The sequence below is a fragment of the Streptomyces sp. GQ60 genome (genome assembly GCF_059758875.1).
Genome location: NZ_JCAXEG010000028.1, coordinates 1 through 56,301 on the forward strand (window position 1 = coordinate 1; position 56,301 = coordinate 56,301).

General features: G+C 71.6%; 49 protein-coding genes and 2 pseudogenes. 25 read left to right on the forward strand and 26 right to left on the reverse strand.

The annotated features are described in order from the left end of the window. Positions 1–544 precede the first annotated feature (544 nt). Positions 545–673: a hypothetical protein gene (locus tag AC6CKD_RS35475; RefSeq protein ID WP_498333176.1), complete on the reverse strand. Its 129-nt coding sequence runs from the start codon at positions 671–673 to the stop codon at positions 545–547. Between the two features lie 1,354 nt (positions 674–2,027). Here AC6CKD_RS35475 and AC6CKD_RS35480 point away from each other — a divergent pair. Then, positions 2,028–2,678, forward strand: a pseudogene (locus tag AC6CKD_RS35480) (ATP-binding protein); the annotation flags it as partial. A 493-nt stretch (positions 2,679–3,171) separates the two neighbouring features. Here AC6CKD_RS35480 and AC6CKD_RS35485 read toward each other — a convergent pair. The 3 genes from AC6CKD_RS35485 to AC6CKD_RS35495 form a co-directional block, all read right to left on the reverse strand. After that, positions 3,172–3,798 (reverse strand): ATP-binding protein, encoded by a 627-nt coding sequence (locus AC6CKD_RS35485; RefSeq protein ID WP_498333177.1) that lies wholly within the window; start codon positions 3,796–3,798, stop codon positions 3,172–3,174. A 347-nt stretch (positions 3,799–4,145) separates the two neighbouring features. After that, the gene (locus tag AC6CKD_RS35490; RefSeq protein WP_498333179.1) at positions 4,146–4,760 is read right to left on the reverse strand and encodes a DUF3995 domain-containing protein; all 615 of its coding nucleotides are present in this window, start codon (positions 4,758–4,760) and stop codon (positions 4,146–4,148) included. A gap of 94 nt (positions 4,761–4,854) precedes the next feature. Beyond that, positions 4,855–5,298: a DUF6463 family protein gene (locus tag AC6CKD_RS35495; RefSeq protein ID WP_498333181.1), complete on the reverse strand. Its 444-nt coding sequence runs from the start codon at positions 5,296–5,298 to the stop codon at positions 4,855–4,857. A 19-nt stretch (positions 5,299–5,317) separates the two neighbouring features. On the opposite strand from AC6CKD_RS35495, the gene AC6CKD_RS35500 reads away from it, so the two are divergent. After that, positions 5,318–5,911 carry a TetR/AcrR family transcriptional regulator gene (locus AC6CKD_RS35500; protein ID WP_498333183.1) on the forward strand — a complete coding sequence of 198 codons (594 nt, stop codon included), beginning with the start codon at positions 5,318–5,320 and terminating at the stop codon, positions 5,909–5,911. A 91-nt stretch (positions 5,912–6,002) separates the two neighbouring features. Here the strand turns inward: AC6CKD_RS35500 and AC6CKD_RS35505 are convergent, their stop codons facing one another. Then, entirely contained in the window at positions 6,003–6,458 is a 456-nt protein-coding gene (locus tag AC6CKD_RS35505) for a hypothetical protein (protein ID WP_498333185.1), read from the reverse strand. Between the two features lie 371 nt (positions 6,459–6,829). Between AC6CKD_RS35505 and AC6CKD_RS35510 the strand changes: the two genes are divergently transcribed. Both AC6CKD_RS35510 and AC6CKD_RS35515 read left to right on the forward strand, forming a co-directional pair. Then, positions 6,830–7,630, forward strand: coding sequence for a bestrophin-like domain (locus AC6CKD_RS35510; RefSeq protein ID WP_498333187.1), 801 nt, complete (start codon positions 6,830–6,832; stop codon positions 7,628–7,630). A 151-nt stretch (positions 7,631–7,781) separates the two neighbouring features. Next, the gene (locus tag AC6CKD_RS35515) at positions 7,782–8,918 is read left to right on the forward strand and encodes an alpha/beta hydrolase (protein ID WP_498333188.1); all 1,137 of its coding nucleotides are present in this window, start codon (positions 7,782–7,784) and stop codon (positions 8,916–8,918) included. Positions 8,919–8,978: 60 nt separating this feature from the next. Here the strand turns inward: AC6CKD_RS35515 and AC6CKD_RS35520 are convergent, their stop codons facing one another. Continuing rightward, the gene (locus AC6CKD_RS35520) at positions 8,979–9,836 is read right to left on the reverse strand and encodes a 2OG-Fe dioxygenase family protein (RefSeq protein WP_498333190.1); all 858 of its coding nucleotides are present in this window, start codon (positions 9,834–9,836) and stop codon (positions 8,979–8,981) included. 223 nt (positions 9,837–10,059) lie between these two features. Between AC6CKD_RS35520 and AC6CKD_RS35525 the strand changes: the two genes are divergently transcribed. Continuing rightward, positions 10,060–12,435 carry a bifunctional serine/threonine-protein kinase/ABC transporter substrate-binding protein gene (locus tag AC6CKD_RS35525; protein ID WP_498333192.1) on the forward strand — a complete coding sequence of 792 codons (2,376 nt, stop codon included), beginning with the start codon at positions 10,060–10,062 and terminating at the stop codon, positions 12,433–12,435. 83 nt (positions 12,436–12,518) lie between these two features. On the opposite strand, the gene AC6CKD_RS35530 is transcribed toward AC6CKD_RS35525, so the two are convergent. Both AC6CKD_RS35530 and AC6CKD_RS35535 read right to left on the reverse strand, forming a co-directional pair. Continuing rightward, the gene (locus tag AC6CKD_RS35530; protein ID WP_498333194.1) at positions 12,519–13,883 is read right to left on the reverse strand and encodes a carbohydrate-binding protein; all 1,365 of its coding nucleotides are present in this window, start codon (positions 13,881–13,883) and stop codon (positions 12,519–12,521) included. Between the two features lie 197 nt (positions 13,884–14,080). After that, complete coding sequence (locus AC6CKD_RS35535) at positions 14,081–15,022, reverse strand: LysR family transcriptional regulator (protein ID WP_498333195.1); 942 nt, start codon at positions 15,020–15,022, stop codon at positions 14,081–14,083. A gap of 176 nt (positions 15,023–15,198) precedes the next feature. On the opposite strand from AC6CKD_RS35535, the gene AC6CKD_RS35540 reads away from it, so the two are divergent. Both AC6CKD_RS35540 and AC6CKD_RS35545 read left to right on the forward strand, forming a co-directional pair. Next, positions 15,199–15,360 (forward strand): carbohydrate-binding protein, encoded by a 162-nt coding sequence (locus AC6CKD_RS35540; RefSeq protein WP_498333197.1) that lies wholly within the window; start codon positions 15,199–15,201, stop codon positions 15,358–15,360. A gap of 133 nt (positions 15,361–15,493) precedes the next feature. Further along, entirely contained in the window at positions 15,494–16,531 is a 1,038-nt protein-coding gene (locus AC6CKD_RS35545) for a LacI family DNA-binding transcriptional regulator (protein ID WP_498333199.1), read from the forward strand. A 94-nt stretch (positions 16,532–16,625) separates the two neighbouring features. On the opposite strand, the gene AC6CKD_RS35550 is transcribed toward AC6CKD_RS35545, so the two are convergent. Continuing rightward, positions 16,626–19,406 carry a glycosyl hydrolase gene (locus tag AC6CKD_RS35550; RefSeq protein ID WP_498333200.1) on the reverse strand — a complete coding sequence of 927 codons (2,781 nt, stop codon included), beginning with the start codon at positions 19,404–19,406 and terminating at the stop codon, positions 16,626–16,628. Between the two features lie 242 nt (positions 19,407–19,648). Between AC6CKD_RS35550 and AC6CKD_RS35555 the strand changes: the two genes are divergently transcribed. The 5 genes from AC6CKD_RS35555 (at position 19,649) to AC6CKD_RS35575 (ending at position 24,951) form a co-directional block, all read left to right on the forward strand. After that, the gene (locus tag AC6CKD_RS35555) at positions 19,649–20,953 is read left to right on the forward strand and encodes an ABC transporter substrate-binding protein (protein WP_498333202.1); all 1,305 of its coding nucleotides are present in this window, start codon (positions 19,649–19,651) and stop codon (positions 20,951–20,953) included. Between the two features lie 204 nt (positions 20,954–21,157). Beyond that, positions 21,158–22,147 (forward strand): carbohydrate ABC transporter permease, encoded by a 990-nt coding sequence (locus AC6CKD_RS35560; protein ID WP_498333204.1) that lies wholly within the window; start codon positions 21,158–21,160, stop codon positions 22,145–22,147. Next, the gene (locus AC6CKD_RS35565; RefSeq protein WP_498333206.1) at positions 22,144–23,064 is read left to right on the forward strand and encodes a carbohydrate ABC transporter permease; all 921 of its coding nucleotides are present in this window, start codon (positions 22,144–22,146) and stop codon (positions 23,062–23,064) included. Before AC6CKD_RS35560 ends, AC6CKD_RS35565 begins: the two co-directional genes overlap by 4 nt. A 97-nt stretch (positions 23,065–23,161) precedes the next feature. Continuing rightward, the gene (locus AC6CKD_RS35570) at positions 23,162–24,589 is read left to right on the forward strand and encodes a GH1 family beta-glucosidase (RefSeq protein ID WP_498333207.1); all 1,428 of its coding nucleotides are present in this window, start codon (positions 23,162–23,164) and stop codon (positions 24,587–24,589) included. A 41-nt stretch (positions 24,590–24,630) separates the two neighbouring features. Continuing rightward, on the forward strand, positions 24,631–24,951 hold the full coding sequence (locus AC6CKD_RS35575) for a hypothetical protein (RefSeq protein WP_498333209.1): 321 nt from the start codon (positions 24,631–24,633) through the stop codon (positions 24,949–24,951). Positions 24,952–25,038: 87 nt separating this feature from the next. On the opposite strand, the gene AC6CKD_RS35580 is transcribed toward AC6CKD_RS35575, so the two are convergent. Next, entirely contained in the window at positions 25,039–26,052 is a 1,014-nt protein-coding gene (locus AC6CKD_RS35580; RefSeq protein WP_498333211.1) for a GlxA family transcriptional regulator, read from the reverse strand. A gap of 70 nt (positions 26,053–26,122) precedes the next feature. Between AC6CKD_RS35580 and AC6CKD_RS35585 the strand changes: the two genes are divergently transcribed. The 4 genes from AC6CKD_RS35585 to AC6CKD_RS35600 all read left to right on the forward strand — a co-directional run bounded on the left by AC6CKD_RS35585 (position 26,123) and on the right by AC6CKD_RS35600 (position 29,988). After that, positions 26,123–27,469 (forward strand): MFS transporter, encoded by a 1,347-nt coding sequence (locus tag AC6CKD_RS35585; RefSeq protein WP_498333213.1) that lies wholly within the window; start codon positions 26,123–26,125, stop codon positions 27,467–27,469. A gap of 73 nt (positions 27,470–27,542) precedes the next feature. Then, positions 27,543–28,130 (forward strand): TetR/AcrR family transcriptional regulator, encoded by a 588-nt coding sequence (locus AC6CKD_RS35590; RefSeq protein ID WP_498333215.1) that lies wholly within the window; start codon positions 27,543–27,545, stop codon positions 28,128–28,130. Continuing rightward, the gene (locus AC6CKD_RS35595) at positions 28,127–28,507 is read left to right on the forward strand and encodes a hypothetical protein (protein WP_498333217.1); all 381 of its coding nucleotides are present in this window, start codon (positions 28,127–28,129) and stop codon (positions 28,505–28,507) included. Before AC6CKD_RS35590 ends, AC6CKD_RS35595 begins: the two co-directional genes overlap by 4 nt. Positions 28,508–28,881: 374 nt before the next feature. Further along, the gene (locus AC6CKD_RS35600) at positions 28,882–29,988 is read left to right on the forward strand and encodes an endonuclease/exonuclease/phosphatase family protein (protein ID WP_498333219.1); all 1,107 of its coding nucleotides are present in this window, start codon (positions 28,882–28,884) and stop codon (positions 29,986–29,988) included. Positions 29,989–30,122: 134 nt separating this feature from the next. Here AC6CKD_RS35600 and AC6CKD_RS35605 read toward each other — a convergent pair whose 3' ends face one another. Beyond that, entirely contained in the window at positions 30,123–30,986 is an 864-nt protein-coding gene (locus tag AC6CKD_RS35605) for an ABC transporter permease (protein WP_498333220.1), read from the reverse strand. Continuing rightward, on the reverse strand, positions 30,983–31,894 hold the full coding sequence (locus AC6CKD_RS35610; RefSeq protein WP_498333222.1) for an ABC transporter ATP-binding protein: 912 nt from the start codon (positions 31,892–31,894) through the stop codon (positions 30,983–30,985). The genes AC6CKD_RS35605 and AC6CKD_RS35610 overlap by 4 nt, the downstream gene beginning before the upstream one ends. A gap of 133 nt (positions 31,895–32,027) precedes the next feature. Here AC6CKD_RS35610 and AC6CKD_RS35615 point away from each other — a divergent pair, with 133 nt between their 5' ends. Beyond that, positions 32,028–33,197, forward strand: a complete 1,170-nt coding sequence (locus AC6CKD_RS35615; RefSeq protein ID WP_498333224.1) for a sensor histidine kinase — start codon at positions 32,028–32,030, stop codon at positions 33,195–33,197. Beyond that, a complete protein-coding gene (locus AC6CKD_RS35620; RefSeq protein ID WP_498333226.1) occupies positions 33,194–33,880 on the forward strand; it encodes a response regulator in 687 nt (228 codons plus the stop codon). The genes AC6CKD_RS35615 and AC6CKD_RS35620 overlap by 4 nt, the downstream gene beginning before the upstream one ends. A 52-nt stretch (positions 33,881–33,932) precedes the next feature. On the opposite strand, the gene AC6CKD_RS35625 is transcribed toward AC6CKD_RS35620, so the two are convergent. The 5 genes from AC6CKD_RS35625 to AC6CKD_RS35645 all read right to left on the reverse strand — a co-directional run bounded on the left by AC6CKD_RS35625 (position 33,933) and on the right by AC6CKD_RS35645 (position 40,661). After that, positions 33,933–34,784: a PRD domain-containing protein gene (locus tag AC6CKD_RS35625; RefSeq protein WP_498333228.1), complete on the reverse strand. Its 852-nt coding sequence runs from the start codon at positions 34,782–34,784 to the stop codon at positions 33,933–33,935. Between the two features lie 150 nt (positions 34,785–34,934). Next, positions 34,935–37,052 (reverse strand): glucose PTS transporter subunit IIA, encoded by a 2,118-nt coding sequence (locus AC6CKD_RS35630; RefSeq protein ID WP_498333230.1) that lies wholly within the window; start codon positions 37,050–37,052, stop codon positions 34,935–34,937. A 312-nt stretch (positions 37,053–37,364) separates the two neighbouring features. Next, the gene (locus AC6CKD_RS35635) at positions 37,365–38,831 is read right to left on the reverse strand and encodes a hypothetical protein (protein WP_498333232.1); all 1,467 of its coding nucleotides are present in this window, start codon (positions 38,829–38,831) and stop codon (positions 37,365–37,367) included. Positions 38,832–38,933: 102 nt separating this feature from the next. Beyond that, on the reverse strand, positions 38,934–39,563 hold the full coding sequence (locus tag AC6CKD_RS35640; protein ID WP_498333234.1) for a class I SAM-dependent methyltransferase: 630 nt from the start codon (positions 39,561–39,563) through the stop codon (positions 38,934–38,936). 87 nt (positions 39,564–39,650) lie between these two features. Beyond that, a complete protein-coding gene (locus AC6CKD_RS35645; RefSeq protein WP_498333236.1) occupies positions 39,651–40,661 on the reverse strand; it encodes an AraC-like ligand-binding domain-containing protein in 1,011 nt (336 codons plus the stop codon). A gap of 242 nt (positions 40,662–40,903) precedes the next feature. Here AC6CKD_RS35645 and AC6CKD_RS35650 point away from each other — a divergent pair, with 242 nt between their 5' ends. Beyond that, positions 40,904–41,278, forward strand: coding sequence for a PadR family transcriptional regulator (locus tag AC6CKD_RS35650; RefSeq protein ID WP_498333238.1), 375 nt, complete (start codon positions 40,904–40,906; stop codon positions 41,276–41,278). Next, the gene (locus tag AC6CKD_RS35655) at positions 41,275–41,874 is read left to right on the forward strand and encodes an HAAS signaling domain-containing protein (RefSeq protein ID WP_498333239.1); all 600 of its coding nucleotides are present in this window, start codon (positions 41,275–41,277) and stop codon (positions 41,872–41,874) included. The genes AC6CKD_RS35650 and AC6CKD_RS35655 overlap by 4 nt, the downstream gene beginning before the upstream one ends. Positions 41,875–41,965: 91 nt before the next feature. Here AC6CKD_RS35655 and AC6CKD_RS35660 read toward each other — a convergent pair. Then, positions 41,966–42,755: pseudogene (locus AC6CKD_RS35660) on the reverse strand (sulfite exporter TauE/SafE family protein). A gap of 5 nt (positions 42,756–42,760) precedes the next feature. Beyond that, positions 42,761–43,153: a TOBE domain-containing protein gene (locus tag AC6CKD_RS35665; RefSeq protein WP_498333241.1), complete on the reverse strand. Its 393-nt coding sequence runs from the start codon at positions 43,151–43,153 to the stop codon at positions 42,761–42,763. A gap of 236 nt (positions 43,154–43,389) precedes the next feature. Here AC6CKD_RS35665 and AC6CKD_RS35670 point away from each other — a divergent pair, with 236 nt between their 5' ends. Continuing rightward, positions 43,390–43,593, forward strand: coding sequence for a cold-shock protein (locus tag AC6CKD_RS35670; RefSeq protein WP_389699500.1), 204 nt, complete (start codon positions 43,390–43,392; stop codon positions 43,591–43,593). 228 nt (positions 43,594–43,821) lie between these two features. Next, on the forward strand, positions 43,822–44,610 hold the full coding sequence (locus AC6CKD_RS35675; RefSeq protein ID WP_498333243.1) for a GNAT family N-acetyltransferase: 789 nt from the start codon (positions 43,822–43,824) through the stop codon (positions 44,608–44,610). A 57-nt stretch (positions 44,611–44,667) separates the two neighbouring features. Here the strand turns inward: AC6CKD_RS35675 and AC6CKD_RS35680 are convergent, their stop codons facing one another. The 7 genes from AC6CKD_RS35680 to AC6CKD_RS35710 form a co-directional block, all read right to left on the reverse strand. After that, a complete protein-coding gene (locus AC6CKD_RS35680; protein ID WP_498333245.1) occupies positions 44,668–45,330 on the reverse strand; it encodes a hypothetical protein in 663 nt (220 codons plus the stop codon). After that, a complete protein-coding gene (locus tag AC6CKD_RS35685; protein ID WP_498333246.1) occupies positions 45,320–45,523 on the reverse strand; it encodes a hypothetical protein in 204 nt (67 codons plus the stop codon). Before AC6CKD_RS35685 ends, AC6CKD_RS35680 begins: the two co-directional genes overlap by 11 nt. 202 nt (positions 45,524–45,725) lie before the next feature. Further along, complete coding sequence (locus AC6CKD_RS35690) at positions 45,726–46,994, reverse strand: ABC transporter substrate-binding protein (RefSeq protein ID WP_498333248.1); 1,269 nt, start codon at positions 46,992–46,994, stop codon at positions 45,726–45,728. Beyond that, positions 46,991–48,127 carry a branched-chain amino acid ABC transporter permease gene (locus AC6CKD_RS35695; RefSeq protein WP_498333250.1) on the reverse strand — a complete coding sequence of 379 codons (1,137 nt, stop codon included), beginning with the start codon at positions 48,125–48,127 and terminating at the stop codon, positions 46,991–46,993. The genes AC6CKD_RS35690 and AC6CKD_RS35695 overlap by 4 nt, the downstream gene beginning before the upstream one ends. Then, positions 48,120–49,010 carry a branched-chain amino acid ABC transporter permease gene (locus AC6CKD_RS35700; RefSeq protein ID WP_498333252.1) on the reverse strand — a complete coding sequence of 297 codons (891 nt, stop codon included), beginning with the start codon at positions 49,008–49,010 and terminating at the stop codon, positions 48,120–48,122. The genes AC6CKD_RS35695 and AC6CKD_RS35700 overlap by 8 nt, the downstream gene beginning before the upstream one ends. Next, on the reverse strand, positions 49,007–49,798 hold the full coding sequence (locus AC6CKD_RS35705) for an ABC transporter ATP-binding protein (protein ID WP_422517888.1): 792 nt from the start codon (positions 49,796–49,798) through the stop codon (positions 49,007–49,009). The genes AC6CKD_RS35700 and AC6CKD_RS35705 overlap by 4 nt, the downstream gene beginning before the upstream one ends. Beyond that, a complete protein-coding gene (locus AC6CKD_RS35710; RefSeq protein WP_498333257.1) occupies positions 49,795–50,634 on the reverse strand; it encodes an ABC transporter ATP-binding protein in 840 nt (279 codons plus the stop codon). The genes AC6CKD_RS35705 and AC6CKD_RS35710 overlap by 4 nt, the downstream gene beginning before the upstream one ends. Before the next feature lie 145 nt (positions 50,635–50,779). On the opposite strand from AC6CKD_RS35710, the gene AC6CKD_RS35715 reads away from it, so the two are divergent. From AC6CKD_RS35715 to AC6CKD_RS35725, 3 genes are all read left to right on the forward strand, one after another. Further along, positions 50,780–51,967: a PucR family transcriptional regulator gene (locus AC6CKD_RS35715; RefSeq protein ID WP_498333254.1), complete on the forward strand. Its 1,188-nt coding sequence runs from the start codon at positions 50,780–50,782 to the stop codon at positions 51,965–51,967. Between the two features lie 329 nt (positions 51,968–52,296). Further along, the gene (gene bdeA / locus AC6CKD_RS35720; protein ID WP_498333259.1) at positions 52,297–53,154 is read left to right on the forward strand and encodes a bis(hydroxyethyl) terephthalate hydrolase; all 858 of its coding nucleotides are present in this window, start codon (positions 52,297–52,299) and stop codon (positions 53,152–53,154) included. A 94-nt stretch (positions 53,155–53,248) separates the two neighbouring features. Continuing rightward, the gene (locus AC6CKD_RS35725; RefSeq protein WP_498333256.1) at positions 53,249–56,185 is read left to right on the forward strand and encodes a helix-turn-helix transcriptional regulator; all 2,937 of its coding nucleotides are present in this window, start codon (positions 53,249–53,251) and stop codon (positions 56,183–56,185) included. The last annotated feature ends 116 nt before the right edge of the window (positions 56,186–56,301 follow it).

Sequence of the window (56,301 nt, forward strand, 5' to 3'; positions counted from 1 at the left end):
AGGGTCTCATCGAACAGCGGCGGGTCGATCGCGCCGTTGTCCGCGGCGGCGAACGCCGGACTGGAACCGGACAGGGGGTTGAGGCCGACCGGTATCGCGGTGAGCACCACGGCTACCGCCGAGGCGGCGAGCGCGACCCGCATGGACTTCTTCACTCGTATCTCCATGAGAGGAAAGGGGGGAGGGGAGGGGCAAGGAGAGGGGTTGGCTTTCGGGCTCGCAGGCGAAACCGCGGGCGAGGCCGAAGAGTCAGGCGAAAGCGAACACGCGGGCTCAGCCGGGGGTGAGGCCGAAGTGCCAGGCGAAGCCGGCGGCGAGAGCACAGCGGAAAGTCGGAGGGGGAAGACGTAGGGGTCGGACGTGCGAACCCTCGGGGCCGGGCCGGGCCGGGCCGGCGCCTCGCAGGTGCCGTGCCCGTGGCCACGGGGCCGTCGGGGACAACCAGGCGAAGCGGCCGATGGCGCGGGGAAGGCGCTCCCCGCCGGGCCGGCGATCACCGTCGGTGACTCGCGGGCCCTGTTTCCGCCCGACCGGAGTCCGGTCGTCAGCTGTCCACTCTGTCGGCAACCAGCGGGGCGTCGTCCTCACGCCGGTCCGCCTGGTGTGCCACACCGTCCACGCCGGTGGCTTGCGTGACGGCGACGAGCGCGGCGACCTTGAGGCGACTGAACATGACCGGATTCCCCCGTAGTTGTGCGGTGCTTCTTGCTGACGTGATCAAGGTTGCCGCAGGTGAAAGGGGTGAACCAGGGTTCTTGGGTGTCCTGGACGCGACATGTCCTGCACAGGACAGATCGGGCTCGGGCGCGTCCGTCAAGGTCAGTTCGTCAACTACCGGCAGCGGTGCGGCATCTCGGCCGTCACTGGATCGTCGCCGTCCGCCCAGCGACGCTACGGGCCGCGCACCGAGCCAGGCGAAGGCTCCCGGCGGCGGTGGAGTCGCGCCTCCGGGGTGTCTTTCGGCGGATCAGCGGGTCTTCGCTGTCGCTCCGGCCGCGATGAGCGCGCCGGTCGAGTTGTACACGTAGGCGTCGGCGCGGGCTAGACACCGCCGGTCATGTAGGCCGCTTCGACCGTCCTCGTAGAGGCGCCACCACCACAGCAGCCAGAGGGGCTCGGCGATTGGCTGTCGGTCGAGCAAACCCGTGCGGGGACAGTGCAGTTCCCGACGCGGGCGCCCCGATGGCTCAGCCTCGCAGAGAATCAACGTGCCGCCCTGATCTCCGTAGAGCTGTCGCTCATGAATGCGGTGACGGCGGTGCAGGTTCAGTGACCCACGATGGTTCTCCAGCGGTAGACGCCGGGGTCGCACTGACCCTGATCGATTGCCCGTTGATGGGCGCGTTCCGGTGAATCGTCAGGGGGGCCGAGGACGAAGAAAGCGCAGTCGGGATATACCGGCTGCATCCCGTACCAGCCGATGGATATCAGCAGCGTGAGCAGGAGCGATGCGAGCGGGTGCCTCCAGGTGGGAGGGCCTGAGATGGGGCGGATCACGGACGGAAGCATAAGACCATCGGCGTCCCGCTCAGCACGCGGCCCTCATGCATCCGATTCGGGCTACAACTCATCACAGGACGCCGCACGAACCACCAGTATCCGCTCCGGGTTCCCGGGCAGACTGCCCAGGCGTGGAGGCTGGTCGGCGGCAGTTCGCGAACGGCAAAAAGGGTTTACGTCCAGCGGGACGCGTCACGGGCGTCCTGGCGGCCACCCGGGTGGACTGGCCGCACTCGGCCGGAGAATCCGGTGAGAAAGACCTCTCGGGCCCGCCGGAAGATGCGCCTTGTGCGCCTCCGGCGGGGCCTTCGCGCCGCTCCGCCCCCAGCAGCGACCCCCCAAGGACGGTGAGTTCGAGACAACCGGGGACGCGACCATGTGGAACCTCATGACATGTCGCCTGACCTGGGCCTTTACGTCCGGATACCTAACATGGACGTACACGGGTGACCGACTGGAAGCAGCGTCGGCCGCTTCGGTGGGATCCGCTCACGACCACGCACTGGACGGCCCAGGGAGGGTGCTTCATGACCGAGTCCGGCAACGCCAGTCAGCCCGCGAACGTGAATGAGTACGACGCCAGTCACATCCAGGTACTCGAGGGCCGCGAGGCGATACGCATGCGCCCCGGCATGTACATCGGCTCGATCGGTGAACGCGGCCTGCATCAACTGGTGTACGAGGTCGTCTCGTACGCCGCCGACGAGCACCTTGCCGGGCACGCCGACACCATCGACGTCACGATCACCGCGGACGGCGGCGTTCGCGTCGCGGACAACGGGCGGGGCCTTCCCGTCGAGGTGGTGGAGCCCGCCGGCAAGCCGGCCGTCGAACTCGAGCTGACGGAGCTGTCCTTCGGCTCCGGGACCCGCACCGGCTACTGGCAGTCCGGCGGCCTCGGCTGCCTGGGACTTCCCGTGGTCAACGCGCTGTCGAGCCGTCTCAGCATCGAGGTCCACCGAGACGGCCACCGTTGGACCCAGGAGTACGAGAAGGGCCTTCCGGTCACCGCGCTGACGAGGAACGAGGAGAGCAGCGGACGCGGCACCGCGATTGCGTTCCTGCCCGACGGCGACATCTTCGAGACCACCCCGTACTCGTGCGCCACGTTGTCGCAGCGCTTCCAGGAACTGGCCTTCCACAACGCGGGCCTGGCCATCTCACTCACCGACGAGCGTCCGTAGCGGCCGGCCCGCTACCACCCGCCACGGACGGGTCAGCCGCGCAACGCTTCGACGGGTTGCAGGGTCGAGGCGCGGCGGGCCGGGCAGATCCCGGCCAGGACGCCGGTTGCCAGACCGATGAGCCTCTACCGGCCCCACCGGGAGCAACGCAGCGCCGAGGCTGCACGAACCTGTCCCGGCTGCACCGCGCGCTACAGGAAGGCGGGGTCCGCTGCAGTCACAGCACCCTGCGCGACTACGTCCACCCGCGACGTCCCGGACACCGATCCGCCTCCGGACGGCCGCCGAGGGGGTGGGCCGCCCTCGCCCCGTGAGGCCGGCCGATGGATCACGAGCCGGCCCGGGTGAGGGCCGCGTCAACGACCTGGTCGTGGCCGCCTCGCCCTCCTGGGCAAGCGACTCCCACCGTCAGCCGCCGACCACAGACCTCGACGGTCACAGCAAGCTGATCGCTGTGACGAGAGAGCGGTCACCGCCGCCAAGTCCGTCAGTCATCGCGCCGGTCATCGATCTGAACCTCCAAATGCGGCCAGGCCGTGGCCAGGTGCGAAAGGTCGCCGGCCGGCGGCACGGTCACCGAGCCCAACGACTCGTCCGGCCTGAAATGCACCAGCGTCCCGGTCGTGCCGTCGACCTCAACGGGCTCAAGGTCGGTGACGGGGACGCCGTTCTCGTAGCGCTGAGTCCAGGCCCCGTTGAGGCGGCGGTTGGTATGGGCGAGCCACGTGCTGAGTGCCGCCACCACGGACATGCCCCGCCGAGGACGGCCGTCGGGCAGCACCTCGTCGTGCGGGACATCGAAGAACCGGAGATCCTTCGTAGCCATGACCGGCTTCTTCACGCTCCGGCCGTGCTCGTCCACACGGGTGTCGGTGCCCCGTCCGTCATCCCGGACAGATAGGGAGCCGTCGGGATGGAGAACGACGACGCAGCGTCCCCCGCCATTGCTTGACGATTCGTCGGCGGCATAGGCAAGTACTTCAAGGACGAGGTGCCACGGTCCATCCGGAGCGAACGTCGCGGGACTCTGTCGGATGTGTGCCAGATGCTCCCTATCAACGACACTGGACCAATCGTGCGTCGTATTGACCCAGGAAGCGCTCGACATGTCCATCGGGCAAGTATGCCGCCTAGTGATGACGGCCTTGAGGCCGTTCCCTGGCTGACGATGGTTCACGGGATTCGTGCCTGAACCGTTTTACGAAGCAGGGACACGCCGCTGCACGCAAAGACATCAAGTGGTGGGCGATGGCGGTCGAATCTCCTCCGGGGCCGGGGCCTACGCCTTCTTGCGGCGCTGGCGCGACAAACGACTGTTCGCCGAGTTCCACGACCGGCTTCGCGGGGGTGTGCCGGCCGCCTCACGCGGCTTCGGCGGCGGCAAGGAGATCAACGGGCGCAAGGGCAGCCGACCCACCACGCCGCGCGGACTCACCCGCGGCGGCTGCTGTGCGAGCGCCGTCAACCAATCCCGGTGAGGAGCGAGGCCAAAGACAGGAACAACGCGCCCAGGGCCCCCGCCCAGCCGTAGATCCGCACCTCACGGCGGTCATCATGACGGCGGACATAGTTCACGGTGGCCGCGGCGAAGGCCAGGCCGCCCGCGATGAACCACGGCCCCCACAGGTAGAGGTACCAGCGCGTCAACCCTGCCAGACCGGGCGCGACAGCGCGCACCCCGGCTTCGACCAGCACGCCGTGGGCAACGAAGAGACATCCGTGCCCGACGAGCAGCACCGTCGCGCCACCGCCACACAACACCATGAGTCGACCCGTCCACGTGCCGCGACGGCTCATAAGCCCGATGCCGACCAGCGCCCCGAAAAGCTTCAGGAAACCGGTCACCCACAAGACGGCCAGGAACCACGTCACCCGGTCATCAGCGAGCCGTATCAGTTCCGGAGCCACCGTCGACTGCGCACCGATGGTGCTGCCCGACGCCCAGAGGAAACTGGGTACCGCGAACAGAATCCCCCATGCCGCAACGGCGAACCCGGGCCACCTGCCCAGGCGGAGGCGGAGCCCCCAGCCGACGGCCGGACGCGCTGGATGGTTGAAAGGGCGCTTGATGGTCACGGTTCCAGCGTTGCCGGACCTCGATGACAGGGCGTACAGGGCGCCGTCCACGCGAACGACCGGGCTTCCCCGCGTCGGAGAGCCACCTTCGAACTCAGGAATGGCGCTCACGACCGGTGCCCCAGGACGCGAGAATCAGCAGCACAGCCGGCACCAGGCCCAGCGGGAAACCCGAAGGCCCCAAGATCCACCCGGCCAGCGCCACCCAGCCCGCCAGGACCCATCCCACGTAGCGCGGGACCTCCTGGCCGGTGCGGGCCATCCGCGACAGCAGCAGGCCCAGCAGAATCAGCGGCACCGCGAAGCCGCCCGGCAGCGCCCAGAACAGACGCACCGACTCGGCGAGGCTCTCGGGATCCGCGCCACGCAGCTCGCCCGAGAGCCAGCCGCCCCATTCCGACCGGGACGCGAAGGCGAAGAGCGCGGTGTGGAGGCCGCCGATGGACACTGCGCTGCGGCCTGCCCACAGGGTCAGGGTGCGGGCGCGCGTACTGCCGCCCGCGGAGGACGTTTCGATACGTCCAGTTCCGATACTCATAGTTTCGTATGATGGGGCAATGCAGCCTCCGAAGCAACCCACCGGCCGCCCGCGCGAGACCCGCGTGGACGCCGCAATCCGCGACGCGGTACGCGAGTTGGTGCCACGCGTGGGATATGCGGGCCTGACCATGGACGCCATCGCCGCCACGGCAGGCATCGGCAAAGCAGCCATCTACCGCCGCCACACCTCACGCGGCGAACTCGTCTTCTCCGTCCTCGTCCACGGCAGACAATCGCGGCCCCTGCCCGACACCGGGACGCTCACCGGCGACCTCACCGCGCTCGCGAACCTGATCCTGGGGATCTTCTCCGACCCGGTGACCGCCGCGGCCACGCCCGGGCTGCTCGCGGACCTGCGGCAGCAGCCCGACGTCGCCGCGCGGTTCCAGGAGACCTTCATCGCCGAAGAGCGCGCACAGATCACCGCGATGCTGGAACGCGCCCACCGACGCGGCGAACTGAGTACGCCGGCAGACCCCGCACTGGTACACGCCGCCATACTCGGCACGGCGTACGCCTGGCTGTTCCTCCTCGCCCAGCCGCCCACCCCCACCCCCGCCCTCGCCTCACGCATCGCCGCGCTCGCCGAAGCCGCCGCCCGGGGCAATTGACCGGCGGCGCTATCAGCCGCTATCAGCCCCCACGGAAAAGGGGTGGGTATGCGCCGTGCGGCGCACACCCACCCCATTCGGCCGTGCGGGTTTACTGGAGCTTCAGCCACGGGCTGCGGTACGGCAACGTCCACGTTCCGGAAGAGGTCCAGTTGATCTGGGTGTAGTTGGCATACGACTCACCAGTCTCTGCCGTGGTGTCGCTGAAGTCGGGAGCCGTGAAGTGCTTGTCGTTGATGGCACCCGAGGGGCAGGGGTACACCTTGTTCGATACGACTTGCGAATTGCCCGTCCGGACGGTCCGAATGGCGATATTGCAGGCCGGGTGCCCCGCAGCCAGGCTGATGTACGCGTCCGGGCGCCCCACACCCCACCTGGGCGAGCTGATACAGGCCTTGATCTTGACGTATTGCCCGCCACTCCCGGCGTAGTAGGTGCCGCAGCCGCCACCGCTGGCCGCCTGGGCATGGGGCCCCGCCATAACGGACGCCACTACCACTCCGGTTACCCCGACCGTTCGTGCCGCCGTGTGGACGAATCCACGCATGAAAGCCCCCGTGCGATTTCCCTGCCGGGTATCGGCAGGACGATGGGTATCACGATAGGACAGGCCGTGTGCTCTGGAGCACAGGCCTTGTGTGAAATCGAGGCGAGGTGATGCAGAGCTTCACGCGGGCCGCCACCATCAGCGTGTAGATCTGCTTTTCATATCTCCGACGCCCGCTTTTCCGGGGAAAGGCCAACGCCGACTCCGTTCATCACCGGCGACCGCGGCGCGGGGCTCTCCGGCGCAAGGAGTGTCGCTCGTTCGAAGGCGAGGAGACGTTTCCGCTGTTCTGGGCGGCACACGGTACGGGACATGATCCCGGCGCCCCCCTACGCCAGGGGCTCCCCCATCCCACCCGGAGGTGTCCGTCCGTGGTCCTCGTCATCACCGTCGCCGTACTCGCCCTGCTCGCCGGCCTCGCCGCGAACCGCTTCCTGCGCCCCCGGCTCCTCAACGAGGACGACGACACGGGCATGGCCGTGAAGGACCTGGTCGGCCCCCTGCTGACGCTGACCGTGCTGCTGCTCGCGTTCGTCCTCGTCACCGCCAACGGTTCGTACGGCAAGGCCGAAGTCGCCTCCCGCGGCGAAGCCCGCGCCATCGACCAGCTCGTCGAGTCCGCCGAGTACGCGCCCGAAACCCAGCGAGCCGAAGTCCAGGCGGACGCCGTCTGCTACGCCCGCGCCGTACGCGTCCAGGAGTGGCCCGCCATGGCGGACGGCCACGGCTCGCCGGTGCCCAGCGTGTGGTCCACCGACTTGCGCCGGGTCTTCCGCGAGGTGGAGGGCAAGCCGGTCTTCGGCATGCTGATCGCCGCCGACAACAAGCGCTCGGAGGAGCGGGAGGAACGCCTCACCCAGGCCACCGCGAGCATTCCCAGCGCGATCCTCTGGTTTCTGCTCGCCACGCTGGCCATCACCGTCGTCGCCCTCGGCATCTGCCTGCCGCGCCGCAACAACCGTGGCCAATTGATCACACTCGTCGTCATCACCGCGTTGCTGACGACGGCGTTGTGCATCATCCGCGACGTCGACCGCCCCTTCGGCGGCATCATCGACGTCCAACCGACAGCGATCACCGAGGCCGAACGCCAGGCCACCCGCGACTTCACTGCGAACCACCCCGCCTCCGAACTCCCCTGCGACGACCACGGCAACCGCAAGGCCGCCTGACGCGCGGACCGGCAAGCTACGCCGAACGGGAGGACCCGCACCGACTCCCACAGCTCCGCCCGCCCGCCCGGCACGCTAGGCAGAATGGTCCAGACCTTCTAGGGTGGGCATCCGTCAAATCCTTCTGCACGTAGTCGCCTTGGGGTGGTTGATGGTCTCGCGCCGGTCCCTTCTGGTTCTCGCCGGATCGAGCACGGGGGCGCTCGTCCTGCCCTCCGTGCCCGCGCGGGCCGCCGGGCAGGTCATCGACCTCCCCGCCCCCACCTCCCGGCGGCCGGTGGGCACCATCGACCTGCACCTGGTCGACCACGACCGTGACGACCCCCTCGCGCCGGACCGCAGGCCGCGTGAACTCATGGTGCAACTCTGGTACCCCGCGCTCACCACCGCCGGCTGCCGCAGGGCCCCGTACACGACGAGCGGGGTCGCCACCGCCCTCGAGGCGGGTCTGCCCCTCAAGGCGGGCACCCTGGGGGCCGTACGCCCGCACGCACGGACCGGCGCGCCGGCCAAGCCGGGCGCGCTGCCGCTGGTACTGCTCGGGCACGGACGCAAGGGCGGCCGCAGCAATTGCACCGCCCTGGCCGAGGAGCTCGCATCGTACGGATACCTGGTCGCGGGCATCGACCACACCTACGACGCGGCGGTGGTGGAGTTCCCCGACGGTCGGGCCGTCCACAGCGTGCTGCCCGAGGAGTCAGACGACTGGGACCGCCAGGAGCGCCTCGAAATAGGCGCGCGCGTCGGTGACCTGCGGTTCGTCGCCACGACCCTGACCCGTCGGCGGCAATCGCCCCGGGCGGAACCCCGCGGGATCGGCGTCGTCGGGCACTCCATGGGCGGGGCCGCCGCCGCCGAGCTCCTCCGCGTGGACGACCGCTTCACCGTCGGGGTCAATCTCGACGGCGCCCTGTTCGGCTCGTCGGTGGCCGACGTCGGGCTGGATCGTCCGTACCTGTTGCTCACCGCACTGGAGGACCACGACACCTGGCGGCGCTGGCGAGAGCACCAGCGTGGATGGGGCCGCCAGCTGCGAGCGCGCCATACCGGGCACCTCACCTACACCGACCTGCCGCACTTCGCCGTGCCCGGCGGCCTGGCGGAGTCCTGGCCTCCCGACCTGTACGCCGAACTGCTCGGGGCCCTGGACCCGGCCCGCTCGACCGAGCTGATCCGGACCTACACCCGCCTGTGCCTCGACCAGTTCCTGAAGGGCCGGCCGTCCCCCCTGCTGAACAGCCCCTCCCCGCGCTACCCGGAAGTCGACTTCCGTTGGACCCGCGGCTGACGAGCCCCGCTCGGCCCCGTGGAGTACAGGCGTGAGCGGCGGGCGCGGGCGGTGCCGGTGTCACAGCTGGGGGACGTACGGGGCGAGGCCGACGATGAGGATGGACCGTTCGCCCGGCCCCGGCTCGGAGCCGGTGCGAACCGGGCCGACGTAGTGGCTGACCCTGTGGTCGTGGACGGCGTAGCCGTCCAGTGGGTCGGTGAGGGTGAAACTGGTGTGGATGTCCGCCCACGGGTCGTCGGGCTGCAGACCCGCACTGCCCGGCGTGGCGATGACGTTCTGCCCACCCGTGACGTTGGTGCGGCCGATCAGGTGGGCGAAAGTGAACGTGCTGGCCGAACCTCCGTCCTGGTGAAGGCAGTTCGGGGATGAAACGGCATCCTGGCCCGGACGGTCGACGCCCAGCCTGATCAGGTGCACCCCGGCCCACAGCGGCCGTCTCCGCAGGTCCCTCAGGGACAGGACCTGCTCGATGTCCCAGCGCAGGAGCCGCAGCAGCAGGGCGTTGCCGCGCAGCTCCTCGGGGATGTCGGGGAGCACGCGGAGCTTTCGCGGGTGCTCGGGGTCGTCCTCGCCCTGGGAAAAATTGGTGACCGTACCGTGCACGGGGTCGGGGGTTCCGGGAATCCAGGACAGTTCGTCCTTCCACGGCAGGTACACGGCGTGGGAGTAGCGGCGGAACCGGTTCGTTCCCGGAGCGTACGGGTCGGGTGGCAGAGCGGCGAAGACCTCCCGGATCCTGGCCAAGTCCCTCGCCGCGGAGCCGTCCGGGTCGATACCGAGCTGCTCAGCACCGTAGCGGGCGAACCCGCGCTCGCCCAGACCGTCCGCTCCGCGCCGGCCCAGACCGTCCGCTCCTGCCGGGCCGGGACTCCCCGTACGAGACTGCGACCGCCCCCGGGGCTCGGCATTTCCCACGCGTTCCTCCAAAAGGTCACCATCGCGGCCATGGCGCCGGCGGCCCCGTGCCGACCTTACGCACACCTCCCCTTCCCCACAGAACCCACGTGACGACGCCCGCCGCAGTCCCCGCCGTCGGCCCGCGTACCGCCGCACCGGGTCCACCGGGTCCACCGGCCGGGAACGGGATCAGGCCATGGTTCCGTCACCCGACCGGTCCAACAGGTCCTAGAGTGTGCGCGTGACCGACCAGACATCCGAACTCATCGCCGGCCGGTACCAGCTGGTCGAACCCATCGGCCAGGGCGGCATGGGCCGGGTCTGGCGCGGTGTCGACCAGCAGCTCTTCGGACGCGAGGTCGCCATCAAGGAGATCCTCTTCCCGGCGGGGCTGGAGGACGGCGACCGCGAGACGCTGCTCAGGCGCTTCACGGGCGAGGCCCGCGCGGCGGTCACTCTCAGCCATCCCGGGATCATCACCATCCACGACGTCGTGGAGCACCACGGCGCCCCGGTCATCGTCATGGAGTTCATCCGGGGGCAGTCCCTCGCCGCGGCCATCCGCCAACAGGGCAGGCTGCCCGTGCAGCGGGTGGCGGAGATCGGGGCCGCCCTGCTCGGCGCGCTCACCGAAGCGCACGACGCACGGATCATCCATCGCGACATCAAGCCGGACAATGTGCTCCTGACCAAGGACCGCGTCGTCCTCACCGACTTCGGCATCGCCCACCTGTCGGACGCCACGACCAAGCTCAGCCGGAGCGGGACCGTCATCGGCACCCCGCACTACATGCCCCCGGAGCAGTTGGAGGGCAGGCGCCCGACCCCCGCCAACGACTTGTGGGCGCTCGGTGCCACCCTCTACCACGCGATCGAGGGACGCCCGCCGTTCGAGGCCGACGGACTCCACGCCCTTGCCGTAGCCGTCTTCACCCGCCCCCACCGGCCACCGGCCCACGCCGGCCCGTTGGCGCCCGTGCTGGACGCGCTCCTCACGAAGGACCCGGGACAGCGTGTCGGCGCCGCCGAGGCCGCCGAGCTGCTGGCGTCCGCGCTGCGGTCCTACGAGTCACGGGCGGACACGGCTGCGAAGGCCGTCCCGCGCGAGCCCGAACCGGCACCCGCCCCGGAGGCGGTGACGGAACACGCCCCGACCCCGACCGAGCGGGAGGCGGAGCTGCCGTCCCCGTCAACCCTGCCGACGGCCACGGCCGAGGAACCGGCCCGCACGCCCGATACCCTCCGCCGGCCCGTACCGGAGCGGCCGGCCACCCCGCCCCTGGCCGTGCCCCCGGCCGAGGATCTGGTCTCGCTCGGCTGGACGGACCAGCGGGGGCGGGCCGAGGGTGCGTCCGCCCGACGGCGCTCCCTCACGAGGCGCTCCGCCGTTTTGGGAGTCGCCGTGGTCACGCTCGCGGCCGGCTCCGTTCTGACGTGGAAGTTGACCCGTGACACCCCGCCCGGCGGCGGGACGCCCGGCAGCGGTTCCGCGGCCTCCCCCGTGACGGTGGTCATCGGAGTGGACGCACCGCTCAGCGGCGACCTGTCGGCCATGGGGGTCGGCATGAAGAACTCCGCCGACCTGGCGGCCCGGACCTCCAACCGCACCGGGCACGTACCCGGCGTGACCTTCGAGATCAAAGCTCTGGACGACGAAGCCGCTCCCGCCAAGGGCCGGCCGAACGCCACTCGGTTCATCGACGACGAGAAGGTGCTCGGCGTTGTCGGGCCACTCACCTCCGCGGTCGCCAAGACCATGGCGGAACCGCTCGGACAGGCGAACCTCGTCAACGTGTCACCGGCCAACACCGACCCCGCGCTGACGCTGGGCCCCCACTGGGCCAAGGGCTCCACGTCCCGCCCGTACAAGACCTACTTCCGAACCGTCGCGACGGACGTCGACCAGGGGCCGTTCGCCGCCCGGTACCTCCATGACGAGGCCGGGAAGAGGAAGCTCTACGTCATCGACGACGGCAGCGCCTACGGCACCGGCCTCGCATCCGGGTTCAGCTCCGGGTTCACGAAGCTCGGCGGGACCGTCGTGGGTACGGACCGGGTCGATCCCGCGCAGGACGACTTCGCCTACTTGGCCGCCCAGACGCGGGCCTCCGGGGCCGATGCCGTGTACTTCGGCGGCTACTACGACACCGCCGGGCGGCTCTCCGAGCAGCTCAAGCAAGCGGGCGTGACCGTGCCCCTGATGGGCGGGGACGGCGTCTTCGACCAGCAGTTCCTCACCACGAACACGAAGGCCGAGGGCGACCTCGCCACGGGCATCGGCGTTCCTGCCGAGGACCTGGCAAAGGGAGGGGACTTCCTCGCGCAGTACCGGGCGGCGGGGTACCCGGAGGCGGCCGGTTCGTACGGCCCCTACGCGTACGACGCGGCCTGGGCCGTCATCGAGGCGGTGAAGGCCGTGGTGGACGCCCACGGCGGAACCCTCCCCGCGGACGCCCGGGCGAAGATGCCGCAGGCCGTGTCGGGGCTGGCGTTCGACGGCGTCACCGGTCGCGTGGCCTTCGACGCGTACGGCGACACGGTCAACCGCCGGCTGACGGTGTACGCGGTGAAGGGCGGCAGCTGGACGACCGTGAAGAGCGGTCCCGCTGCCCCCTGAGCCGTCCCGGACGGGACCGCGCACCGGGTGGCGCCGTGGCTCCCCCCTTGGCAGCCACGGCGCCACCCGTCCTACGGAGTGGTCTACAGCCGCTGCCAGAGCGCCGGGACCACCGGCGGCTCCCAGCCCGTCTGGGCCTGGTGGCCTTGCACGCAGCGGTAGCTCGCGCCGCCGTAGGTGACGGTGGCGCCGGCCGCGTAGACGGCCCCTGCCTTCCAGGTACCGCCGGGCTCCGGGTTGCCCGGGCCGGGGCCCGGGTCGCTTCCGGTGACCTTGAGGGTCAGGCCGTAGGCGGACAGGAGCGGGTTCAGCGGCTGGAAGAAGGTGGTCCCGCCGCTGGAGCAGTTGCCCGAGCCGCCCGAGGTCACGCCCTGGGCCTGGCTGCCGGAGATGTAGGAGCCGCCGGAGTCACCGGGCTCGGCGCAGACCGTCGTGCGGGTGACGCCGGAAATGGTGCCCTCGGGGTAGGTGACGCTGGTGTTGTGCTGCTGGATGGTCCCGCAGTGCCAGCCCGTGGTCGATCCGGAGCGGCACACCGAGGCCCCGACGGGTTGCAGCACCGAGCCGGTGACCTGCACGTTCGCCCCGCCGCTGCCCTTGACGTAGGGGGTGGCGGCCCAGTTGGCGTTCGCCGCCACCCAGGCCATGTCGCTGCCGGGGAAGACGGAGGCCTGGAAAGAGCCCTGGGCAACCCGGTTGAACCCGGTGGTGGTGGTCCCGGCCCGCCCGCAGTGCCCGGCGGTGGCGAAGCCGTTCACCGTTCCCTTGGTGATCGGGAAGCCCACCGAGCAGCGGCCGCTGCCGTTCATGTAGTACGCGTCACCGCCCCGCAGGTCGTACAGCGGGCGCGGGGCCTCGGCGGTACGGACCACCGTGACCAGTGCCGCGTCGATCCCGGTGGCCGCCAGCAGGCCGGCCGCGGCCCCGGGCCGGGTCTCCTCGACGACCAGGGTGTTGCCGCGCGGGTCGACGTAGCGGACCGGGGTCCCCGCGGTGGCGGCCCGGTCCAGCGCGGCCTTCGCGGTGTCCAGGTCGGTCAGGGAGCGGCTGACCAGCTTCGCCCGGGCCCCCGTGGCCCGTATCGAAGCGGTGTCGGCGGCCCGGGTGGTGGCCACGGTCAGGGTCCCCGCGTCGGCACCGTCCAGCCAGGCTCCGGCGAAGGCGGCGCCGAGCCGGGCCTGCAGCCGGGCGGCGGTGGCCCCCGCCTCGGCCTCGTGGGCCAGACGGGCCTTGGCCTGCGTGGGGGTCAGGCCGAGGTCGCGCTGCATGGCGGTGAGCAGCTCGGGGGGAGCTTCGGCGGTGCGCAGGGTGGCGGAGGCCGACTTCGTCGGGCGCGCGGCGTCTGCGGATTCCGCGGGGGCGGCGGTGGCAACGGCGCCGGTGGCGGCCAGCAGCAGCCCGGCGGCGGCCAGGGCGGTACACGCCGCGCGGGCGTGTCGCTTGAGCATGGGGGATCTCCTCGGTTCGGTGGGGGTCAGCGACACCGTAGGAATCCGAACGCCCCTGCGGGAGATGCCGGTTGGCCCTTCCCCCGGTGTTATGGCCGCGCGGTGGGCTGGAGGGGAGCCGACGGACGACCGGGTCGCGGCGACCTCCACGCCTCGCCACTCCACGCCCCGCCCCGCCCCGCCCCGACCCGACCGGACTACGCCCGTTCCGCCAGTGCCGCGGTGACCGCGACCGCGGACGAGCGGGCCAGCGCCTCCGTGTGCGCGTCCCGGGCGTGGTCCAGCACCGCTCCCGCGCGGGCGGCTGCCCGCGTCGCCGGATGCCAGCCGAGCAGGTGCCGCCACACCAGTGGGCTCCCGGCGAGCGGCCGGGTCACGAGTCCGGGGGTCACGGGGAAGGTCGCCCGGCACAGTCCCACGGCCCGTCCGACCTGGACGAGGTGCACGCACGAAGCCGTGTCCGCCTCGTACACGCACGCCGGGGTGAACCCGGCGCGCACGCAGGCCGCCGCGAAGCAGTCCCCGAAGCACCCGTCGCCCGGTACGTCGGTCCAGGCCTCGGCGGCCAGTTCCGCCAGCTCGATCCACGGCCGTCGCGCCAGCGGGTGGTCCTCGGCCAGCATCACGTGGACCGGGTCCCGTGCCACCTCCATCCACGCGAGCCGCTCCGGCTCCGGCGGGACGCTCTCCCCGCACACCCCGACCAGGGCGAAGTCCAGCCTGCCCGCGGCCACGCCCGCGGCGACCTCCCGTTCCGACCACGAGGTGTACGTGGTCACCGGTACCCCGGGCTCCTGCCGGACGATCCGGTCCACGAGTCCGCCCAGCAGCGGCCCGTGCGTGCCTCCGAGCCGGTATCCGGCCGTGCCCTGCCGGGCGAAGCGCACCGCCTCCTCCTGAAGCTCGCACACGGCCGGCAGCACCACGCGGGCCCGCTCCAGCACCAGCTCCCCGAGCGCGGTGGCCCGTACGCCTTCCCGCCCCCGGACGAAGAGCGGCCCGTCCAGCGCCCGCTCGATCCGCTTGAGCTGGGTGCTCAGGGCGGGCTGGGTGAGCCCCAGGACGGTGGCCGCGCGGGTCAGGCTGCCGGCGTCTGCGACGGCTCTGACGATCTTGAGGTGCCTCAACTCCAGATCCATGCCATGAGCTTGGTCCAGACCTGTCTGCATGCGCTACAGGTCTGCCGCATCCGGAATCGGTGAAAGCTCGTGGCCGTGGGCGGGCCGGCCGACGGGATCGGTGTCCGCCCTGCTCAGGAGGGTGCGATGCTTCATGCACGCCGGTAGTGAGCCGGCTCGATGAAAGGTGGCGTCACATGGCAGCAGGATTCTCGGATTGGAAAGTCAATCGCCAGTATGCGGAGAACGACCGTGTCGTTCATCTCGGCAGGCAGTACCGGTGCCTGGTGACGCACAAATCCAATTCCGCGAGCAATCCCGCGACGACCGTCAAGATGTGGCAGCCGTACGCCGGTTGAGCGGGGCAATGTCCCGATTGGAAGCGCTCTCAGCCGTCCGCCCGGCCCGGCGCTAGGCTGTAGTCGATCCGGCGACGGCACAGGTCCGCACCTCCCTGCGTGTCGCCGCCCCCGTCGACGAGGAGCGACCGCCTTGCCCGAGCAGTACCCCGGGTCCCGCCCCACCCTGGAAGCCGTCGCGGCGCGTGCGGGGGTCTCCCGGGCCACCGCCTCGCGGGTCGTCAACGGGGGCGACGGGGTCCGCAAACCGCTGGTCGACAAGGTGCTGCGGGCCGTCGAGGAGCTCGACTACGTCCCCAACCGCGCGGCCCGGTCATTGGTGACCCGACGAACGGGCGCGGTGGCCGTCGTCATCGCGGAGCCCGAGGTGCGGATCTTCTCGGACCCCTTCTTCTCCCAGCAGATACGGGGCATCAGCAAGGAGCTCACCGCCCACGACACCCAGCTCGTGCTCCTGCTGGTGGAGGGGCCGGGGGATTTCGACCGGGTCACCCGGTACCTGACCGGCGGCCACGTGGACGGCGCTCTCGCCTTCTCGCTGCACACGGACGACCCGCTGCCCGCGATCACCCGGCGAGCGGGGATTCCGACCGTGTTCGGGGGCCGGCCCGGCTGGACCGCCGACCCCGGCGATCGGGCCGTACCGTACGTCGACGCCGACAACCGGGGCGGGGCCCGGGTCGCGGTGCGGTACCTGCTCGACCTCGGGCGGGAGCGGATCGCGCACATCGGCGGGCCGCCCGACCAGACCTCGGCGACGGACCGCCTCGACGGCTACCGGGACGTGCTGCTGGACGTGGATCCGACGCTCCTCGCCGAGGGCGCTTTCACCGTGGAGAGCGGGGCGCGGGCGATGACGGAGCTGCTGGAACGGCGGCCCGACCTGGACGCGGTGTTCGTCGCCAACGATCTGATGGCGTCGGGGGCGCTACGGGTCCTGCGGCAGCGCGGGATCGCGGTGCCCGAGCAGGTGGCGGTCGTCGGATTCGACGACATGGATCCGGTGGCCAAGGAGACCGAACCGCCGCTGACCACCGTCGGCCAGGACATCGAGGGCCAGGGGCGGCTGATGGCACGGCTGCTGCTGCGCATCCTCGACCGTACGGGGAACGGCGTGGCACCCGACTCGGTGATCACCCCGACCACGCTGGTCCGGCGGGCCTCGGCCTGACCCCGACGTACGCGCGCGGCGGGCCCCCGCCCCAAGGGGCCGGAGACCCGCCGCACCGATGGCGCCCGTACGTCCGGTTCGTTCCTGCGGGCGACTACGCGTACGGGATCCTCAGCACCGCCGCGTCCGTGCCCGTCTGCACCTGGGACGTGCCGTTGCCCAGCGCGTTCCATATCTCCAGACGGACGGTGCCGTTCTTGAGTTCGCCCAGGCTGCCGGTGACGGCCTGCGCGCCGACCGCCTGCGTGTACTCCTCCCAGCCCGCGACCGGGTCGGTCGCGAAGTAGCGGAAGGTTTCGGTGCGGTCGAAGGTGCCGTCACCGGACAGGTCGTAGCTGACCCGGACCTGCGGGGCGAGCCCGACCTTGGTTCCCGCGTCCACCCGGAGGCGGAACGAGGTGGCGGCCCCGGCGGACACCTTGCCGTTGACCTGCTTCACCTCGTAGACGGTCGGCCGGTACGGGGTGCCGTCCCGGTTCACGCCGTCGGCCGAGGCCAGGGTGTCCACGCCGGCCGGGTCGGTCGTGGCGGTGGTGAGGACGCCGCCGGTCTTGAGGCGGAAGGTGTTGCCGGTGGACGGGCCCGGCTCCTCCGGGTCCGGATCTCCACCGCCGGCGCCCGTGCCCGTGGCCGTCGAACGGGCCGGTACGGAAAGGGTCTTGCCGTCCGAGAACGTCACCGTGCGGGCGGTGGAGCCGTGGTTGTGCGCGGTGTAGGTGCGCGTGCCGTTCTTGCTGAAGACGGCGGAGGTGGGCAGGTTGCCGCTGACCGTCATGTCCGGTGCGCCGAGTGTGTCGAGGGTGTTGATCCAGTGGTAGGTGTGCGCCTTGGAATCGCCCTGCTCGGGGGTGTAATTTCCGTTCGCGGCATCCCACTTGGCCTTCGCCGAGGCCGGATCGGCCAGTGCCTCGAACTCCCAGAGCAGGTCGCGCCACTCCTGGGCCGGGCCGCCGTTCTCGCGCTCCATCTCGGCGATGTTCCGCTTGATGGCGGCCTTCTCACGGGCCAGGTGGAGTGAACCTCCGGTCACGGGGAGGACGTTGATGCCGTGGATCTCCTCCGGGTTGGCGGTCCACCAGGTGGAGTAGGAGGCGCCGCTGCCCCAGACCATGCCGACCGTGCCGTACTTGTACGAGGCGGGGAATACCTGCTCGCTCGCGTCGAACCAGTACTGGGTGATCGCCTCGGACTCCGTCGTCAGCAGGTAGCTGCCGAGGTCGCGGAGCGAGGTGTCTCCGGTCGCCGCGCCCCAGAGCACGAGACCGGCGCTGAGGTTGATGGACTCCGACGAGGACTCCTGGTTGTTGCCCGCCGCGAAGCCCTGGTGGCCGGAGGCCCAGCTGTGGCCCGCGTACACGTCGAAGCCGCGCAGGAAGGGGTACGACGAGTCGGTGCGGCTCGGGTTGGCGGTGTCGCGGATCAGGTGCTTGATCATCGCGCCCCAGGCCGAGTCGGCCGCCCAGGCCTGGTCGTACTGGGCGATGATCGCCGCCGCGTAGACGTAGTAGCTGTAGTGGAAGTGGTGGTCGTTGAGTTCGGTGTCACTGCCGTACGAGGCCGGATATCCGGTGAGGGTCTTCCAGTCCTTGTCGTAGCTGAACTCGCTCGCCCCGCCCGCCGTGAACCACTCCTGGAGCCGTCCCTTCATCAGGCCGAGGAGCTTGTCGCGGGTCGCGGTCTGGCCGATCTGGTCGGCCACGGGCACCAGTTGGGCGAGACGGCCGAGCGCCTTGCCGGTCCAGTAGGTGTCGGCGGCCCCGGAGAACGGGTCGGAGGCGTTGGCGACCTCGTTGAGGTAGCCGGTCAGCCGGGCCCGGTCGACGCCGCTGGAGGCGGGCAGGGCGGGCACCACGCCGTTGCTCTTCTGGCTGGTGGTGAAGGAGGCGGACTCGCGCACCTTCATCGTGCCGCGCGGCGAGACGTACGTGTACGGGGTCAGCGCGTCGGTGGTGTGCAGCCACTGGTGGCGGTAGAGGGCCTGCAGCGTGCCGCGCTCGGTGCCCTCCTTGGCCTCCGTGGTCAGGGTGTAGGTCGCCCCGACGTTGCCGCCGGCGCTCTGCCAGGCCACCTGGGAGCCGGTGACGAAGCTGAACGCGTACTTGCGGAAGGTCGCGAGCGCGTCAGTGGAAGGCAGGACCGCGAGCGAGAAGTAGTCCTTGCCCGCGAGCCCGGCGGTGATCGTGGTGCCGGAGACGATCCAGTCGGCGCCGGTCGGTGCGAAGAGCGCGTAGTGGTGACCGGCGACCGTGATGCCGAGGACGTTGCCGTTGTCCGCGAAGACGGTGGGCGTGGAGGCGGTCGTGATGCGGGCGTCGCCGCCGGAGCCCTTGGCGTACACGAACGGCATGCCGTGGCCGATGGTGGCCCGGAAGGTCCGGGAGCCGTCCGCCCAGTACGGGGTGACCGTCCAGTCCGACCAGGCGTCGGCCTTGGTGTCGGGAGAGTTCAGGCCGGTGAGGCCCACGGTGAGGTCGGCCTTGTGGGCGTACTCGTACTGCCGGCCGTCACCGACGATCGCGGGCGCGGTCGGGTAACCGACCTCCAGTCCGGAGGCCTTGGCCTGGTACGTGAGGGGGTGACCGTACATGGGGGTGGAGTACGGGTTGTCGCCGTAGCGCTGGTAGGCGAGCGAGGTCCACCAGTCGTTGGTCGGGACGGGCTTGTCCCGGGCGGCGGCGGTGAGTTTGGGAGTGACGGAGGCGCCGGTGTTCGTCGTCGGTCCTGACGTACCGGCAGGCCGGGTATCGGTGTAACTGCCCGCACCCGCGGGGACGGTGGCCGCGGCCGCTGGGGAGGCGGCCGGGCCGAGGCCGACGACGGCCAGGCCGACGGCCAGGAGCGTCGCCACTGCGGGTCTGGAGGGGGAGGCTCGCACGAAACAGCACCTCGATCACGTGGGGGGAAGAGCGCGTTCGAGAGCGCTCTCAAGTGCCAAGGAACGTAAATCTCCTGAAACCTAAGTGTCAAGAGAACAGGCACAAAGGGCAGTTGGGCGTAACACCAAGCTGTTACGCGTTCGAGTCTTGACGGGGAGGAGGTGGTGGGGGACGCTCCAGACGCAAGAACTGAGAGCGCTCTCAAGCACTCGGTTCATCCCGAAGTCAAGGGAGGCTTCCCATGCCCATCGCCCGAGCCGCCAAGAGAGCCACAGCCCGCCTCGGCGCGGTCGTCCTCACGGGGGCCCTCCTCGCCGCCTGTGGTTCCGGCGCCTCGCCGGACGCCTCCGACGGTGCGGGCGGAAAAGTCACCCTCACGGTCGACCTCTTCGGATCCTTCGGCTTCAAGGAGGCGGGGCTCTACGAGGAGTACCAGAAGCTCAACCCCGACGTGACGATCAAGCAGACCGACACCCAGGACGAGGCGGACTACTGGAAGTCGCTGCAGACCCGCCTCGCGGGCGGCGGCGGTCTCGCGGACGTGCAGGGCGTCGAGGTGGGCCGGATCGCGTCGGTCACCCAAGAGCAGGCCGACAGGTTCCAGGACCTGAAGGAGTTCGGGGCCGACAAGCTCAAGGGCCAGTTCGCCGAGGCCAAGTGGTCGGCGGCGACCACCAAGGACGGCAAGGTGCTCGGCCTCGGCACGGACGTCGGCCCCGAGGCCATGTGCTACCGCACCGACCTCTTCAAGCAGGCCGGGCTCCCCACCGACCGCGAGGAACTCGCGAAGAAGTGGTCCACGTGGGACGGCTACCTGGAGTTGGGCAAGGAGTACAAGAAGAAGGCACCCGCCCAGAGCGCCTGGCTGGACAGCATCGGATCCCTCTACGGGATCATGATCGGCCAGGAGAAGGAGCGGTACTACAACGCCTCCGGCGAGATGATCTACGAGAAGAACCCGGCGGTCAGGACGGCCTGGGACACTTCCGTGAAGGCGGCCGAGGCCGGCCTGAGCGCCAAGCTCGACCAGTGGTCCCCGCAGTGGAACCAGGCCTTCGCCGCCGGTTCGTTCGCCACCATCCCGTGCCCCGCCTGGATGCTCGGCTACGTCAAGGCCCAGGCCGGTGACGGGGGCCAGGGCAAGTGGGACATCGCCAAGCTGCCCGGCGGCGCGGGCAACTGGGGCGGCTCGTACCTCTCGATCCCGCGTGCTGCCAAGCACAAGCAGGAGGCGTACAAACTGATCGAGTGGCTCACCGCGCCCGAGCAGCAGGCGAAGGTCTTCCAGAAGCAGGGCAACTTCCCCTCCTCGACCGGGGCGATCGCGAAGATCGCGGACGCCAAGGACCCGTACTTCTCGGGCGCCCCGATCGGCCAGATCTTCGGTGACGCGGCCAAGGAGTCCCCCGTCCAGGTGCTCGGCGTGCACGACCAGAACGTGATGCAGCAGCTGACGAACGCGCTGAGCGAGGTCGAGCGCAAGGGAGTCTCCTCGGACACGGCGTGGGAGACGGCGAAGAAGGGCGTGGCGAACGTGATCGGCTGACACCGGTCGCGGGGCCGTCCACCGACGGTGGCGGCCGAGCCCCTCGCCTCCCCGCGAGGCCGGTCCACCCCGGGCGTCCCCGCACGGACGACCGGCCGCCTGGAAGGCGGCCGCGCCGCCCGCGCACCTCGGTGGGCCGGCCGCACCCCGTACCCCTCCCGCACCCGCACCCCCTCCTGCCCCGATTCACCGAAGGGCCGCATCGTGTCCCCCACCTCCACCGCGAAGGCCGGCCCCCGCCCGGCCGGGACCGGATCCGGTCCCGGGACCGGCCCGGACGACGGTCCGGCAGCCGCTCTCCGGCGAACCTGGCGCAAGGCCTCCCCGTACGCCTACATCGCCCCCTTCTTCACCCTGTTCCTCGCCTTCGGCCTCTTCCCGCTCCTCTACACGGCGTTCGTCTCCCTCTACCGCGTCGAGCTCCAGACGAGCGGCGAGATGGAGTGGCGGGGCATCGCCAACTACACCGCGCTCTTCACCGACGAGTACTTCTGGATCTCGCTGCGCAACACGTTCACCATCGGCGTGCTGTCCACCGTGCCGCAACTCGCGATGGCACTTGGCCTGGCCCACCTGCTCAACTACAAACTGCGCGGCCGGACGTTCATCAGGACCGCGGTCCTGCTCCCCTACGCGACGTCCGTCGCCGCCGCCACACTCGTCTTCGCGCAGCTCTTCGGCCGCGACTTCGGCCTGATCAACTACGTGATCGGGCTCGTCGGTGTCGACCCGGTGGACTGGCAGACGGGCACGGTCGCCTCACAGATCGCCGTATCGACGATCGTGATCTGGCGCTGGACCGGCTACAACGCGCTGATCTACCTCGCGGGGATGCAGTCGATCCCGCACGAGCTGTACGAGGCCGCGGGGCTGGACGGGGCTTCTCGCTGGCGCCAGTTCCTCCACGTGACCCTTCCCGGCCTGCGGCCGACCATCGTCTTCACCGTGATCGTTTCGACGATCGGGGCGACCCAGCTCTTCGGTGAGCCGCTGCTGTTCGAGGGATCGATCTCCGGCGGGATCTCGCACCAGTACCAGACCCTCGGCCTGTACATGTACGAACAGGGCTGGGGCTTCTTCCACCTGGGGCGGGCCGCGGCCATCGCCTGGGTGATGTTCGTCCTGATCGTGGTGCTCGTCGGGGTCAATGCCCTGGTCGCGCGCCGCCGTGCACGCAAGGAGGCCGGCCGATGACCGCGCTCGCCGCACCGCCGACCGCGCCCGAGAAGCGCCGTCCTCCGCGGGATCGGCCCGGCGGACACCGCTGGCTCCGCAGGGGCGGCGGAGCCGGGAGGACGATGACGGGCGGCTGGATCGCCTACCTCGTCCTCGGATTCGCGCTGCTGATCTCGGCGTTCCCGTTCTACTGGACGATCGTCGCGGCCAGCCGTTCCAACGCGGACCTGGCACAGGTGCCGCCGAGCCTGCTGCCCGGCCCGAACCTGATCAAGAATTTCGAGGCGGTCCTCGAAGAGGCCGACATCGGCAAGGCGCTGCTGAACTCGCTGATCGTCTCCGGGTCCATCACCGTGGGCACGGTGCTCTCCTGCACGCTGGCCGGGTTCGCCTTCGCCAAGCTGCGGTTCCGGGGCCGGAGCGCGCTGCTGACGTTGACGATCGGGACGATGATGATCCCGCCGCAGCTCGGCGTGATCCCGCTCTTCATGCTGATCGCCGAACTCCAGTGGGTGAACCAGCTCCAGGCGGTGGTCCTGCCGGGTCTGGTGTCGGCGTTCGGGGTGTTCTTCATGCGCCAGTACCTGATCCAGTCGTTGCCGGACGAGCTGATCGAGGCGGCCCGCGTGGACGGGGCCTCCACGGCCCGCATCTTCTGGTCGATCGTGATCCCGATCGCGCGGCCGGGGATGGCGGTGCTCGGGATGCTCACGTTCATGACGGCGTGGAACGACTTCTTCTGGCCGGTCATCGCGCTGTCCTCGCAGGAGCCGACCGTGCAGGTCGCGCTGCGGCAGCTCGGCGGCGGCTACGTCAACGACCAGTCCGTCATCATGGCCGGCACGTTGCTCGGCACCCTGCCGGTGCTGCTCGTCTTCGGCCTGCTGGGCCGGCAGATCGTCGGCGGCATCATGCAGGGAGCAGTGAAGGGCTGACGCGGCCCGCCCTCCCGGTCCCGGTCCAGGTCCAGGCCCCGCCGGCCTCCCGTCCGATCGTTTTCCCGTCCCCCTCACTTCCTGGAGCGTCCCTCTCATGACCACTGTCGATGCCCGCCCGGCGACCTCCACGGGCACCCGCCCCGAGACCGGGACGGGGCTCCGCTTCCCCGCCGGATTCCGTTGGGGCACGGCCACCGCCGCCTACCAGATCGAGGGAGCGGCCGCCGAGGGCGGCCGGACGCCGTCCATCTGGGACACCTTCAGCCGCACCCCCGGCAAGGTCCGCAACGGGGACACCGGTGACATCGCCGCCGACCACCTGCACCGGATGCCGGACGACGTGAAGCTGATGAAGGAACTCGGCGTCACGGACTACCGCTTCTCCGTCTCCTGGTCCCGGGTCCAGCCGACGGGACGGGGCCCTGCCGTGGAGCGCGGCATGGACTTCTACCGCCGTTTGGTGGACGAGCTGCTGGCGAACGGGATCAGGCCGGTCGCGACGCTCTACCACTGGGACCTTCCTCAGGAGCTGGAGGACGCGGGCGGCTGGCCGGAGCGGGACACCGCACACCGGTTCGCGGAGTACGCGGGCCTGGTGGCCCGGGCGCTGGGCGACCGGGTGACGACCTGGACGACGTTGAACGAGCCCTGGTGCGCGGCGTTCCTCGGGTACGGGAGCGGGGTCCACGCCCCCGGCCGTACCAGCGACCTCGCGGCACTGCGCGCCGCCCACCACTTCAACCTGGCGCACGGCGGGGCGGCTCGCGTCCTGCGTGATCACCTCCCGACCACTGCCGAGATCTCCCTGACCCTGAACCTCCACGCCCTGCGCCCGCTGACGGACACCGCGGCGGACCGGGACGCGGTGCGCCGGATCGACGCGGTGGCGAACCGGATCTTCGTGGACCCGGTCTTCCACGGGCGGCTGCCGGCCGACCTGGTGGAGGACACGGCGGGGGTGACGGACTGGTCGTTCGTCCGGGACGGCGATCTGGCGGTCGCGTCCACCCCGATCGACTCGCTGGGCATCAACTACTACTCCCCCAGCGTGGTGTCGGCGGGCCGCTCCGCTTCCCCCGCTCCCTGGGCGGGGGCCGAGGAGCATGTGGCGTTCACCCCGGCGGCGGGCCCGCGCACGGCGATGGACTGGCCGGTGGACGCGAACGGCCTGTACGAGTTGCTGACCCGGCTGCGCGACGAACTCCCGCACCTCCCGCTCCTGGTGACGGAGAACGGGGCGGCGTACGACGACTACGCGGACCCGGAAGGGCAGGTCCACGACCCGGAGCGGGTGGCGTACCTGGACTCGCACCTGACGGCCGTACACCGGGCGATCGAAGACGGCGTGGACGTGCGCGGCTATTTCCTGTGGAGCCTGCTGGACAATTTCGAGTGGGCGTACGGCTACGGCAAGCGCTTCGGGATCGTCCACGTGGACTTCGCGTCCCAGCGGCGCACGGTGAAGGACAGTGCGCGGTGGTACGCGGAGGTGATCGCGCGGGGCGGGCTGGCGCGGGACTGAGGGGGATCTCTCCCGCGTCGCCCGCGTCGTAGTCTCGGGCCGTGCACGAAAACGAGATCAAACTCAAAGCCATCGCAGCGCTCACCGCTCTGCGCTCCGATGTCGGCGAAGGCCTCGCCTCCGAACTCCTCGCGGAAGTGACCCCCGACCACTTCCTCGTGCCGGCGGGCGCCGACCCCGAGGAAATCGGCAGTGCCGTGCTCGATCAGCTCTCCGCTCCGCTGAGCGCTCTGGTCAACGGCTTCATCGCCGCCTTCGCGGCGGTCGCCTACGCGTACGACGAAACCGGTACGGAGCCCGGTACCGACGAGATCCTCCAGGAACTCGCCCTGCGTCTCGCCCGTGAGGACGGTCAGCCGTGAGGGTCCGCCGGCTCTCCCGGCAGGGCGTTCCGGTTGCCGGGGCTGCCGATCGGGCGGGGTGTTGACTCCCTCGGCGGGGCCGGTGCCCTATCCGGGCGCGACCGCGTCGGCGTGCCCCGCCGCGTCCGTTCGGAAGGCGCGCCGATAGGCGGCGGGTGTGGTGCGCAGGGCCTCGTGGAAGCGCCGGCGCAGGTTGACGGCCGAGGAGAGGCCGACCCGGTGCGCGATGGTTTCCACGGGCAGGTCGGTCTCTTCGAGCAGGGCCCTGGTGGCGGCGATCCGCCGGTCCAGCAGCCAGCGTCCGGGGCTGATCCCCAACTGCTCGGTGAAGCGCCGGGTCAGGGTGCGGGCCGAGACCTGGGAGCGGGCGGCCATCTCGGCGACGCTGACCGGCTGGTCCAGCCGCCCGGCCAGCCATTCCAGCAGCGGGGCCAGTGAGTCGGCGACCGGTCCGGAGGTGGGCAGTTCGGCGTACTGCAGCTGGCAGCCTTCGCGGTGTGGGGGCATCACCATCTGGCGGGCGATCCGCATCGCGTACGCGGCGCCGTGGTCCGTGCGCACCAGGTGGAGGCAGAGGTCCACGCCTGCCGCCGATCCGGCGCTGGTCGCGACGTCGCCGTGGTCCACGTACAGCACTGCGGGGTCGACCCGGACCCGCGGGAACCGGGCGGCCAGATCCGGAGCCTGTGCCCAGTGGGTGGCGGCCCGCCGATCGTCCAGCAGTCCGGCGGCGGCGAGTACGAAGGCGCCCGAGCAGATGCCGACGACGCGCGCGCCGCGGCGGTGCGCCCGGCGGACCGCCGCGATCAGCGGTTCCGATACCTCGGTGCCGACGGGTTGTTGCCAGCCGGGGACCAGTACGGTGTCCGCGCGCTCCAACGCGTCCAGGCCCGTCGTGACCAGCAGGTCGTATCCGGCCCGGGTCCGCACCGGGCCGGGGTGCTCGGTGCAGACCTCGAACGCGTAGCGGGAGGGGATCGCCGGGCTGTGGTCGCCGAACACCTCGGTCGCGCAGGCCAGCGGGAAGGTCGACTGCGGGGGCCGCAGCACGGCCACGACCCGGTGGAGCGCCGGGGACTTCGGCAGCGAACGAGGCGTCATGGCGCGAAAGTACCCCATCATGTCGTTCAGGACACTGGGGTGGCCGATTGGTCCGGTCCAGCATCGTCCTGTGACCACCGCGCAGACACAGACCCAGGCCCAGACACAGGCACAGACACAGGCCGGCCAGAACGTCCGGACCGATGTGCCGACCGCCGGCCCCCCGTTGTGGGACCGGCGGTTCACGCTCTACTTCACCGCCCGCGCGGTCTCCCTGCTCGGCGACGCCATGATGCCGGTGGCCGCCGCACTCGCGGTCGGCCCGCTGTACGGGATCTCCGGAGTCGGCTTCGTCCTCGGCACCTGGACCGGGACGTTCGTTCTCCTGGTCCTGTTCGGCGGGGTCTTCGCCGACCGGGTCGGCGCGCGCCGGATGATGATCGGCGCAGACCTCGTCCGGGTGCTCACCCAGGGCGTACTGGCCGCCGCGTTCTTCGCCGGGACGCCGCCGTTCTGGCTGCTGGTGACCATGGCGGCACTGGCCGGTGCGGCCGTCGCGATGTTCCAGCCGGGTGTGAACGGGATGGTCCCGCTGGTCGCCCGGGAACCGCAGCGCGCCAACGCCACGCTCAAGGTCGCCGACGCGCTGGCCCACCTGCTCGGCCCGGCCCTGGCGGGGCTGCTGATCGTACTGACCGGTGCCGGGACCGTTTACGCGATCGACGCGGGCACCTTCGTACTCAGTGCCGTGTGCCTGGCGCTCATCCGCCCCGCACCCGCGGACACGGCCACCGGAACCCTTGCCGCCGCCGACTCCGCGGGCAGCGAGAGGAGTTCGCTCCGTCGTGACCTGGGCCAGGGCTGGCAGGAGTTCCGCTCGCGCACCTGGATGTGGGCGGTGATCCTGATCTGGGTGGGCTACGGCGTGCTGCTGTTCGGCCCGATGGTGCCGCTGGGTTCCGCGCTGATCGGAGCCCGGCTCGGCCCGAACGCCTACGGCCTGGCCGTCTCCTTCCTCGGTGTCGGAACGGTACTCGGCGGCTTGCTGGCACTGCGCCTGCGTCCGTCCCGGCCGCTGGCCGCCGGCGCGGTGGCCATGGTCCTGTTCACCGCGCTGCCCCTCTGCGTGGTGTCGGGCACCTCACTGCCGGTCCTGTTGGCGGGCCACGTCATCGGCGGTGGCGCCTGGGCGTTCTGGTCGGTGATGTGGGCGACCAGCGTGCAGACCCACACGCCGCCCGCGGTTCTCAACCGGGTCACCGCGTACGAGCTGGCCGGCTCGGTGTCCGGGATCGCTGTCGGCCAGATCCTGGCGGGGCCGGCCACCGAACTGGCCTCCCCCGAGACACTGCTCCTGATCTCGGCGGGCACCTGCCTGGCGGGCTGCGTGGCGCTGCTCTCGATCCCGGCGATCCGCACCCTGCGGCGCGTCGGGCCCATGGACGGCGACAAGCCCGGGGATCCGGCGGGGGGATGAGCGGGCGTCGGTACGGATGCCGATGCCGACAGCTACTTGATTACCTTACGGGTCGACCCGTAAGGTAATTTCTATGAGTTCCTCTTCCCCCTCCAGAGGGCGTCCCAGGGATCCCCGGTCGCACGAGGCGATCATCGGTGCGACGGAAGAACTGGTGGTCGAGGTCGGTTACGCCGCGACCTCGATCGGGGCGGTGGCCGCGCGTGCCGGTGTCGGCAAGGACACGATCTACCGGCGGTGGCCGGGCAAACCGGAGCTGGTCTTCGAGGCCGTCTTCACGACCACCGATGACGCTCCGATCCCGGACACCGGAACGCTGGCCGGAGATCTGACCGTATTGCTGCAGGGTCTGCTCGGCGAGTTCAGCGCGCCGGCCGCCGCGGCCGCACTCCCGGGGCTGCTCGCAGACTTCGCCGCCGATCCCGATCTGAAGGCGCGCATCCGCGGCGAGTTCCTGGCCCCGTCGAAGGAACGGCTGCTGGTCGTCTTCGAACGCGCCGTGGAGCGTGGGGAGATCTCGGCCGGAACACCTGTGGACCTGGTCCTGGACACGCTGGCGGGAGCTGTGTTCTTCCACGTGGGACTGGTCGGGGAGCACCCCGGTCAGGAGCTGGCCGCACTGCTGGCCACGGTGGTGGCCAAGGGAATCGAGGTCCGATGAACAGCTGGTTTCTCGCGGCGGGCATCACCGCTCTCGGCGTTGCAGCGGTGCACATCGTCGGCGGGCGCCGCGATGTGGTGCGCCCGCTGCTGTCCTGCGGGCTCGCGGACGAGCCCAAGCGTGTCCTGCACGCCGTGTGGCACATGGTGAGCATCGACCTGTCGCTCTCCGGGCTCGCGCTGCTCCACCTCTCCCTGACGGACGGGACACCGGGGAACGGCTTGGTGGGGTGGTTCGTGGCCGCGCACTTCGTCGCGTACGCGGCAGCCTTCCTGGTCGTCACGCTGTCCGTCGGCTGGCCCAGACCACTGCTCCGCCTGCCGCAGTGGATTCTGCTCCTGCCCGTCGCGGTGCTCGCAGCGGCGGGTGCCGCGTAGTGCCGCGCCGGACGGCCGTCCGGGCGTGTGCGGCATCCCGGTCCAGCAGCGCCCCCAGGGCGTCGGTCGACCCGGAACCATTCCACTGACGAACACCACGCCCAGCCGGTCCTGGTCACCCATACGAGCCCTCCCCCGCCGTCGGCGCATTTGCTCGGGGTTCCCACCCCGCCGGCTTCGGCCGCGAACTGCCCTGCCGGGTCGGGCACGTGCGGCGGGGCGGGCTCCGCGCCGTGCCGGGCGGACGGGGGCTCCGGCGCGTTCGGGCGCACCGTAGGCCTGCCGGCCCACGCTGGATCGCCACATGCCGTCCAGCATTTTAGATTCGGCGAGGATGCGGGCATTCGTCCGCTTTGACCGAAAGGGCTGCCCGCATGGCTCGCCGCTGGTTCACATCCTCCCTGTGCGCACTCGCGCTCCTCGCACCCGGATCACTCGGCGCGGCCTCGGCCGCCGAAGGCGGCAAGGCTCCCTTGCGGGTCATGACGCGCAACCTCTACCTCGGCGCCGACCTCGCGCCCGTTCTCGCCGCCACCAGCCCCCAGGGGCTCGTCGCCGCGGTGACCGCGGTGTGGGCGAACGTCCGGGCGACGGACTTCCCCGAGCGAGCCGAAGCGCTGGCCGACGAGATCGCCGAAAGCGACCCGCACCTCGTGGGCGTCCAGGAAGCCGTGCTGTGGCGCAGCCAGACGCCTGCCGGGCCGGGCAGCGCCACCCACGTCGAGTACGACTTCCTCCAGATCCTTCTCGATGAGCTCTCGGCCCGCGGCAAGCACTACGCGGCCGTGGCCAGCGTGACCGTCGGCAGCGACTTCGAGGCCCCGCGCTCCACGCCCAGCGGTTTGCAGGACATCCGCCTCACCGACCGCGACGTGCTCCTGGCCCGCACCGACCTGCCCGCACGGAGCTTCTCCGTGGCCAACCCGCAGGCCGCCCGGTTCCAGAGCCACGTCCCCATCTGCCTCTCCGTGCTGGGCTGCCCGCCCAACCCGCCCCTGCGGGTCGAACGCGGCTGGGTCGCGGCCGACGCCACGGTGCGCGGGCGCACCACGCGCGTGGTGACCACCCATCTCGAGCCCGCCGCCCCCGCCGTGCAGGAGGCTCAGACCGACGAACTGCTCGCGGGCCCGCTGAACACCCAGCTCCCCACCGTGCTGCTCGGCGACCTCAACTCGGCCGCCGGCGGAGTCGGCGCGACACCGGGAAGCAACACCCAGAGCTACAACCGCCTCCTGTCCGCCGGATTCACCGACGCCTGGACCGCCACCCGCCCCCGCGACCCCGGCTTCACCTGCTGCCAGACCCCCGACCTGCGCAACCCCACCTCCACCCTCACGCAGCGCATCGACTACGTGCTCTTCCGCGGCAAGGTCAAGGCACTGAACACCCACCGGGTCGGCCATGCCCTGGCCGACCGCACCCCGTCAGGGTTGTGGCCCTCCGACCACGCGGGCGTCAGAAGCGTGCTGCAGCTGCGCTGAGACGTGGCCGCGCGGGTGTCGCCCACGCGGCGCACGCCCGCCTGCGCCACCACAACGACCGAGGGCTCCACCGCTCCGTGGTGGAGCCCTCGGTCGTGTGCTCCGGGGGCGGTCGCCCCGCCCGCTGCGCGGTCTCAGACGTCCCGGCGCCGCACGACCGTCACAGCGACGATCACCGAGACGAGCGCCCAGGCCGCGAGCGCGATCCAGGAGCCCGTGATCGTGCCCGGGTGGGCGCCCAGGCTGGTGGCGGAGTCCGGGTTCAGGGACAGCCGCCCCTGGGCGGCCAGGGGCAGGTGGTTGCCGATTTCCCTGAGGAGGCGGTACCTGTCGCCGCCGAAGAGCAGCGGCAGGATGAAGAGGATCCCCACGACGGCGACGATCGAGGCCGTGGCGTGTCGCAGGACGGCTCCGAAGGCCATCCCGATGAGGGCGCAGACCGGGATGACCAGCGCGTAGGCGACGACGGCCCGCAGGCAGCCGGGGTCGTTGATCGAGAGCCCGACGTCGCGGGAGGCCAGCATCGCGTTGATGGTGAAGAACGAGGTCACGGAGACGATCGCACCGAGGGCGAGCGTGATCACCGTGACGAGGGCCACCTTGGCCGTGATGACCGCTCGCCGGTCCGGGACTGCGGCGAACGTGGTCCGGATCATTCCGGTGGCGTACTCGCCGAAGACCGTGATGGCGCCGAAGGAGGCCGCCGCCAGTGCCATGACGCCGGCGGCGATGCTGTTCAGGCCGTGGAACAACGGGTCGTACGTGTAGGGCGTTTCACCGGGGAGCGACGGCCTCGGCTGGTCGATGTACGGCAGGTCGGAGTGGACGCCGTTCACGTTGATCGCGATGGCGACGACGGCGGCGAGGACGAGCACCCAGTAGGTCGACCTGAGCGAGCGCATCTTGATCCACTCGGCGGCGAGCACGTCGGTGAATCCCGCCACGGATTCGACCGCTCGCTCGGAGGGCCTGGTGCCGGACGCAGTCCGTGTGTTCATCGGGGTTCTCCCGCGAGGTATTCGACGCTGTCGGCGGTGAGGGCCATGAACGCCGACTCCAGGGAGGAGGTGTGCGTGGCCAGTTCGTGCAGGACGATGCGGTGCCGGTGGGCGAGGTCGCCGATCCGGGCCGCGGTCAGGCCGGTGACGCGGACCGCCGGACCGTCCTCCCCGTGTACCGACGCACCCTCGGCGACCAGGACGGCTTCCAGGGCCGCCAGGTCGGGGGCATGGACCGTCACGCCCCGGGAGGCGTGCCGCGCCGAGAACTCCGCCAGGCTCTCGTCCGCGATCAGCCTGCCCCGGCCGATGACGATGATCCGGTCGGCGGTGTGCTCCATCTCGGCCATCATGTGGCTGGAGACGAAAACGGTGCGGCCCTCGGCCGCCAGCCGCCGGAACAGGCCGCGCACCCACAGCACGCCCTCGGGGTCGAGGCCGTTGAGGGGCTCGTCGAACAGCAGCACCGGCGGATCGCCGAGCAGGGCGCCCGCGATGCCGAGGCGCTGCTTCATCCCGAGGGAGAACCCGCCGATCCGGCGGGCCGCCGCCTTCGCCAGCCCAGCTTCCCCGAGGACCTCGTCCACGCGGGACAGGGGGATGCGGTTGCCGCGGGCCAGGGCCGACAGGTGCGCCCGCGCGCTCCGGCCGCCGTGCACGTCCTGGGCGTCCAGCAGCGCGCCGACGTGGCGCAGTCCGCGCGGGCGGTGGGAGAAGGGAACCCCGTCCACGGTGACGGTCCCGCCCGTTGGCGCGTTGAGGCCCAGGATCATCCGCAGGGTGGTGGACTTGCCGGCGCCGTTCGGGCCGAGGAAGCCCGTCACGCTGCCCGGTTCCACGGTGAAGGTCAGGTCGTCGACGGCGACGGTGTCGCCGTACCGCTTGGTCAGCCGAGTCGATTCGATCACGGGGTCCACGCTGCCCGGGCGGGCACCGCCCGTGCATCGGCCCGTGGTTCACACTCCCGCGCCCCGCCGGTAGCCCGGGGGATTAGGCCTGCGGGCCAATGCCCCCGCGGACCCGCCCGGATACGATCGACCGATGACCGCCACTCCTCGTCCACCCCTGCTCAAACGGCTGCCACCGGGTGCGTGGGTGGGTGCCTTCTGGGTGACGCTGATCCTGGTGCGCACGCTGCAACGGCCGGACGAGCTCCGCCACCTGGTCCAGTACGACGGCAACATCGAGGACGCACCGCTCCTGGCCACCGCCGTCGTCACGACCCTCGGAGCGCTGCTGCTGTTCCGCGCGCCGCTGGCGGCCGTGGCCGTCGCGCTCGCCGGCTCCGTGTTCTCGATCGGGATGGAGGTGCGGGAGACGACGTTCGTCCTGTTCCTACTGGCCGACGCGGCCGTGGGCTACACCGCCGCGACCCGCTCACGGCGGGTCTCGGTGCCTGCCGCCCTGCTCTGCATCGCCACGCCGGCGGGCTACGCGGCCTGGCAGCTGGCCCGCGGCCACTTCCTCAACCCCTCGGTGCCGGCCGGGCTCGCGTCGACCGTCGTCATCGCCTGGCTGATCGGCAACACGATCCGTCAGGACCGGGCGCACGCGGACACGGTACGCGCCCAGGTCACCCGGCAGGCGGTCACCGCCGAGCGGCCGCGGATCGCCCGGGAACTGCACGACATGGTCGCCCACAACATCGGCATCATCACCATCCAGGCCGGCGTGGGCAGCCGGGTCATGGACACCCAGCCGGCCGAGACCCGCAAGGCGCTCGACGCCATCGAGGCCACCGGCCGGGAGACCCTCGCCGGCCTGCGGCGGATGCTCGGCGCGCTCCGCAAGGGCGAGGAGGAGTCCGCGCCGCTGGAACCCGCCCCCGGTCTGGGCGCCCTCGGCCAACTGGTCGGGCGGAGCGCGGCCGCCGGTGTCCGGGTCGACGTCCGCTGGCGGGGGGAGCGTCGCGAACTGCCCCCGGACGTCGACCTGGCGGCCTTCCGCATCGTTCAGGAGGCGGTCACCAACGTGGTGCGGCACTCCGGCACCCGGGACTGCACCGTGACGGTCGACTACCGGGGGGACGAACTGTCCGTCGACGTCGTCGACCTCGGCCGCGGGGGCGGCGTCGGGGGGTCCGGATACGGCATCGTCGGCATGCGGGAGCGAGTCGGCCTGCTGCACGGCGAGTTCAGCGCCGGTCCGCTTCCGGACGGCGGCTTCCGCGTGGCGGCCCTGCTGCCGATCCCCGTGGAGGCGGGCCGGTGATCCGCGTCCTGCTGATCGACGACCAGCCGCTGATCCGTACCGGGCTGCGCGTCCTCATCGCCGACACCCCTGACCTGGAGGTGGTCGGGGAGGCCGGGAACGGCGCCGATGCCGTGGAACTGGTGGCGGAATTGCGGCCGGACGTCGCCATCATGGACATCCGGATGCCCGGCACGGACGGGATCGAGGCCACGCGCCTGATCGACGCGGATCCGCGGTCGACGACCCGGGTCCTGGTCCTCACCACCTTCGACGACGACGAGTACGTCTACGGTGCGCTCCGCGCGGGTGCGAGCGGCTTCCTCGTCAAGGACATGCCGCTGGAGTCCATCCTCGACGGGGTCCGGGTCGTGGCCGCCGGGGACGCCCTCATCGCGCCGAGCGTGACGCGCCGGCTCATCGAGGAGTTCGCGGCGCGGCCGGAACCGTCCCCCGGTGTCCGGCCGGGCGGACCCGCGGGAGCCCGTGGGGTGGTCGTCGCCGGCATCACGGACCGGGAGCGCGAGGTCCTGACCCTGGTCGGCCGCGGCCTGTCCAACGCGGAGATCGCCGGGGAGCTCACCATCAGCGTGGCCACCGCCAAGGCCCATCTCGCGCGGCTCTTCACCAAACTCGACGCGCGCGACCGGGTCCACCTCGTGATCCTCGCCTACGAGTTCGGCCTCGTCGCGCCCCCGAGGTGAGGATCACCGGCGGACGGCCGGGCCGACGACGGGGCGGCCCGCCGCCGGGGTCCTACGCGGCGGCGCCGTCCGGCTCCGTGGTCATGCGGGCCACGTGCAGTGCCAGGTAGGAGACCTCGTCCTCGCTCAGGTTCTGTCCCAGACGCAGCTCGACGATCGTCGCCAGCTGCTGCGCGGTGCGGGTCGCCTCCGGGTAGTGCCGGCGGATGCCCTCGCCGATCGTGGACTCGTGCCCCTTCAGCTGCCGGTGCTGCTGGATGCGCACGAAGAGGTAGCGCACGTGGGTGATGAACCGGGCCGCGCTCATGGACTCCTGGGAGACGGACAGCCCGTACCGCTCCCTCACGACGGCGAGCATCTGCTGGATGATCCCGGTCATCGTGTACGTGAAGGACAGGTCGCCCGTGGCGAAGCCCGCGTTGACCAGGTGCAGGGCGAGCGCGATCGCCTCGGAGTCCTCCAGCCGCGCGTCCACGCGCTCGTTGATGGCAGCCAGCAGGCACTGCGCCTGGGCGTACTCGGTGGCGTACAGGGCCTGGACCTCCGCGCGCAGCGGGTACTCGATGACGATGCCGCGCGCGGCCCGGTCCAGCGCGCCGGCGACGTGGTCGGCGACGGCGATGGCGAGGGTCGGCCGCGTGGACTCGCGCCCCTCGATGCCGGCCTCGTCGAGGGCGATCACGACGGCCCGCAGGACCTCCTCGTCGATGAGGGCGAGGACCTCGCTCAGGTGGTCGGGGTCGCGGCCGTCCGCCGGGACGAAGACGCGCACGATCAGCGCGGGGTCGACGGGCTTGCCCTGGCGGGAGCTGAAGCCGATGCCGCGCCCGGTGAGGATGACCTCCTGGCCCTTGTCGTCGCGCGCGAGGACCACGTTGTTATTGAGGACACGCAGCGCCTTCAACGCCTGCTCTCCTTCTCGTTCGCGGTCCGGTTCTGCCCAATGATCCCGCATTGTCTGTCACTCGTACGCCACCCTGCGCCACAAACCAGCACGAAGCGGGCACGCGCCCCACGAGGTGGCGCGTGCCCGCGTCGGACGGGTGGCGGGAGGTCACCGCCGTACGGTCACCACGGGGGCCCCTGCCGCGACGGTCTGCCCGGTGTGCGGCTCCACCGAGGCGAGGTCGGCGGTGTTGGTGACGGTCATGAGGGTGACGGTCGGATGCTCCGCCGCGCGCACGGCGTCGAGGTCGACCTCGACGAGGAGGTCGCCGACGGAGACCTGCCGGCCGGCCTCGACGCGGACGTCGAACCCCTCCCCCCGCATCTTCACCGTGTCGATGCCGATGTGGATCAGCACTTCGACCCCGTCCGCGGTACGGATGCCGAAGGCGTGGCCCGTGGCGGCGACGATGACCAGCTCTCCGTCGACCGGGGCGACGATGCGGCCGTCGGCCGGCTCGATGCCCACGCCTTCCCCGAGCGCGCGGGAGGCGAAGACGGGGTCCCCGACGTCGTCGAGGCCGACCACACGGCCGGCGACGGGCGCGGCGAGCTCGATGCCCGTGCCGACGGGGGCCGGGGCGGTGGCGGTGGGAGCGGCGGCCGGGGAGATGGGGCCGGTCACGGAGCCGGCGGCTGCGTCCGCGGCGGCCGTGGCGGCTCCGACGGTGACCAGCTCGCGGTCATCGGCCGCTGCGGCCTCCCCGCGGGAGGCCGCCTCGGCGGCGTCGCGCTCGGCGTTGGCCTGGACGCGGTCCTCCGGGGTGCGGAAGTCGGAGAAGTACACGAGCGCCATCGAGACGAAGAAGGCCGCCGTGATCGCGATGGCGTAGGTGGTCATCGGGGAGAAGACCGGGATGGTCAGCAGGGAGGTGAAGGCGAAGGCCTTGGTGTCCACGCCGCCCATGACGCCGACGATCACGCCGCCCACGAGGCAGCCCACGAGCATGCGCGGATAGATCCGCTTGAACCGCAGGTGGATGCCGTACAGCGAGGGCTCGGAGATGCCGCCGAGCAGACCCGCGGCGAGGGCGCCCGTGGCGGTCTGGCGCATCTCCTTCTCGCGGTGACGGAGCGAGAGCAGCAGCACACCGGCGGTCGCGCCGAAGCAGGCGAAGTTCCAGGCGCCCATCGGACCCTGGATGAAGTCGTAGCCGAGGGTGTTGATGTTCACCAGCATGAGCGCGTTCAGCGGCCAGTGCAGGCCCAGCGGCACCAGGAACGGGTAGAGCAGCGGGATGAGGATGGCGAAGACGATCGGGGCGTTGCCGTTCAGCCAGGACAGGCCCTCACCGAGGCCGTTTCCGGCCCAGACGCCCAGCGGGCCGATGAGGAAGGCGGTGATCGGGATCATGATCAGCATGCTGAAGAACGGCACGAAGACCAGGTGCACGCTCTCCGGGAAGACACGCTGCAGACCCTTGTAGACCAGGGCGAGCACGGCGACCATCAGCAGCGGCACGAAGACCTGGCCGCCGTAGTCGTTCAGCTGCATCGGCAGCCCGAAGACGTGCGCCACGCACTCCTGGGTGCCCAGCGTCGCGTTGGTGGTGCAGGTGATGCCGGGGATCCCGGACTTCGGGTCGAGCATGCCCGTGAAGTTCGGGGTCATCACCGCGGCCATCACCGCGGCGCCGACCCAGGGGTCGATCTTCAGCTTCTTGGCCGCGTTGTAGGCGACCATGACCGGCAGGAAGTACAGCACCGAGCGCCACATGGCGTCGACGAACACCCAGGTGGCGGACTTGTCCGCGGCACGGAAGTCGACGACGCCCAGGGCGTCGAGGACGGAGGCGATCGCGATGATGAGCGAGGACCCCAGCAGCACGCCCATGAGCGGGCGGAACGAGTCGGACAGGTACTCGAAGAAGTTGTCGACCGCGGCGTAGCGGCCGCGGCTCTTGGCCCGCATCGCCGCCTTGACGTCGGCGTCGGACTTCGGGCGGGGCGAGCCGCCTCCGCTCATCGACGGCAGGTTCATGATCTCGGAGTAGACGCGTGCGACGGCTCCGCCGATCACGATCTGGAGGCGGTCACCGGACTGCGGCACGGTGGCCATGACGCCGTCGAGGGCATCGAGCGCGGTCGCGTCGGCCTTCGCCCCGTCGTGGAGCTGGAAGCGCAGCCTCGTCGCGCAGTGCGTGAGGCTCTCGATGTTCTCGGCTCCGCCGACGCCGCGGAGGATCCGCTCCGCCAGCGTGCCGGGTCCGGCTACGGGTGTGTTCATGATGCGTCCTTGCATCCTGGGGCTCTTGCCATCCTGCTTCGGTCCGCGATCTCTCACGCCCGGATCCGGGCAACAAAAAAGGCCCGGGTCGCGCACACGGCGCCACCCAGGCCTTGCCTCCCCTCGAGCGGTACGTCGCCTCGGCGTCGCGTGGCGACGAAGGTGGCGTCCTCGGGGAGTAACAATCCTGCGATCGAGATCGATCAGACAAAACCTTAACACCGGGAAGGGCCCGCGCAGGACGGTGCCGGCCCGGCTTGCCGGAAGAAACTGGACACACCCCCCATTTCACCCCGGGGTCGTGCGGAGCCGTCAGGCCGGGCCCAGTTCCGCGTCGCGGGTCGCACGGACCTCCCACCGGCCCGCCCGGTCGGAGAGGTCCGCCCGGCGGCGCACCAGGAGGACGCAGGCCGCCGCGGCCACGGCAGCGGCGAGTGCCGTCGTCAGCCACGCGGCCAGCCAGGACATCGGCACCATCAGCACGAGGACGACCAGTCCGTAGGACAGGAGCATGCCCGCGAGCCAGGGCCAGTGGGCCCCGGGGACCACGACGGTGGGCCACGGGGAGAGCCGCGTCCGGCGCTCCGGGTCGGGCCGTACCGCAGTGGCGGGCGCCAGGACCCGATCGAATTCCCCGCGGTCCATCTTCAGCCACGCCACCTCGCCCTCGTCGGTGACGAAGGCGACCGGCTGCTCCGTGCGGATCAGGCGCCAGTTCCGGGCGCCGCACAGCCAGCCCGGCCGTTCTCCCATGCGCGCCGCGAGGAGGGCGAGCCCAGCGGGTTCGAGGGTCCCGTTGCCGATCAGCAGCTCGGAGTCGTCCTCCAGCGCGAAGCGCAGCTTGTGGTCCGATCGCACCCGGACCGTGCCGTCCACGCTTCCGAACGTCGTGTGGTCGTTCCGCCGGGCCGCGAGGATCCGTGCCCGTACGGCGGGCAGCTCCGCTCGGGCGGCCGCGTCCTCACGGAGGGTCCGCAGGGCGGGGTCGACCGGAGGGATCCGGACGAAGAACAGCCCCGCGACGAAGGCCAGGACCACCCCGACGCCGAGAGCGATCTGGATGCCGACGGGCGGGAGGGAAAACGCGAGCGGGGAGTCCGTCTCCAGATACCGCTCGACGTGGTGGGGGGTGTCGACTACGCCGCCGAGGCCGGGCGCCGTCGGGGCGTACAGCACCGGGACGATTTCGCCCCCGAGGCTGCTCAGCGCATCGGCGTGGTCGAGGACCGTGCCCACCTCGAACGCGTCGAGTTCGACATGCCCGTTCATCACTTCGAGGCGCCTGGTGTCCGCACTGCCGCCCGCAGGCCCGTGCAGGGGCACCTCGACCGTGACGTCGGCGGTGGCCACCAGGTTCTTGCTCGTCTGCGCCTTCACCCGGTGGACCTCGACGATGGTGCCCTGGGTCACCTCGGCGCCGGCCTGCTGTATCGCCGCGATCCGCCTCAGGTCGTCGCCGTCCGGGCGGATCATCAGCTCGGTGGCCACGGCCACGGCGGGCAGGCCCACCGCGACGAGCAGCAGCAGGGGCAGACAGTCCCGGAACGGCCGCTTCCAGGGCAGCTTCGCGGGTGGCGCCGGCACCGGCTCGACCTGCCTCTGCGGCGCGACCGGGATCGGCCGGGAACCCGACCACACCCACCCGGCGGCCAGCATCAGAGCGACCGCCCCCAGTACGACCACGTCCGGCCGGTACACCGACATGCCTACGCGGAGCAATAGCGACCACCCGGCCAGCACCGCGAACAGCAGCGCTCCCCCGCCCAAGAACCTGGTCACCCAGGCGTTTCTCCCCATGATCGTGAATCTACCAACGCCGCGCCGCGCGACGGCCGATGGTCCGCGGCATCCACGAGCCGTTGGTAGGGGACCGGGCAACGTCTAGGGACGGCGGGCCAGCAAGTGGGCGTCGAGGAAGCCCCGCTCGGAGGCCGGGTCGTGGATCAGTCTGGCGAAGGTGACGAGGCCGGCACCGGCCAGCAACTCGGCGAACCGGTCCACCGGCCAGCTGTAGGCGGGCGCCACCTTGTGGTCGAAGCGGACCGGGTCCGGTCCGCCCGTCGCGAAGAACGAGACCAGCAGAAGGCCACCCGGCGCCAGGACGCGCACCTGCTCGGCGAGCAGCGCGGGCAGTTCCTCGGGCGGGGTGTGGATCATCGAGTAGTGGGCCAGTACGCCGCCGAGGACGCGGTCCCCGACGGGCAGGGCCTCCATCCGTGCCTCGTCGAACCGTAGCGCCGGGTGGGCCCGGCGGGCATGGCCGACCATGCCCGGGGAGAGGTCGAGCCCGACGGCGTCCAGTCCCAGGTCGTGCAGCATGGCCGTCAGATGTCCGGGTCCGCACCCGACGTCGGCTGCTCGCGGGTTGCCCGTCCCTCGCACCAGGTCGGCGAAGGTGGTGATCATGGCTCGGGCAAAGGGCTGCGTCTCCAGCCGATCGGCGAACATCGACGCGTACAGCTCGACGACGCCGTCGTAGGCCGCCCTGGTCTCGTCTTGATGGTCCGCCACGGGAAGGAAGCTAGCATCCGCGCGGGGCGGCCCACCCCGCGGCCTCCAGCCGCGCGGCACCCCGCGGCGGGCGGGCTCGGCAGACCGTCACGCCGAGAACTCCGCGGGCTCCCACGAGCCCGGGAGAGCGCGCGCCGGGGTGGTCGGAGACGACGCCCGGTGTTCGGTAGGGGTGATTCCGTAGGCTTCACGGAATGCCCTGCTGAACGCGGTGGCGCTGGAGAATCCCCAGCGAGCCGCGATCGCTTGAACGGGCTGACCGCTCAGCTCCCCGTTCGCGAGGTCGGCACGGGCCCGTTCCAGCCGGCTTTCGCGGATGCGTGCCGCGATGCCCAGGCGCTGGTCGGCGAAGAGCGCGTAAAGACCTCGCAGGGACATGCTGTGCCGATCGGCGATCACTTGAGGAGTCAGGCCCGGGTCGCCGAGGTTGTGCTCGATGAAGCGGTGGATCCGCTGCAGAGTCTCCTGCGCGCGCACCTCGGCAGGTGCCTCGCCAAGGTCGCCGAGCTGCTGCGCGAGACACGCGGTGGCCAAGTCGAGGGCGATGGACCCCATCCCGCGCAGCTCGTCCGGGCCGCAGCGCGGACCGTGTGCGAGCAGCGTCTTCATGAAGTCGGCAAGGATCGCCCCCGACCCCGTGTCCGCGGCCAGGCTCCGTGCGAGGAGGCGGTCGACCCGGTTCGGGCGCAGCGCCAGGGCCGGACGGGGGATTTGCAGCACGATCGCCTCGATCTGCCCGCCTGTGCAGGCCCCTTCGCTCGGCCGTGACGTGTCCGTGAGGACGAGTCCCCCCGCGACCACCGCATCACTGCCCCGCTGAGAGATCCTGAAGTCCCCTTGTGTGATGAGGGCCAGCTGCAAGTGCTCGGGATCACCACGCCGGATGTGGGCCATGGAACGGCGCGAGAGCACGGGTGAGCACGCCACGGAGGAGAGCCGCACCGCGCCGAGATCCAGGTCCGTCATCTTCGCGCGGAAGTCGGCCGCATGCCGGGTGCTGAGCATGACGGGCATCACTTCGGTGGACACCGCCTCGCAGAACCAATCGAACCTGTCCTCACGCGCCACGACGGCTTCCGACGCCATCGACGAGCCCATGCGATCACCCACACCCTTTGACCTGGCAGGGAGCCAGTCCCTTGCCCGTTGCCCCGCAACCGTGCTTCACCCCACCGTCGCGCGATCAAGTATCAGCCACCTGATTCCGGTGAGGATCCGCGGCCGCCGTCCTCGTTCGGTGAGCTTGTGGTCCTTCGCGCATGTCCGTCCGTCGTCCGTCCGTCGCGGCGTCGTGCGCCCCCCTTGCTCAGCGGGTTGCCTCACCAGGTATCTTGCATCGCATGGAACCAGGTGATTCGACCAAGCAGGCCCGGGCAGCCGCCCAGCTGCGCAAAGGCGTCCTGGAGTACTGCGTACTCGCCCTGATGCGGGACCGGCCCCGCTACGGCGTGGAACTCCTCCACGCCCTGGAGGATTCCGGCACCTTGGCCACCAGCCAGGGGACGGTCTACCCGTTGCTCTCCCGGCTGCGCCGCGACGACCTGGTCACCACCACCTGGCAGGAGTCCGCCTCCGGGCCGCCCCGCCGCTATTACGCGCTCACCGGCAGCGGCCGCGCCGCACTCGACGAGTTCACCCGCGTCTGGCCCGGCTTCCGCAACGCCGTCGACGATTTCCTCGCCGCCCCGCACCACTCCACCGGAGACCCCGCATGAAGACCTCGGCCGACCCCGTACGCGACTACCTCTCCGCCGTCGAGCGCGAGGCCTGGGCGTTGCCCGCCGACCGGCGCCAGGAACTCCTCGCCGACCTCGCCGAACACATCGAGGTGACGCGCGCCGAGCGTCCCCACGTCGCGCTCGGCGAGGTCCTGGCGGAGCTGGGGGACCCCCGTACGATCGCGGCGACGGCCCTGGCCGAAGCGGGCGGCGTGGCAGCCGGGGCCTCGGCTCGGAGCGGCGCGGACGCACGCGTCACGCGCGGCAAGGTGCACCCCCTGGTCCCGCTCGTGATGCTCACCCTCCCCTTCCTCGTCGCCGCGGTCTTGCCCTACACACCCGCCGCGGGGTTCTGCAGCACCTTGTTCCGTGTCGTCGGCGCGGTGCTCCTCTGCACGTCGGTGCACTGGACCTCGGTCCAGAAGACCACCGGCGTCCTGCTCACCGCGGTCCTTCCGACCGCCGCCATCAGCATCTGGAAGTGGTCCGGCGCCGCCCCGGCGGGCGACACCCCGGCCAACCTGGCCAACCTGGCGGCGCTCGCCCTGCTGGCCGGCACGGCAGCCTGGCTCTGGCGCGTCCGCCGCGCCTGAGACGTCGGTCGAGTGCGTGTCAACGCGCCGCGGCTCGGCCGCACGTTCGACCTCATCCACGAGTGAGGCGGACCGGAGGCGAGGAGCCCGGTCAGGTGAGGGACTGGGCGGCGTACAGCGTGCCGACTCCGGTGGCCAGTGCGCCCAGGAGGAGCCGGAGGGCCTTCTCGGGCAGGTGGGGCTGGAGGCGGGCGCCGAGGTAGCCGCCGATGAGTCCCCCGGTTCCGCAGGCCAGGCCGAGGAACCAGTCCGGCGCGATGCCGCCGGCCCCGGAGAGCGCCAGCAGGGCGAAGGTGGAGGCGCCGGCCACGGAGGTGGCGAAGGTGGAGGCCAGGGCCGCCGGGGCGACTTGGGCGACGGGCGTGCCGCGGCCGACGAGGATGGGGCCGAGGAGGGAGCCGCCGCCGATGCCGTAGATCCCGCCGACCACGCCGACGGCCAGGGCCAGGCCGGTCACCGAGCGCGGCGACAGCGCGTCGCGAGGCGGCCCGGACCGGCGGGACGGCAGGAGCGTGCGGGTGATCAGCCACAGTCCGAGGGGGTGGCAGGAAACCGGCCACCAGGGCTTTGAAGACGGCCGGGCCCGGGATCGCGAACACCCGGATGACGGCGCCGATGACGACGCCGGGCAGGGTGCCGAGGACCAGTCGGCGCACCAGCGGCCCGTGCAGGGTGCCGGTGCGGTGGTGGCGCAGGAGCGCGCCGGGACCGGCGACGACGTTGTAGAGCAGGTTGGTCGGTGTGACCGCCGGGCTCGGGACCGCGAACACGCTCAGCTGCACGGGCAACAGGAACACCGCCCCGGAGACGCCGACCGGTGCGGTGATCACGGCGATCAGCAGGCCGGTGGCCAGACCGGCCAGGCCCACCCACCAATCCAAGACGTTCAGCCGCGTTCGACGTGCACGCTGGTCGATTTCACCCGGGCGGTGACGGTCACGCCCGCCTCCAGGCCGAGTTCTTCGACCGCCTCCCGGGTCAGCAGCGAGACCACCCGGTGCGGGCCCGCCTGGACCTCCACCTGCGCCGAGACACCGCCCAGCTTGATCGCGGTCACGATCCCCGGGAACGCGTTGCGCGCCGAGGTGTACGGGACGTCCTCGTCATCGGCGCGCTCATGGGCGACCTCCACGCAGAACGCGGCCAGGTCGGGACCCTCCACGATGCGCCGGTTGCCCTGCCGGTGGGTGGGGAAGCGGTCGGCGTCCGCCCATCGTCGCACCGTGTCCACGCTCACGCCCAGCAGCTCGGCGGCCTGCCCCATCGTGTACGGCTCCATGAGCACTACCCTAGAGGCAGCGGGTCACGGGCCTGTAGACCGCCCTCGGGATACGTCCGGTACCGGGGCAAAACGATCATCGGTTTGCCCTCCTCGTGCAAGTGGGTAGATCATGCCTCGTGATCGGCAGTCGTGCGTCCGAAGTACCGCTTCACCAAGCGTCGGAGGACCAGGGCAGGCAACCCACACCCAAGGGTCCTCACAGGGAGGACCCTCGTCCCCGACAGGGAGCAAAGATGGCCACCGGAACTGTGAAGTGGTTCAACTCGGAAAAGGGCTTCGGCTTCATCGAGCAGGACGGCGGCGGCCCCGACGTCTTCGCCCACTACTCCAACATCAACGCCCAGGGCTTCCGTGAGCTCCAGGAGGGCCAGAAGGTCGAGTTCCAGGTCACCCAGGGCCAGAAGGGCCCGCAGGCCGAGGACATCCGTCCCGTCTGAGCCGTAGCAGCATGACGCCCCGCACCGTTTCGGTGCGGGGCGTCGCTGCGTCCGCTGACATGCGGCCCCGGCCGCGTCCGAGGCCGGCCGCCCGAGGCCGCCGGGCCCGCCCGGACCGCCCGCCCGGGCCCGCCCTCGGTGCGTTTTCCACGTGGGCGCCGCCGTCAACAGCCCTCCGGAGCCCACCTCGCCGTCGAACCGGACAGGGCCCCGACGTACTCTGTGCGGGTGATTCTGCACAGCCTTCACGACCGATCAGCCCTGGCCGCCCGCTTCGAACGGGATCCGGTCATGAACCTGATGGAACTCGGCGACCTCGACGACCTGCCGTGGCCCCACACCAGCTGGTACACCCTGTCTCAGGACGGGCCGGTAGCCCTGCTGTACGCCGTCGGCGACGTCCCGACGCTCCTGGGCTTCACCCGCCCCGGGCAAGCGGCCGCGCTGGAGGAGCTGGCCGAGGCACTGCTGCCCGTACTCCCCCGGCGCTTCCTCGGGCACCTGACCGGAAACGCCGCGAAGGTACTGGAATCCGCGTACGCCGTGCAGTCTCACGGCACCCTGCTCCGGATGGCGCTGACCGAGCCCGGCACGGCCGACCGGTACCCCGCCGGACCGTGGCGGCCCGCCCCGCTCAGCCGGGACGATCTCCCGGAGCTGCTCGAACTGTTCGAGCAGGCGTACCCGGGCAACTGGTTCGACCACCGCATGCTCGACACCGGGCAGTACGTCGGTATCCGGCAGGAAGGGCAGCTCGTCGCCGTGGCGGGCGTACACGTCCACTCGGCCGCGTACCGGGTCGCCGCGATCGGGAACGTCACCACGCATCCGCGGGTACGCGGACAGGGCGCCGGCGGCGCCTGTGTGGCCGAGCTGTGCCGGCGGCTGGCACAGACCGTGGACCACATAGGGCTGAACGTCCGTGCGGACAATGCCACCGCCGTCCGCCTCTACCGCCGGCTCGGCTTCACCGAGGTCACGGAGTTCACCGAAGCGGCCTTCACGGCGCGCGCGTAAGGAACCGGCAGGTCGCTGCCGTCCGACCCCGGTTGTCCCCGGAGTCGGTTTCCGTCCCTACGGTGCGGGGCTGGCGGAGCGGGATTTCAGCAGTTCCTCCGGTCCCTCGGAGTAGTCGATCGAGCAGGACGGGACCTTGGACGTCTCGATCACTCCGAAGCCGGTCCCCCGCTCGCCCGGCGGGTGGTGGTCCGACCACCGGAACGTGAGCGTGTAGCCCGGCGGGACCGTCTTCGCGTCGACCTTCAGGCCGAAGCCGCCACCGCTGCTGCCGCCGCCGCGCTGCAGGATCTCGGCCTCGGGGTCGGCCTGCGGACCGCGGTACCCGCCTCCCGGCTCGGAGCACTGGGACCGCGGCCGCGACGGGACCAGGGCGACGTGCACTCCCACAGCCTTCAGCCGCGCCACGAGCCCGGGGACCTGGTGGTTCTCGGGCAGATCGAACCGGAGCGAGCCGCCGGGGTCCCGCTTGATCTCGAGCTCCTCCGTGGCCGAGGGACCCGGTGACCCGGTGGGGTCGCCGGCGGGCCGGGAGCCGTTGTGGGTCCCGCCGGGCAGCGCCATCACGGCGACGACCGCCGTCGTCGCGACGCCCGCGGCGACGGGAATGCCGTACCGCCGGGCGAGGGATCGGGTGGGAGGCGTGGGCGGCACCTCCGGGAGGCGGGCCATGAGCGCCGCCTTGAGGCGCTCCTCGAAACCACTGGGCCTATCGCTCATCGGGATGCCTCCAACCGGCCTCCGGTGGCAGGACTGCGTGGCGCTCGGCCAGTTGTCCGAAAGCTCGCTCGGCGTCGATGCCTTCCTCGAGCGCGGCGAGGTCCACGGCGTCGACGTGTGCCTTGTAGAACGCCCCGAATCCCTCAGGTGTGGCCAGACCCGGCGGGCCGGACTCGTGTCGTGGGCTGAGCACCTGGTTCCTCCCCTGGACGGGGAACCCGGACGGCCCCCTCATCCAGTACTTGGCCGGAACCGCCTCAACCGTTTCATCGGGAGATGCCTAACCTCCCGGACGTACCCGGACCGGGCGGGCGGGGCCGCCCGGTGAGGATCACGCCGGTGCCGCCCCGACACGGGTCGGGGCGGCACCGTCCGTCTCCTGCCCGCTGCTCAGCTCAGGGAGCGGGCGTGAACTTCGTCGCGGCGGGTGCCGCGGTGGCCTCCTTCACCACCTTCATGCCGCCCGGGACCGTCGCGTCGGGCTTCAGGATCACGCTCTGCCGGGTGGAGGGGGCCTTCGGGTCCGAGAAGTCGTGGGTGATGCCGAATCCGTTCTCGTACGACTTCAGACTCAGCAGCGCGGCCCGGACGCCCTCGCGCGTCAGGTCCTTGTCGGCGCAGGCCTTCTTCAGGACCTCTCCGACCAGGGCTCCGGCTGTGAAGCCGGCCACCACGCCGTTGTCCAGGCCTGAGTCCGGGTACTCCGCCTTGTAGGCGGCGGCCAGAGCGGCCGGGCCGGCCTCGGTCGAGCCGATCGGCAGGGCGGAGGAGGCGACGTAGTAGTCCTTCTGCAGGGCCGCGCCCGCCGGGGTGGCCAGGAGCTGCGGTGCGAAGGCCGAGTTGTTGCCCACGATCGGCACGCCCCAGCCGCCCGCCGCGGCGACCCCGACGAGCGAGGCGGCCTGGCGGGGGCCGGCGCTGACGACCACGGCCTTGACCCCGGCCTGCTTCAGCGCGGCCACCTGGGCCGTCATGTCGTTGTCGGTCGGCTTGATCTTCTGCTCGACGACGGTCAGCCCGGCCTCCGCCGCGATGGCCTTGGCACCGGTCAGCGCGTTCTCGCCGTAGTCGCCCTCGAAGTAGACGTGCCCGATCTTGTCGCCCGAGGCGATCCGCTTCTGGTCGAGGAGGAAGCCGACGGCGTTGATCGTCTCCACGTCGTACGTCGCACCCACCGTACGGATGTACGGACTGCCGAGGAGCGAGGCGGACCAGGCCTGCGGGATGACCAGTCCCTTGTCCTGACCGTCGATCCGCTGCTTGACGGCGGCGACGAACGGGGAGCCGATGAACTGGGCGAAGCCCAGCACCGTGGGCTCCAGCTCGGTGTAGGCGGCGAGGGCCTTCTGCGGGTCGTAGCCGTGGTCGCGCACCGTCAGTTCGATGGTGCGGCCGCAGATGCCGCCCGCCGCGTTGGTCTGCTTGACCCACAGCTGCTGGGCCTGGGTGACGCTCTTGCCGAGGGAGGCGTAGACGCCGGTCATGTCGGTGAGCGCGCCGAGCTTGATGCTCTTGTCGCTCACCCCGGCTCCGGCCTTGACCCCGCCCGCGGCGGGCTTGTCCCCGCCCTCGCCCGCGGGCTTGGCCTTGCCGCTGCACCCGGCGGCGCCGGTCAGGACGAGTGCGGCCGCCAGGACCGCGGCGGCGTGCCTTCTTCTGTTCACGTTCGCTCCTTCGAGGGTGTGGTGCGGGTGCGGATGATCCGGGTGATGCCGGTGAGACCGCCGGGCAGGAAGAGGACGGCCACGACGACGGCCGCTCCGTACAGGTAGCGGGAGGCCTCGCCCGGCGAGACCCCGCCCGTTCCGGGGGCGGACACGAGCGGGAGGGCGTCGCTGTAGCGGGTGAGGAGTTGGGGCAGGAGGGAGACGAAGACGGCGCCCACGACGGCGCCCGACACGGTGCCGAGGCCGCCGATCACGATCATGGCGAGGTACTCCAGGGACAGCACCATGCCGAAGTAGTCGGGCACGGTGCGCTGGAAGACCAGGGCGAGCAGGACGCCGGCGAGCCCCGCGTACATGGACGACAGGACGAAGACGGCCGCCCGGTACCGGGCGACGGGTACTCCCATGACCCCGGCGGCGATGCTGTGGTCGCGCAGGGCGTTCATGGCCCTGCCGGGCCGGCCCCGCAGGACGCCGCGCGCGAACAGGGCGCCGCAGAGGAGGGCGGCGAGGGCGACGTACCAGAGCTTCTCGGCGGACTGGAAGGGGACGGCGGCGATGACGGTCTCGGTGTCGTCGAAGGTGAAGCCGAAGAGGGACAGCGGCTCCACTTCCCGCCCGTTGAACCCGCCGGTGACGCTGGTGGCGTTGAACAGCACGTGCTGGCCGATGAAGATCAGCGCGAGCGTGGCGATGCCGAGGTACGCGCCGCGCAGGCGGCCGGCGATGGGGCTGAAGATGCCGCCCGCCGCTCCGGCGAGGGCGACGGCCAGGACCGCGGCGAGCCAGCTGGGCAGGCCCAGTCCGACCAGCGTGTGGCTGCCCGCCGTGCTGCCGTCTCCGGCGAGCGCGCAGTACCCGTAGGCGCCGACGGCGAGGAAGAAGGCGTGACCCATCGACAGCTGGCCGGTGGCTCCGGTGAGCAGGTTGAGCCCGATGGCCCCGATGGCGGCGGCGATGGCGAACAGCCCGGCCTGCAGCCAGAAGCGGTCGAGGTAGAACGGCAGGGCGAGGAGCACCAGGACGGCGGCCGCCGCCGCCGCGTTTCGGGCGCTCAGCAGCCGCGGCCGGGTGGCCGCCACCGGGACGGCGGCCTCGGGTGGCAGCACGGGGCTGCGGGTGTCAGACACGGGCGAGCTCCTTCGTGCCGAAGAGTCCGGCGGGACGGATCAGCAGGACCGCGACCATCACCAGGTACGGGGCCAGGTCGCCGATGCCTCGGCCGAGGAAGGTCAATTGGCCCTGATAGCCGGTGGCCATCGCCTCGGTGACTCCCACGATCAGGCCGCCGGCCAGTGCGCCGGAGGTGGAGTCGAGACCGCCGAGGATCGCGGCCGGGAAGGCCTTCAGTGCGGCGAGGGACGTGGCCCGCTCCAGGCCGGGTGTGGGGAAGACGGTCAGGAAGAGCGCGGCGACGGCGGCCAGCGACCCGGCCACGGCCCAGGCGGCGAGCGAGACCCGTCCCAGCCGTACGCCCATCAGCGCGGCCGTCTCCGGCTGCTCGGCGGCGGCGCGCATGGCCACGCCCCAGGAGGTGTGCCGGAACACGAGCAGGAACACCGTGATCAGCAGGCCGGCGGCGAGGATGGCGGCGATCCGGGTCTGGGGCACCGTGACCGCGCCGAGGTGGACCACCCGGTCACCCCACGGATCGCCGAGCGAGAGGACGTCGGTGCCGAGGCGCCGGGTGAGGTCGGTGATCAGGAGGATGTCGACGCCGATGGTGACGATGGCCAGCACGCTCTGGTCCTGGCCCCGGTAGCGCCGCATCACCAGGAACTCGATCGCCGCCCCGACGGCGGCCGCCGAGAGGGCGCCTGCCAGGAGCGCGCCCCAGAATCCGAGCTCCTCGTGCAGGGTCGCGGTGACGTACCCGCCGGCCAGCAGCAGGGAGGCGTGCGCGAAGTTGACCACTTCGGTGGCCTTGAAGATCACCACGAAGCCGAGGGCGATCAGCGCGTAGACGGAGCCCATGGAGAGCCCGCCGAGGAGCAGTTCGAGGAACGTGGTCATGCGGCCGGCTCCTCCTCTCCCAGATACGCGCGGACCACCGCGGGATCGTTCTGCACCTGGGCGGGAGTCCCGCCGCCGATGCGCCTGCCGAAGTCGAGTACGGTCACCGCGTCCGCGAGCCGCATCACCACCCCCATGTCGTGTTCCACCAGCACGATCGAAATGCCGAGGCCGTCCCGGACGCCCGCGATGACGGCGGCCGTGCGCTGCCTCTCGTCGGCGGTCATGCCGGCGACGGGTTCGTCGAGGAGCAGCAGCCGGGGCTCCATGCACAGGGCCCGGGCCAGCTCGACGAGCTTCTGCTTGCCGTACGGGAGCGAGCCGGCGGGCGCCGCGAGGTCGCCCTCCAGCCCGACGAACTCGGCGATCTCCCGGACCCGTTCGCGGTGCCGGCGGTCCTCGCGCGCGGCGGCGGGCAGCCGCAGCCCGGCGGCCAGGAAGCCGGTCCGCATCAGCCGGTGGCGCCCCAGCAGGAGGCTGTCGGCGACGGTGGTGTGCGGGGGCAGCGCCAGGTTCTGGAAGGTGCGGGCGATACCGAGGGCCGCCACGGCGTGCGGGGCGAGGCCGGTGAGCTCGGCGGCGCCGAACCGGACGCTTCCGCCGGTGGCCCGGTAGACCCCGGACAGCACGTTGAAGCAGGTGGACTTGCCCGCTCCGTTCGGTCCGATGACGGCGTGGACGCTGCCGGGATCCACCGTGAACGAGACCGAGTCGAGCGCGGTCAGGCCGGAGAAGCGGACGGTGACGTCGGTGACGGTGAGCGGCGGAGGGGAGGCGTTCGCGTTCACGCCGACCACCTGCGCAGTTCCCGGACCGTCCCGGCGGTGGCCGGCCCGGGTGCGGTCTCGTCGGTGATGCCGAGGTAGCGGCGTCGTACCTCGTCCGAGGCGGCCAGCTCCGCGGCCGGACCGTCGAGGGTCACCTCTCCTACCTCCAGCACGTAGGCGTGCGAGGAGAGCCTCAGCGCCAGGGCGGCGTTCTGCTCGACGAGGAGCACCGAGGCGCCCGAGGCGTTGATCTCGGTGATGGTCTCGGCGATGGTGGCGGCCATCTTGGGTGCGAGCCCGAGGGTGGGTTCGTCGAGCAGCAGCAGGCGCGGGCGGGCCATCAGAGCCCGGCCCAGGGCCAGCATCTGCTGTTCTCCGCCGGACAGCAGTCCGGCCCGCTGCCGCGCCCGCTGGGCCAGTACGGGAAACAGCTCGTGCACCCGGGCCAGCGAGCGGGCCGTATCGGCGCGGGATCCCGCGCGGCCGCCCAGGGCGCCGGCACGGAGGTTGTCCGCGACGGTCATCCGGGTGAAAACCTTGCGTCCTTCGGGTACTTGCACCACACCGGCGGCGACGACCCGGTCCGGGGTGAGCCCGTCCAGCGGCTTACCGTCGAAGGTGATGCTCCCGCTCGTGACGGCTCCCCGGTGAAATCCGAGCGTCCGGGACACGGCGCGCAGCAGCGTCGACTTCCCGGCGCCGTTCCCGCCGAGTACGACGACCACCGCGCCGGCGGGCACGTCGAGCGATGCGGAGCGCAGTGCCCGGACCGGCCCGTAGCCGATGGACAGTGCACGCACTTGTAGCGAACCCACGTCCTCTCCTTCCTCTGGGCGGCCTTGTGCTGGCGCACACATCAGCACCGGGCCGGGGCGGGCGTCCACCGGCGGATGCGGAATCGCTGCCGATGACCAGCCCGGACAGGGGCGTGCTGTGCACGCGCACAGACCTGTCGCGCGCGCCTCTTACGGTGGCGGAGCGGGGGTGACATCCTCAGCGGCCATGGGTGGACGCAGAACGCGCACGGAACAGGAGTGGTCGGTCCTGGTGTCGGCGGCGGACGTACTGATCGCCGACATTCCCGGACTCACCGACCAGCTCATCAGGGATCTGGCGAAGCACTCGCCGCTGTTCGACCTGGCCGTGCCGCGGGACGAGCACTGGCAACAGGTCAGCGAGGCCATGCACTACGGGATCGAGGCCTTCGCCGCACCCCGGTCCGGCCCGCGCAAGGACCTCGCGTACGCCGAGGAGCTGGGCCGCCGGCGGGCCGAGCAGGGGCTGCCGCTGGACCTCCTGCTCTACGCGTACCGCAGGGCGGGCCGGCTCACCTGGGACGCGCTGCTGGACATCGTCACCGAGAAGGATCCGGAGGCGCTGCCCGTCCTGGCCCGCGCGGCCGGGGCCATGTGGGCGGGGATCGAGCAGCAGGCGGCCGCGACCGCGGAGGCGTACCGCACCGCGGAGGTGGAGATGCGCCGGCGCAGCGACGAGCGGGTCCAGGCCCTGCTGGACGCCCTGCTGGAGGGAGACAGCGCGCCCGCCCTGGCCGCGCAGGTGGCACTCGCCCTGGACCTGCCGGAGCAGGGGCGGTACGCGGTGGTGGTGCTGCCGGCCGACCGGGGCGACTCGGTGCACCGGGTGGTGGCGGCGGGCGGGATGCGGCTGTTCTGGCGGATGCGCACGGAGCGGGAGCTGGCCGTGGTGGCGCTGGGCGACTCCTCGCCGGCCGATCTGGCGGCGGAGCTCGCGGACCGCTGCCCCGGGCCGGGCGGAATCAGCCCCGTGGTGGACGGACTGGCCGAACTGGGCCGGGCCCGGCGGCTGGCGGAGACGGCGCTGCGGACCTGCGGGCAGGACGAACGGGTGCTGGTGCGGCTGACCGACCGGCTGCCGACGGCCCTGGTGGTGCGCCAGCCCGAGCTGTCGGCCGAGCTGGTCCAGGCGGTGCTCGGCCCCCTGCTGGAACTGGACCCGGCGGACCGGGCGATGCTGCTGGAGACCCTCGACGCCTGGCTGTCGGCGGAGGGTTCGGCGGGCCGCGCGGCGAGCCGCCTGTACTGCCACCGGAACACGGTCTTCAACCGGCTGCGCCGCCTGGAGCACCTGACGTCGAAGTCCCTGTCCCGGCCCCGGGACCTGATCGCGCTGACCCTGGCGCGCGACGCGTACCGGCTGTCGGGCGGCTGACCCGACGACGCCCACCACCGGCCTCCCGGCGCGCGCCCGCCCGTCGGCGAGACCGGTGGTTCCGCCGATGTGCGACCGCGGGGTACGCCGTGACAGTGGTCCGGCCAGCGAAAGCGGCGGGACACACGGCGGGCGGCACGGCCCTCGGCACGGAGCCGGGGACGGGCCGGCCTCCGGGGCGGCTCCGCCACGACCGAGAGGACGACTCCGTCGTGCAGCAGCTACACACCGAGAACACCCAGCGGGCCCACTCCGGCGAGGAGGGAGCCGGTACGAAGCGCCGGTCGGCCGGCCCCGTCGGCGCCGGGGGGACGCGGCTCCGTACGCTCGTGGCCGCACTGGCGGCGTTCGTGACCGTCGGCGCGGTCGCCACGTTCACCGCCTCCGGAGCACAGGCCGCGGTCAACCCGTACGAGCGGGGACCCGCACCGACCACGTCGAGCATCGAGGCCGCCCGCGGTTCCTACGCGGTGTCGCAGACCAGCGTCTCCTCCCTGCTGGTCAGCGGCTTCGGCGGCGGCACCATCTACTACCCCACGTCCACCGCGGACGGAACCTTCGGCGCCATCGCGATCTCACCCGGCTACACCGCCAGCCAGTCGTCCATCGCCTGGCTCGGCCCGCGACTGGCGTCCCAGGGCTTCGTCGTCCTGACCATCGACACGCTCACCACCCTCGACCAGCCCGAGAGCAGAGGCCGCCAACTGCTTTCCGCTCTCGACTACTTGACACAGCGCAGCACCGTCCGCACCCGGATCGACAGCAGCCGGCTCGGAGTGATGGGCCATTCCATGGGCGGTGGCGGCACACTGGAGGCCGCCAAAAGCCGTCCTTCGCTGCAGGCGGCGATCCCGCTCACCGGCTGGAACCTCGACAAGTCCTGGCCGGAGATCCAGACACCGACCCTGGTCATCGGGGCCGACGGCGACTCGATCGCTCCCGTCGCCACGCACTCCGAGCCCTTCTACGCGAGCATGCCGAGCTCGCTCGACAAGGCGTACCTGGAGCTGAACAACGCCTCGCACTTCACTCCGAACACCTCGGACACCACCATCGCCAAGTACAGCGTCGCCTGGCTGAAGCGGTTCATGGACAACGACACCCGCTACGAGCAGTTCCTCTGCCCGCTGCCGAGCCCCAGCCTGACCATCGAGGAGTACCGGGGCACCTGCCCCCACACCTCCTGATCCGCCCCGGCCGGTGGCGGAGGCACACTCGGGCCCCCACCACCGGCCGCGCCCGGGGTTCCGCCGCTGTTTACAGCGCAGTAACCTCACCGGCGTGACCGGACAGACGACCGTGGAGAGTCCTTGCCGGATATACGGCCGGACGACCGAACTGGCAGCTACGGCCGCCCTGTCGGGCCGACTCGCGGCCCGGCACGGCGGAACCCTGCTGCTCGTGGCGGAGCCTGGACTGGGCCGGAGCTCCGTACTGGCCGCGGCCGCCCGGGAGTTCACGATCGGGACCGTCCTGCTCCCCCGGCCGCTCCCCCGCGAGCCCCGCCCCTACGGCGGCATGGACGCGCTCCTGTGCGCGGCGGCCGCGGAGCGGGGCGCCGCTCCGCCGCGGGCCTCGTGCGGAGCGGACCGGCCGGCCGAGATGCTGGAACTGCTGCGGCAGCACCTCCCCGGAAGGGAGCCGCTGCTCGTCTGCGTGGACGACGTACACCTGTGGGACGCGCCCTCGCGGGCCGTTCTCGGCGCCGCCGCGCGGCACCCCGACCCGGCGCACCCGATCGGACTCCTGCTCTCGGCGGCGGAACACCTTTCGGAGGAGCCGGAGTTCACGGGGCTGCCCGTGGTCCGCCTCGGCCCCCTCGACGACAGTGCGGCGACCGCCCTCCTGCGCGATCTCACCTGCGGGGCCTTGGACCCCGCCGTACGAGCGGAATTGCTGTCCGAGGCCGAGGGGAACCCGGCCGTTCTCTCGGCCCTGGCCCTGCGCCTGACGCCGGATCAGCTCGGTGGCCGTCAGCCGCTGCCCCGCCCGCTCGTGGACGGCGGCGCCCTGTGGGCCACCTTCGGCAGCCGCCTCGCCCCGCTACCGCCACCCACACGACAGCTGCTGCTCCTGGCGGCGGCCGCGCACGAGCCCGATCCCGACACGGCGGGCGCGGACGCCTCCCTGGTCCTGCGCGCCGCCCGGAAGGCCGGACTGTGCCAGGCCGCGCTGGACCCCGCCGAGGCGGCGAGGCTGGTGCACCACGACGGGGACCGCATCACCTTCCCGGGCTCCCTGCTCCGGCGTACCGTCTACACCGGCGCTCCGTCGTCGCAGCGCCGGGCCGCTCACGCCCTGCTCGCCTCGGTCATCGACGCCGACCGCCACCGGCTGCGCCACCTGCTCCACCTCGCCCTGGCCGCGCACGGCCCCGACGCCGATCTCGCAGCCGGCCTCGTCGCGGCCGCCGCTCCCGGCACGCCCACGTCCGGCATGGAGCGCTCGGCCGCCCTGTCCAGGGCCGCGGAACTGAGCGGCCACGAGGAGGCCCGTACCGCACACCTGACCGCCGCGGCGGACTACGCCCGCCTGGCGGGACATCCCCGTAGGGCGCACCGGCTGCTGGCGGCCACCCGGGAGGGCGCCTCCCCCGACACGGTGCACGGCCGCACGGAACTGGTCCGGGGCAGCCTCGCCCTGCGGGACGGGCCGGTCGGCGACGCCTACCAGGCCCTGCTCATGGCCGCGGAGCGCCTCGACCCGTCCGACGCGGAGGCGGCTCTGGAAGCCAGGATGGAGGCCATGGACGCGGCGTGGGCCGCCGGCGACGCCGAAGCCTGCCTCGCCGCCCTCGCCGAGGCCCCGCTTCCCTCTCCGCTCGCGGCTCCGCCGGAGGACCCCGCCGTCGCCCGCGCGGCGGCGCCGCCGGCCGACCCGTACGCGCGGGTCCGGCGCGTGCCGTCCGTACGGCCGGGCCCCCGGGCCCAGTCGCCTTCGGCCCCTTCGGCCCCTTCGGCCCCTACGCCGCCTTCGCCTTCGCCTTCGCCTTCGTCTTCGTCTCCGCAGGATCCGCGGCGCGACTACCGGTCGGGCCTGCGCACGGCGCTCCGCGGACACCTGGCCGAGGCAGAGTCGCCGCTGCGCCGGGTGCTCGACCGTGCGCGGGACGACGACGACCCCACCCGCCTACTGCGGGCCGGGGTCGCCGCGCTGGTGCTCGGCGACATCGCGGCGGCGTGCCGGGCCAACGCGCGGGCCCTGGCCGTGTCCCGGTCGCGGGGGCTGGCCTCCCTCACTCCACGGATCCTCGAACACCTCGCCTACGCCGAACTGCGGGCCGGTCAGCACGCACGGGCCCGGGCCCACGCGCAGGAAGGCCTCCGCGCCGCCCACCGGGCCGGCCAGCGCAACGTGGCCGCCGGACAGCACGCGATCCTGGCCCTGGTCGCCTCGGTCGAGGACGCGGCAGCCGTCGCCGCGCACGCCGGAGCCGCCGTGGAGATCGCGCGCCCACACGGGCTCCTGCAGGCCGTCACCCTGGCCGAATGGGCCTCGGCTCGCGCCGACCTGTGCCGCGGGCGCCCCTTCGAGGCCGCCGCCCGGCTCGGCCCGCTGACCCGGCCGGGGCCGGGGCGCGGCCACTTCGCCGTCCGCATGCTCGCCCTGCCCTGCTTCGTCGAAGCCGCCGTGCTGTCCGGGGCTTCGGCGGAAGCGCGGGCGGCCGTCGAGGAGTTCGCCCTCTGGACCGCCCAGGGCGCCGACCCGCAGGCGCCGGCCCAGTTGGCCCGGTGCCGGGCCCTGGTGGCCCCGCCGGACGACAGCGCCGACGCGCTCTACGCCCTGGCACTGACCCGGCACGAGAAGGTGCACGGAGACTTCGAACGGGCCCGCACCCAGTTGCTGTACGGGAAGTGGCTGCGCCGCAGGCGCCGTCCGGCGGAGGCGAAGAACCGGCTGCGGGACGCGTTGGTCTCCTTCGAGCGCTGCGGGGCCCCGGCCTGGGCCGAGCAGACCCGCGCCGAACTGCGGGCCACCGGTGACGCGCCCGCCCCCGTACCGGCGGGTGGGCTGTCCCTGCTGACGCCGCAGCAGTTGCGCATCGCGCGCTGTGTCGCCGAGGGTGCCACCAACCGGGAGGTGGCACTGAGCCTCTCCGTCAGCCCGCGCACCGTGGACCACCACCTGCGCAACGTCTTCGCCCTGCTCGGCGTGCGTTCCCGTACGGAGCTCTCACGGCTGGTGGACCGGGCCGAAAGGGAGGGCGCACAGCTCTGAGGGGGCCGTACCCGCGCGACTCAGGGCCCGCGACCGCACGTAGGCAACGTAAGCACGCACGCACGCAAAAACGCTCGGCCGGAAGGTCCGGCCGAGCGTTTTCGTGTCCCCGCGGT

What these genes read in the sequence shown, in the direction of transcription:
- AC6CKD_RS35475 (WP_498333176.1), bottom strand. Translation starts at nt 673, where the DNA reads ATGTTCAGTCGCCTCAAGGTCGCCGCGCTCGTCGCCGTCACGCAAGCC.
- AC6CKD_RS35485 (WP_498333177.1), bottom strand. Translation starts at nt 3,798, where the DNA reads ATGGACATGTCGAGCGCTTCCTGGGTCAATACGACGCACGATTGGTCC.
- AC6CKD_RS35495 (WP_498333181.1), bottom strand. Translation starts at nt 5,298, where the DNA reads ATGAGTATCGGAACTGGACGTATCGAAACGTCCTCCGCGGGCGGCAGT.
- AC6CKD_RS35500 (WP_498333183.1), top strand. Translation starts at nt 5,318, where the DNA reads ATGCAGCCTCCGAAGCAACCCACCGGCCGCCCGCGCGAGACCCGCGTG.
- AC6CKD_RS35505 (WP_498333185.1), bottom strand. Translation starts at nt 6,458, where the DNA reads ATGCGTGGATTCGTCCACACGGCGGCACGAACGGTCGGGGTAACCGGA.
- AC6CKD_RS35515 (WP_498333188.1), top strand. Translation starts at nt 7,782, where the DNA reads ATGGTCTCGCGCCGGTCCCTTCTGGTTCTCGCCGGATCGAGCACGGGG.
- AC6CKD_RS35530 (WP_498333194.1), bottom strand. Translation starts at nt 13,883, where the DNA reads ATGCTCAAGCGACACGCCCGCGCGGCGTGTACCGCCCTGGCCGCCGCC.
- AC6CKD_RS35535 (WP_498333195.1), bottom strand. Translation starts at nt 15,022, where the DNA reads ATGGATCTGGAGTTGAGGCACCTCAAGATCGTCAGAGCCGTCGCAGAC.
- AC6CKD_RS35540 (WP_498333197.1), top strand. Translation starts at nt 15,199, where the DNA reads ATGGCAGCAGGATTCTCGGATTGGAAAGTCAATCGCCAGTATGCGGAG.
- AC6CKD_RS35555 (WP_498333202.1), top strand. Translation starts at nt 19,649, where the DNA reads ATGCCCATCGCCCGAGCCGCCAAGAGAGCCACAGCCCGCCTCGGCGCG.
- AC6CKD_RS35565 (WP_498333206.1), top strand. Translation starts at nt 22,144, where the DNA reads ATGACCGCGCTCGCCGCACCGCCGACCGCGCCCGAGAAGCGCCGTCCT.
- AC6CKD_RS35570 (WP_498333207.1), top strand. Translation starts at nt 23,162, where the DNA reads ATGACCACTGTCGATGCCCGCCCGGCGACCTCCACGGGCACCCGCCCC.
- AC6CKD_RS35580 (WP_498333211.1), bottom strand. Translation starts at nt 26,052, where the DNA reads ATGACGCCTCGTTCGCTGCCGAAGTCCCCGGCGCTCCACCGGGTCGTG.
- AC6CKD_RS35590 (WP_498333215.1), top strand. Translation starts at nt 27,543, where the DNA reads ATGAGTTCCTCTTCCCCCTCCAGAGGGCGTCCCAGGGATCCCCGGTCG.
- AC6CKD_RS35595 (WP_498333217.1), top strand. Translation starts at nt 28,127, where the DNA reads ATGAACAGCTGGTTTCTCGCGGCGGGCATCACCGCTCTCGGCGTTGCA.
- AC6CKD_RS35600 (WP_498333219.1), top strand. Translation starts at nt 28,882, where the DNA reads ATGGCTCGCCGCTGGTTCACATCCTCCCTGTGCGCACTCGCGCTCCTC.
- AC6CKD_RS35605 (WP_498333220.1), bottom strand. Translation starts at nt 30,986, where the DNA reads ATGAACACACGGACTGCGTCCGGCACCAGGCCCTCCGAGCGAGCGGTC.
- AC6CKD_RS35615 (WP_498333224.1), top strand. Translation starts at nt 32,028, where the DNA reads ATGACCGCCACTCCTCGTCCACCCCTGCTCAAACGGCTGCCACCGGGT.
- AC6CKD_RS35630 (WP_498333230.1), bottom strand. Translation starts at nt 37,052, where the DNA reads ATGAACACACCCGTAGCCGGACCCGGCACGCTGGCGGAGCGGATCCTC.
- AC6CKD_RS35645 (WP_498333236.1), bottom strand. Translation starts at nt 40,661, where the DNA reads ATGGGCTCGTCGATGGCGTCGGAAGCCGTCGTGGCGCGTGAGGACAGG.
- AC6CKD_RS35650 (WP_498333238.1), top strand. Translation starts at nt 40,904, where the DNA reads ATGGAACCAGGTGATTCGACCAAGCAGGCCCGGGCAGCCGCCCAGCTG.
- AC6CKD_RS35655 (WP_498333239.1), top strand. Translation starts at nt 41,275, where the DNA reads ATGAAGACCTCGGCCGACCCCGTACGCGACTACCTCTCCGCCGTCGAG.
- AC6CKD_RS35665 (WP_498333241.1), bottom strand. Translation starts at nt 43,153, where the DNA reads ATGGAGCCGTACACGATGGGGCAGGCCGCCGAGCTGCTGGGCGTGAGC.
- AC6CKD_RS35670 (WP_389699500.1), top strand. Translation starts at nt 43,390, where the DNA reads ATGGCCACCGGAACTGTGAAGTGGTTCAACTCGGAAAAGGGCTTCGGC.
- AC6CKD_RS35680 (WP_498333245.1), bottom strand. Translation starts at nt 45,330, where the DNA reads ATGAGCGATAGGCCCAGTGGTTTCGAGGAGCGCCTCAAGGCGGCGCTC.
- AC6CKD_RS35700 (WP_498333252.1), bottom strand. Translation starts at nt 49,010, where the DNA reads ATGACCACGTTCCTCGAACTGCTCCTCGGCGGGCTCTCCATGGGCTCC.
- AC6CKD_RS35710 (WP_498333257.1), bottom strand. Translation starts at nt 50,634, where the DNA reads ATGTGTGCGCCAGCACAAGGCCGCCCAGAGGAAGGAGAGGACGTGGGT.
- AC6CKD_RS35715 (WP_498333254.1), top strand. Translation starts at nt 50,780, where the DNA reads ATGGGTGGACGCAGAACGCGCACGGAACAGGAGTGGTCGGTCCTGGTG.